The organism is Parabacteroides sp. 52 (genome assembly GCF_010500925.1).
Lineage (GTDB): Bacteria > Bacteroidota > Bacteroidia > Bacteroidales > Tannerellaceae > QVMG01.
In genome coordinates this window covers 57672-105513 of record NZ_QVMG01000020.1, presented here as the reverse complement: position 1 = coordinate 105513, position 47842 = coordinate 57672, and the positions used below count along the sequence as shown (strand labels likewise).

General features: G+C 44.7%; 37 protein-coding genes. 19 read left to right on the top strand and 18 right to left on the bottom strand.

The window, feature by feature from the left end; genetic code table 11:
* Positions 1–683: 683 nt before the first annotated feature.
* From dnaE to D0T51_RS10765, 3 genes are all read left to right on the top strand, one after another.
* Entirely contained in the window at positions 684–4331 is a 3648-nt protein-coding gene (dnaE, locus tag D0T51_RS10775) for a DNA polymerase III subunit alpha (RefSeq protein ID WP_163729202.1), read from the top strand.
* Between the two features lie 74 nt (positions 4332–4405).
* The gene (trxA, locus tag D0T51_RS10770) at positions 4406–4720 is read left to right on the top strand and encodes a thioredoxin (RefSeq protein ID WP_163729200.1); all 315 of its coding nucleotides are present in this window, start codon (positions 4406–4408) and stop codon (positions 4718–4720) included.
* 292 nt (positions 4721–5012) lie between these two features.
* Entirely contained in the window at positions 5013–6434 is a 1422-nt protein-coding gene (locus D0T51_RS10765; protein ID WP_163729198.1) for a hypothetical protein, read from the top strand.
* A 104-nt stretch (positions 6435–6538) separates the two neighbouring features.
* On the opposite strand, the gene D0T51_RS10760 is transcribed toward D0T51_RS10765, so the two are convergent.
* The 8 genes from D0T51_RS10760 to rsmA all read right to left on the bottom strand — a co-directional run bounded on the left by D0T51_RS10760 (position 6539) and on the right by rsmA (position 14847).
* On the bottom strand, positions 6539–7306 hold the full coding sequence (locus D0T51_RS10760; protein WP_163729196.1) for a UDP-2,3-diacylglucosamine diphosphatase: 768 nt from the start codon (positions 7304–7306) through the stop codon (positions 6539–6541).
* Positions 7307–7323: 17 nt separating this feature from the next.
* Positions 7324–7641, bottom strand: a complete 318-nt coding sequence (locus D0T51_RS10755; protein ID WP_163729194.1) for a metal-sulfur cluster assembly factor — start codon at positions 7639–7641, stop codon at positions 7324–7326.
* A gap of 83 nt (positions 7642–7724) precedes the next feature.
* Positions 7725–8435: a DNA repair protein RadC gene (gene radC, locus D0T51_RS10750; RefSeq protein WP_163729192.1), complete on the bottom strand. Its 711-nt coding sequence runs from the start codon at positions 8433–8435 to the stop codon at positions 7725–7727.
* A gap of 114 nt (positions 8436–8549) precedes the next feature.
* Complete coding sequence (efp, locus tag D0T51_RS10745; RefSeq protein ID WP_163729190.1) at positions 8550–9116, bottom strand: elongation factor P; 567 nt, start codon at positions 9114–9116, stop codon at positions 8550–8552.
* A gap of 101 nt (positions 9117–9217) precedes the next feature.
* A complete protein-coding gene (mgtE, locus tag D0T51_RS10740; RefSeq protein ID WP_163729187.1) occupies positions 9218–10564 on the bottom strand; it encodes a magnesium transporter in 1347 nt (448 codons plus the stop codon).
* Positions 10561–12270: a phosphoethanolamine transferase gene (locus tag D0T51_RS10735; RefSeq protein ID WP_163729186.1), complete on the bottom strand. Its 1710-nt coding sequence runs from the start codon at positions 12268–12270 to the stop codon at positions 10561–10563. The genes mgtE and D0T51_RS10735 overlap by 4 nt, the downstream gene beginning before the upstream one ends.
* Before the next feature lie 22 nt (positions 12271–12292).
* Positions 12293–14023, bottom strand: a complete 1731-nt coding sequence (locus D0T51_RS12420) for a phosphoethanolamine transferase (protein WP_163729183.1) — start codon at positions 14021–14023, stop codon at positions 12293–12295.
* Positions 14024–14040: 17 nt separating this feature from the next.
* Positions 14041–14847 (bottom strand): 16S rRNA (adenine(1518)-N(6)/adenine(1519)-N(6))-dimethyltransferase RsmA, encoded by an 807-nt coding sequence (rsmA, locus tag D0T51_RS10725; RefSeq protein WP_163729180.1) that lies wholly within the window; start codon positions 14845–14847, stop codon positions 14041–14043.
* A 96-nt stretch (positions 14848–14943) separates the two neighbouring features.
* Here rsmA and D0T51_RS10720 point away from each other — a divergent pair, with 96 nt between their 5' ends.
* From D0T51_RS10720 to D0T51_RS10685, 8 genes are all read left to right on the top strand, one after another.
* Positions 14944–15951, top strand: coding sequence for a lysylphosphatidylglycerol synthase transmembrane domain-containing protein (locus tag D0T51_RS10720; RefSeq protein ID WP_163729177.1), 1008 nt, complete (start codon positions 14944–14946; stop codon positions 15949–15951).
* A 30-nt stretch (positions 15952–15981) separates the two neighbouring features.
* On the top strand, positions 15982–17436 hold the full coding sequence (locus D0T51_RS10715; RefSeq protein ID WP_163729174.1) for an aminoacyl-histidine dipeptidase: 1455 nt from the start codon (positions 15982–15984) through the stop codon (positions 17434–17436).
* Between the two features lie 376 nt (positions 17437–17812).
* Positions 17813–19231 carry an adenosylhomocysteinase gene (gene ahcY, locus D0T51_RS10710; RefSeq protein ID WP_163729172.1) on the top strand — a complete coding sequence of 473 codons (1419 nt, stop codon included), beginning with the start codon at positions 17813–17815 and terminating at the stop codon, positions 19229–19231.
* Between the two features lie 43 nt (positions 19232–19274).
* Positions 19275–20312 (top strand): dehydrogenase, encoded by a 1038-nt coding sequence (locus D0T51_RS10705; protein ID WP_163729210.1) that lies wholly within the window; start codon positions 19275–19277, stop codon positions 20310–20312.
* Complete coding sequence (locus tag D0T51_RS10700) at positions 20291–20878, top strand: SIS domain-containing protein (protein WP_163729170.1); 588 nt, start codon at positions 20291–20293, stop codon at positions 20876–20878. The genes D0T51_RS10705 and D0T51_RS10700 overlap by 22 nt, the downstream gene beginning before the upstream one ends.
* Positions 20879–20891: 13 nt before the next feature.
* Complete coding sequence (locus D0T51_RS10695; RefSeq protein WP_163729167.1) at positions 20892–21593, top strand: nucleotidyltransferase family protein; 702 nt, start codon at positions 20892–20894, stop codon at positions 21591–21593.
* Complete coding sequence (locus D0T51_RS10690) at positions 21571–22128, top strand: HAD-IIIA family hydrolase (protein WP_163729164.1); 558 nt, start codon at positions 21571–21573, stop codon at positions 22126–22128. The genes D0T51_RS10695 and D0T51_RS10690 overlap by 23 nt, the downstream gene beginning before the upstream one ends.
* Positions 22125–23249 carry a glycosyltransferase gene (locus D0T51_RS10685; RefSeq protein ID WP_163729161.1) on the top strand — a complete coding sequence of 375 codons (1125 nt, stop codon included), beginning with the start codon at positions 22125–22127 and terminating at the stop codon, positions 23247–23249. Before D0T51_RS10690 ends, D0T51_RS10685 begins: the two co-directional genes overlap by 4 nt.
* Before the next feature lie 36 nt (positions 23250–23285).
* Here the strand turns inward: D0T51_RS10685 and D0T51_RS10680 are convergent, their stop codons facing one another.
* From D0T51_RS10680 to D0T51_RS10660, 5 genes are read right to left on the bottom strand one after another with little or no spacing between them, the layout of a single operon-like run.
* Positions 23286–24032, bottom strand: coding sequence for a LytTR family DNA-binding domain-containing protein (locus D0T51_RS10680; RefSeq protein ID WP_163729159.1), 747 nt, complete (start codon positions 24030–24032; stop codon positions 23286–23288).
* A complete protein-coding gene (locus D0T51_RS10675; protein WP_163729155.1) occupies positions 24029–25195 on the bottom strand; it encodes a sensor histidine kinase in 1167 nt (388 codons plus the stop codon). Before D0T51_RS10675 ends, D0T51_RS10680 begins: the two co-directional genes overlap by 4 nt.
* Before the next feature lie 4 nt (positions 25196–25199).
* Positions 25200–25871: a DUF2490 domain-containing protein gene (locus D0T51_RS10670; protein ID WP_163729152.1), complete on the bottom strand. Its 672-nt coding sequence runs from the start codon at positions 25869–25871 to the stop codon at positions 25200–25202.
* A 20-nt stretch (positions 25872–25891) separates the two neighbouring features.
* Positions 25892–26575 carry a DUF4956 domain-containing protein gene (locus D0T51_RS10665; protein ID WP_163729149.1) on the bottom strand — a complete coding sequence of 228 codons (684 nt, stop codon included), beginning with the start codon at positions 26573–26575 and terminating at the stop codon, positions 25892–25894.
* Entirely contained in the window at positions 26559–27332 is a 774-nt protein-coding gene (locus tag D0T51_RS10660) for a polyphosphate polymerase domain-containing protein (RefSeq protein ID WP_163729146.1), read from the bottom strand. The genes D0T51_RS10665 and D0T51_RS10660 overlap by 17 nt, the downstream gene beginning before the upstream one ends.
* A gap of 55 nt (positions 27333–27387) precedes the next feature.
* Between D0T51_RS10660 and D0T51_RS12360 the strand changes: the two genes are divergently transcribed.
* From D0T51_RS12360 to D0T51_RS10650, 3 genes are all read left to right on the top strand, one after another.
* Positions 27388–27513, top strand: coding sequence for a hypothetical protein (locus tag D0T51_RS12360; RefSeq protein WP_255495818.1), 126 nt, complete (start codon positions 27388–27390; stop codon positions 27511–27513).
* Positions 27514–27576: 63 nt separating this feature from the next.
* The gene (locus D0T51_RS10655; RefSeq protein WP_239056799.1) at positions 27577–29163 is read left to right on the top strand and encodes a carbohydrate-binding domain-containing protein; all 1587 of its coding nucleotides are present in this window, start codon (positions 27577–27579) and stop codon (positions 29161–29163) included.
* 201 nt (positions 29164–29364) lie between these two features.
* Positions 29365–29964, top strand: coding sequence for a lipocalin family protein (locus tag D0T51_RS10650; RefSeq protein ID WP_163729143.1), 600 nt, complete (start codon positions 29365–29367; stop codon positions 29962–29964).
* Positions 29965–29966: 2 nt separating this feature from the next.
* Here the strand turns inward: D0T51_RS10650 and D0T51_RS10645 are convergent, their stop codons facing one another.
* Entirely contained in the window at positions 29967–34010 is a 4044-nt protein-coding gene (locus D0T51_RS10645) for a two-component regulator propeller domain-containing protein (protein ID WP_163729139.1), read from the bottom strand.
* Between the two features lie 267 nt (positions 34011–34277).
* Between D0T51_RS10645 and D0T51_RS10640 the strand changes: the two genes are divergently transcribed.
* The 5 genes from D0T51_RS10640 to D0T51_RS10620 all read left to right on the top strand — a co-directional run bounded on the left by D0T51_RS10640 (position 34278) and on the right by D0T51_RS10620 (position 39626).
* A complete protein-coding gene (locus D0T51_RS10640; RefSeq protein WP_163729136.1) occupies positions 34278–34979 on the top strand; it encodes a succinate dehydrogenase cytochrome b subunit in 702 nt (233 codons plus the stop codon).
* Between the two features lie 32 nt (positions 34980–35011).
* Positions 35012–36952: a fumarate reductase/succinate dehydrogenase flavoprotein subunit gene (locus D0T51_RS10635; RefSeq protein ID WP_163729135.1), complete on the top strand. Its 1941-nt coding sequence runs from the start codon at positions 35012–35014 to the stop codon at positions 36950–36952.
* Positions 36953–37041: 89 nt separating this feature from the next.
* Positions 37042–37797 carry a succinate dehydrogenase/fumarate reductase iron-sulfur subunit gene (locus D0T51_RS10630; protein ID WP_163729132.1) on the top strand — a complete coding sequence of 252 codons (756 nt, stop codon included), beginning with the start codon at positions 37042–37044 and terminating at the stop codon, positions 37795–37797.
* A 294-nt stretch (positions 37798–38091) separates the two neighbouring features.
* Positions 38092–38817, top strand: coding sequence for a LiaI-LiaF-like domain-containing protein (locus tag D0T51_RS10625; RefSeq protein ID WP_163729130.1), 726 nt, complete (start codon positions 38092–38094; stop codon positions 38815–38817).
* Positions 38818–38819: 2 nt separating this feature from the next.
* Entirely contained in the window at positions 38820–39626 is an 807-nt protein-coding gene (locus D0T51_RS10620; RefSeq protein WP_163729127.1) for a LytTR family DNA-binding domain-containing protein, read from the top strand.
* Between the two features lie 167 nt (positions 39627–39793).
* Here the strand turns inward: D0T51_RS10620 and D0T51_RS10615 are convergent, their stop codons facing one another.
* From D0T51_RS10615 to D0T51_RS10600, 4 genes are all read right to left on the bottom strand, one after another.
* Positions 39794–41566: an aryl-sulfate sulfotransferase gene (locus tag D0T51_RS10615; RefSeq protein WP_163729124.1), complete on the bottom strand. Its 1773-nt coding sequence runs from the start codon at positions 41564–41566 to the stop codon at positions 39794–39796.
* Positions 41567–41699: 133 nt separating this feature from the next.
* The gene (locus D0T51_RS10610; RefSeq protein ID WP_163729121.1) at positions 41700–43328 is read right to left on the bottom strand and encodes a RagB/SusD family nutrient uptake outer membrane protein; all 1629 of its coding nucleotides are present in this window, start codon (positions 43326–43328) and stop codon (positions 41700–41702) included.
* Between the two features lie 25 nt (positions 43329–43353).
* Positions 43354–46422: a TonB-dependent receptor gene (locus D0T51_RS10605; RefSeq protein WP_163729118.1), complete on the bottom strand. Its 3069-nt coding sequence runs from the start codon at positions 46420–46422 to the stop codon at positions 43354–43356.
* 303 nt (positions 46423–46725) lie between these two features.
* Positions 46726–47619: an AraC family transcriptional regulator gene (locus tag D0T51_RS10600; RefSeq protein ID WP_163729115.1), complete on the bottom strand. Its 894-nt coding sequence runs from the start codon at positions 47617–47619 to the stop codon at positions 46726–46728.
* Between the last annotated feature and the right edge of the window lie 223 nt (positions 47620–47842).

The window sequence follows — 47842 nt, the reverse complement described above, 5'->3', positions numbered from 1 at the left end:
ATATACCTATTTTAGAGTAACTATTCATACCTGTTTCTTATTGCTTTTGCCAGAGATATCTATTTGATATATAATGTGATAATACATCAAACTGCTCCACCCCCGGCTACGCCGGCGGTCCCCCTCTTCTTATCCAAGAAGAGGAGCCGAGATACCTTCCTGTTCTCAAACCTATCCTGTCATCTTAAACCCCTTCCTGTTCCCAAACACTTTCCTTTCATCCTAAAGCCCCTCCTGTTACCCTAAATACCTTTTAGTCGCTAATCTTCTACATAAGAATGTATAGGGAAAGGGAGGTGGGGGGACAAAAAGTGACAACCCATTTCAGGAGAAGTCACTTGGGGAATAAAATTGCTGACGATCGTCGGCACAATTGCCGATAATTGTCAGCAATTGTGTCGATATATATCGGCACTTGTGTCGACAATTATCAGCACAAGTGTCGACAATTATCGACACTTTTATTTCGAAGGGGAGGAACCGTTTTATTTCGGGGTATGTCAGGCTCCCGCCAATCATCTGCATGACTGCGGAAAAGGAAGGTGTTTGGGTTCAGAGAAATGCGAGAGGGTCTTTGTTTCGGGAGAGAATTTTAACATAAAGTTATCAACAGTCACCCTGCCTTCTCTCTTCTTTTCGTAACTTTAGGGGCTTAAATCAACAGAAAAGAGAAATAGATATCTATGGAACCCTTTGTACACCTGCACGTGCACACGCAATACTCCCTCCTGGACGGACAAGCATCTATTGATGCCTTAATCGATAAGGCTCAAAAAGATAATATGCCGGCCATTGCGGTGACCGATCATGGAAATATGTTCGGTATTAAAGAATTCTTCAACAAAGTAAATAAGAAGAACAGTAAACACACAGGAACGATAAAGGATTGCCAGAAAGAATTGGATGCGTTGAATGACAAATCCAATCTGACTGAGGAGGAGTCGGAGCGTGCCTATAAATTATCGGAAAAAATAGCGGAGGAGAAAAAATTACTGTTCAAACCGATTATCGGTTGTGAATGTTATTGTGCCCGCAACGGCCGAATGCGCAAAGAAGAGAGGGAAGACCGGAGTGGATGGCACCTCATCGTTTTAGCCAAAACACTGAAAGGCTATAAAAACCTGATCAAGATGGTCTCCATCGCCTGGACAGAAGGATTTTACGGACGTCCCCGCATCGACAAAGAATTGTTGGAAAAATACCACGAAGACCTGATCGTCTGCTCTGCCTGTCTGGGAGGAGAGATACCTCAACATATCATGAACGGGCGGATCGACAAAGCGGAAGAGTCGCTCCTGTGGTTCCAGCGTCTTTTCGGAGAGGACTTTTACCTCGAATTGCAACGTCATGAGACCTATGAGGAGAATGCCGACAACACCACCTTTCCCCGTCAACAGGAAGTCAACAAGGTACTGATCGAACTCTCCCGCAAGCACCATGTCAAAATAATCGCATCCAACGATGTGCACTTTGTCAACAAAGAAGATGCCGAAGCACACGACAGGTTGATTTGCCTGAGTACAGGAAAAGACCTGGACGATCCGAACCGGATGCGTTATTCCAAGCAGGAATGGATGAAAACAACGGCAGAGATGAATACGATCTTTGCCGATGTGCCGGAAGCCTTACGCAACACCTTGGAGATAGCAGAGAAGGTCGAATTCTACTCCATCGACCATGGGCCGTTGATGCCCGACTTTCCTATCCCTCCGGAGTTCGAGAGCGACGATGATTACCTGCGCCATATCACGTATATCGGGGCGGAAAAGAAATACAAAGAAGGCTTGAACGATGAAGTGCGGGAACGTATAGACTTTGAGTTGAGCGTAATCAAAGGCATGGGATTTCCCGGTTATTTCTTGATTGTGCAAGACTTCATTGCGGCAGCCCGCGCAATGGGAGTGTCCGTAGGTCCCGGACGTGGCTCGGCAGCCGGCTCGGCAGTAGCCTACTGCCTGGGCATTACCGATATCGACCCGATCAAATACGACCTGCTGTTCGAGCGTTTCCTGAACCCTGACCGTATCTCTATGCCGGATATCGACGTCGACTTCGACGACGACGGACGGGGCAAGGTATTAGACTGGGTTACACAGAAGTATGGAAAAGAGAAGGTGGCGCATATCATCACGTACGGTACCATGGCAACCAAGTCGGCCATCAAAGACGTTGCCCGGGTACAAAAGTTGCCGCTCTCCGAATCCAATCGCTTGGCAAAGTTAGTGCCCGACAAAATACCGGACGTCAAAAAGGTAAACCTCAAGGCGGCCATTGACTATATACCCGAACTGAGAGAGGCGGCCACCTCCACTGATCGGACGATGCGTGACACGCTCAAATACGCGCAAATGCTGGAAGGGAATGTGCGCAATACCGGGGTGCATGCTTGTGGGGTCATTATCGGGAAATACGATATCTCAGATGTTGTGCCCGTCAGCACGGCCAAGGACAAAGAAACGGGAGAAGAAATGCTGGTCACCCAATACGAAGGATCCGTTATTGAAGATACAGGACTCATCAAAATGGACTTCCTGGGACTAAAGACTTTATCCATCATCAAAGAAGCGGTGGAAAATATTTTTCTCAACCGGAATGAAAAAGTAGATATTGACACCATCAATATAGAAGACACCAAGACCTATGAATTGTATAGTGCCGGAAAAACAACCGGTACATTCCAGTTTGAATCGGCCGGTATGCAAAAATACCTGCGGGAACTGCAACCGACGAAGTTCGAAGACCTGATTGCGATGAATGCCCTTTACCGGCCGGGACCGATGGAATATATCCCTCAGTTTATTGCCCGCAAACACGGCCGGGAGGAGATCGCCTACGACATCCCGGTGATGGAGCGTTACCTGAACGATACCTACGGAATCACAGTCTATCAGGAACAGGTCATGCTTTTGTCCCGGTTGCTCGCTAATTTTACCCGCGGTCAGTCCGACGAATTGCGTAAAGCGATGGGGAAAAAGTTGATCGATAAGATGAACGCCCTGAAAACAAAGTTCCTGGACGGAGGGAAAGCCAATGGGCACGACGAAAAAGTCTTGTTAAAGATATGGGCCGACTGGGAGAAGTTTGCCTCGTATGCCTTCAATAAAAGTCATGCGACCTGTTATTCCTGGGTGGCTTACCAGACAGCCTACCTCAAGGCGAACTACCCTTCCGAATATATGGCGGCCGTATTGAGCCGGAATATCTCGAATATTACGGAAATCACAAAGTTCATGGATGAATGTAAAGCCATGAACATCCAGGTTCTCGGACCGGACGTGAACGAGTCGGCACTTAAATTCTCGGTGAACAAAAACGGAGATATACGCTTTGGGTTGGGAGCGATCAAAGGCGTTGGCGAAAGTGCTGTGCTCAATATCCTGGAAGAAAGAAAAAAAGGTGCATTCACCAGTCTTTTTGATTTTGTGGAGCGGGTCAACCTAAGTACCTGCAATAAGAAAAACATAGAATCCCTGGCCTTGGCCGGAGCTTTTGATAATTTCAATGTGCAACGCGAACAATTCTTTACCGAAAGTGGGAAAGACGGCGAAGTATTCCTGGATGTATTGGTACGCTATGGCAATAAGTTCCAAGCGGATAAAAATATGGCGGCCAACTCTTTGTTCGGGGCCGACAACTCGATCGCTATCTCCAAACCGGAAATACCTGTTTGTGAACGCTGGAGCGACCTGGAACGCCTGAACAAAGAGAAGGATCTGGTCGGCATCTATCTGTCGGCTCACCCATTGGATGAATACCGTATTATTCTAACCTATGTATGCAACACCGGCGTGGTCGAGTTAAATGACAGGGAAAGTCTGAAAGGAAGAGAACTCTTATTGGGAGGTATCGTCACGGATTTCCGGGAAGGGATCACGAAGACAGGGAAACCTTACGGTATTCTCAAGATAGAAGATTTTACAGGCAGTGCGGAAATTGCACTGTTCGGGAATGACTATATAGAATATGGTAAATACGGCCGGCCGGGAATGTATCTGTTGATAAGAGGACGTATGGAGCCGCGGCGTTGGCGGGAAGAAGAACTGGATTTCAAAATCGGCACAGTCAGCCTGTTGCAGGACGAGAAAGACAAGATGATTGAGCGGATCAGCATCACCCTGCCTATTCATGACCTGGATGAACCGACGATAACCGAACTTTCCGTCCTGATAAAGAACAATCCGGGAAACAGTATGTTATATTTTAGGATGATTGATGGGGAGCATAATGTATCCCTGGATTTCTTTTCTAAAAATATGCGGTTGACTGTCACACGGGAGTTGATTGATTATCTGGAAGGGAACGATAATATCGATTTCAAAATAAATGGGTAGGCATTGTACACCGAAAAAGAATTCGTACTTTTGATTTCTCAAAACAAAATATAAACATACTAAATAATAAAATTATGGCTTTGCAAATTACTGACGCAAACTTTAAAGAACTGCTTGACTCCGGTAAGCCTATGGTTCTCGACTTTTGGGCGGAATGGTGTGGCCCCTGCCGGATGGTGGCTCCCATTATTGATGAGTTGGCAACCACTTACGAAGGGCGCGTGACCATTGGTAAAATGGATGTAGATGAAAACAACGATGTAGTAGGAGAATATGGTATCCGTAACATCCCTACTGTTTTGTTCTTTAAAGACGGACAAATGGTAGACAAACTGGTGGGAGCAACCACGAAGGATAAATTCATTGAAAAAATAGAAGCATTGCTTTAAGGACAATTATAAACAGAAAAAGAGGCATTTCCGGAAAGAAATGCCTTTTTTTATGCCTCTCACAATAGATCCATATCGGGCAAAAGGACAGAAAAAAGGGGGTGACCGGGTCTGTTTAAGAAAGAGGTTGCCAAAGAGGTGTTCGATAGAGGCTTTGTATTTCAAACGCTCTGATTTACAGCGTATTTTATTTGTGATTTTTTATCCGTTTTTTTTCATTGACTTAAAAAAAAACTTTACGTTTGTGACTGCGAGTGTATCTTTTTATTATTAACTAAAAACCTGAATTTGTATGAAAAAGAGTATTTTACTTTTCGTTTTGTTATGGGGTATGATTGCATTTATTCCTCCTTTACATGCCCTGACTGCTCCCGATCCTTCTGTTAAAATAACGAGCCCTTTGGCTAATGCCACTATCTTCTCCGATGCATTAGAGGTCAATTTTGAACTGGAAAACTTTGAGTTAGGTAAAGATGGAAAGATCAAGTATGACTTGAATGGAGAAAATGAAAAGATACTTGAAACAGGCACCTCTATTTCTGTATCTTCTCTTAGTGCAGGGCGGCATAAGTTGACCTTAACTCTCGTTGATATGAATGAAGAAGAATTAAGTCCTTCTATTTCTACTCATGTCGTTTTTATATGTAAAAAACCCGAGTTTTCCATCAAAAGGCCGGAGAAAAATGCAGTCATCTATCAAAGATCATTGAAGGTAAGGTTTCAATTGAAAGATTTCGAATTGACTTCCACAAGTGTTAAAAGCACCAAGGCCTCGGCTGATGAAGTTCATATTACTTATAGAGGAGGAGATGGAAAGATTAAGTATGTATTGGATAATGGAAAGACTAAATATCATACGAGCAACGATCCGATTACTCTCACAGAGCTGAGCCATGGAAAACATCGCCTGGTCCTAAGCCTGGTAGATAATGACGGGAAGGAGATAGAATCAGTAGAAAAGATCGTTCTCGACTTTAAAGTTGTTTTATCTTATAAAGTTGGCGTGGAATTAGGAACAGGCATAGAAGCTGATCCCGGAACAGGAGAACACACCAAGGGTATAAAAGAGGACTTCACTGTCAAATTCCGCATCGATCCGACTTATGAAGCCACAGAAAATATAATTCTTCTATTGAATGGAGAGGAGGTGCCTGCCAGTGAAATCACACAAGAGGAGGATATATACAGTTATACCCTTGACAATAGCGACAAAAGGGAAAAACACAAGGTAAGTATAGGTTTGCGAAGCTACCCATTGACACTTCCGCAGCAAATAGAAGGCGTGATGTTGGAACCTTCCCATATACGCAATCTGCCTTATAACAGACCGTTCATTTTTTCTCTTACTTTAAGAGATGATTATACGGAGTCTGAACCTATTGTTTATGCGAACGGAAAGATATTGCCACATAATCCGTTGCGTGCTCTCACCTACACATATATCATTGACAATGTAACCGAAGCGATAGAAATCAAAGTAGAGGGTATCGTGAAAAATACGGTAGGCAATACCGAAGTAGAGACGCAAAAGGTATATGCTAGCCCGGAAGGACTTATTGTTGAAATCCCCGGACAATCGAAGCCGGTATCTGTTTATACATTAGCCGGCCAGCTAGTAACCCGTAAAAAGGTAAATAACCATGCCTTCATTACCTTACCTAAAGGCATGTATCTGGTGGTTGTAGGAGAGACAACTTTCAAGATCGCTTTATAAGAAAGTCTTAGTCTTTAACACCATAAACAAAAAGCACTGCCAGGAGGAGGCAGTGCTTTTTTTGTTATATGACAATAGCGGACGCTGACGACGCAGCCTATAAGCTATTCTTCTTCAAATTGCAACAAAGAAAGGTTTTCCCCATCCCATTCTACGTAAGAGAAAAGGCGCATCCAATCACCCACTACCAATATACGGCTGGTACGGCTCAACATCAGGTCAAGCATTATATGGCGATGGCCAAAAAGGAAAAAGTTTATTTCAGGATGTGTTTGCAGGTATTCTTTGGCAAAGCGTATCAGGTATTCTGATTCTTCGCCGGCATAGGCCGGGGAGGTGGCTTTCTGCAAACCGCTCTTGCGGCTGTTTAACGACCAGCCCAAAGCAAAACCGAAAGTCCACCGGGGATGAATGGCCGCGTATAACCACTGGCAGAAGCGATTGCGGAAGAGTGCGCGGATAAAACGGAACGAACGACTCCGGTAATCCACCTCATCGCCATGTCCTAAGAAAAATCGTTTTCCCAAAAGATCAAGACTCAGCGGTTCCCGGTGAATAACCGCACCAATCTCATTAGGTAGATAATCGAACATCCATATATCATGGTTTCCAATAAAAATATGTATTTCAATACCGGCATCAGCCAACTCGGCTAGTTTACCCAGGAAACGGACATGACCCTTTGGAACCACGTATTTATACTCATACCAATAATCGAAAATGTCCCCCAGAAACCATACCGCTGACGCTTCTGATTTTATACTATCCAACCAACGTACCAGCTTTTTTTCTATCGCTAACGGATCTTGATGAAAGCGGGCTCCCAGATGGGCATCCGCTGCAAAATAGATTTTCTTCCGCGTTTCTTGCATGGCTCTCTTTCTTCTGATTAAAGGAAACCCAATTCCAGTTTCGCCTCTTCCGACATCATCTCTTTATCCCATTCCGGTTCGAACACCAAACGGATATCCACACTTTTCACATCCGGTACAGATTCTACCTTCATCCGCACATCTTCCAGTATGAAATCAGCGGCAGGACAATTGGGGGCAGTCAGCGTCATCTCTATCTGCACCTGCTTATGTTCATCCACCTCTACCTTATAGATTAATCCGAGATCATATACGTTTACAGGTATTTCCGGATCATATACGGTTTTAAGCATAGCGACAATCGCTTCTTCTGTCTGGAGAAATTCGTTGTTCATGATTTTGTCGTTTGCATGCAAAGATAGGTATTTAGTTGATAGGTACTAATGGGCTGTTGAGAGTTTTTGTGCGCGTCTACTGCTTAGTCATTCTCTATCCGCCCCTCATCCGCATAGCTGTAGTAACGGTTGTCGGCTATAATGATATGATCCAACAGGGATATATCCATCAATTTAGCGGCTTTGCGTACCCGTTGCGTCAATAAATCGTCCTGCACACTGGGAGAGAGGTTTCCCGACGGATGATTATGAAAAAGGAGAATGCCGGCAGCCAGGGCATGAATCGCCCCTTTTAATATCAACCGCAGGTCTGCTGAGGTCTCGGAGGTACCTCCCTGGCTGATCTTTTTTTTCTCTATGACCTTGCCTGCCCGGTTGATAAAAACCACCCATAGTTCTTCATGCGGAAGATCACTTAATTGGGCATAAAGCAACTGAAAAGCATCCTGACTACTCCGAATAGAGTATTGCCGGGGTAGGTCACTGCCGTCCCGGCGTTTCCCCAGTTCCAAGGCGGCAATGATAGATACGGCTTTCGCTTCGCCGATGCCTTTAAAACCGGAGGTCAACTCCTTGACAGAGAGTTTCCCCAAGACGTGTAGGTTATTATTGACAGTATGTAAGATGCGTTGTGATAATTCTACAGCCGATTCGGTAGAACTGCCCGAGCCGATCAGAATGGCAAGTAATTCGGCATCACTCAGGGAGGCGACACCCTTCTGTAGCATCTTTTCACGGGGACGATCTGCTTCGGCCCAACTTTTTATGGATAGTTTCTTTTTATTCTCTTTCATAGGTAAGGAAAAAAATGCCCTGAAAAAGAGAGTCGATGACCGATCTCTTTTTCAGGGCGCAATTAGAATATATCTATTTCGGGAATACCTACCCGAAAGGAAGTGTAAAACGGATTATTCCCTTACACGGCCTACATAAGAGCCATCACGGGTATCAATTTCGATCTTCTCTCCTTCGGAGATAAACAAAGGCACACGTACTTCCGCACCGGTTTCTACCGTAGCCGGTTTCAATGTGTTTGTGGCTGTATCTCCTTTTACTCCCGGTTCTGTATAGGTAATTTCCAATACTACGTGAGCCGGCAGTTCGCAAGTCAAAATCGTTTCGCTGGCAGCATGTACCATAGCCTCTACCATATCTCCTTCTTTCAGGAATTGAACACCTGTAATGCCTTCACCCGGGATAGAGATCTGTTCGAATGTTTCAGGATGCATAAAGTTGTATCCTACCTCATCTTTATAAAGGAACTGATAGGGACGACGTTCGATACGTACTTCTTCCACCTTTACTCCTGAATTCCATGTTTTGTCAAGAACACGTCCGGTAGTTACATTTCTCAATTTGGTGCGGACAAAAGCAGGGCCTTTACCCGGTTTCACATGAAGGAATTCTATAATAAAAAAGTAGTTGCCATCGATATCGAGGCACATTCCATTTCTAAAATCAGCTGTTGTAGCCATAAAAAGTTATTCTATTTTTGATTAATAATTGCTCTGAAAATACCTGTTTTTTCATTGAACCAGGTGCAAAATTAGTTTTTTCCCCTCACATAGACAATAGTTTAGGCCAATGATGCACAAATAAACATATAGATCATCATTCCTATAATATCATTGGTAATTGTGATAAAAGGTCCTGTAGCCAAAGCCGGATCTATCTTCAACCGATCAAGTGTCATAGGCACCAAGGTGCCGAATATACTGGCAAACATGACCACAGCAAACAAGCTTAAAGAAACAGCTGTCGTCACTACCCGGTCACCCAGCATAAAATAATTATATACAAACACGACCAAGCTGATGAGACTGGCATTGATCAGCGACACGACAGATTCTTTCAGTACCTGCGACCATATATTCTCCGGTTTAAGGGATTTATTGGCCAAGCCTTGCACGACAATGGCCGACGACTGGATCCCCACATTCCCTCCGGTTCCTCCAATCAGAGGGATAAAAAGTGCCATCTTCGGATTGGCCGCTATGCTGCCTTCAAAACCTCCAAGGATGACGGAGTTTCCTAATCCCCCTATCATGCCGATCAAGAGCCAGGGTAAACGGGCGGCTGTTTGCATAAAGACATTATCCGAACTTTCTACGTCCTGCGAGATACCGGAAGCCAATTGGTAATCCCGTTCGTGTTGTTCACGTACCTCATCCATTACGTCATCAATGGTGATCCTGCCGACAAGACGTCCGATACTATCCACCACAGGCAAAGCGACCAAGTCATATTTCTCAATCGTATTAACGACCTCTTCAATGCTTTCGCTATCATGAACGGCTATGGGATCCTTTTTCATCACGTGTTTGATCTTGGAGACAGAAGGGTTGGTTATCAGTCGTTGAAGAGGTAAAACACCGCGTAAGCGTTCATCATCGTCAATCACATACACATAATATATTTCATCCATCTCTTCCGCCTGCTTGCGCATCTCCTCGATACATTGGGGCATACTCCAATTCTCGTTTACCACGATCATTTCCGTACCCATCAACCCCCCGGCAGTATCCTCATCGTATTTCAGAAGATCCACAATATCCCCTGCCTGTTCCACATCTTCGATATGCGAAAGTACCTCTTCCTGGGTATCCTCATCCAGTTCCCGGATCAGGTCTACCGCATCATCCGTTTCCAGATAATCGACAAAGCGTTTGGCAATCAGTTCGGGAGGAAGCTCCTTCAAAAGACGGCGACGCGCGTCTTCGTCCAGTTCCATCAAAACATCTGCCGCCTTATCTTCATCCATCAAGGGATAGAGATAGGTAGCTTCCTGCATTCCTAACTCCTCGTATATTTCAGCAATATCGGCCGGGTGCAGATCCCCCAACAAGGCTTTTATCTGCCCGTCTTCTTTCTCTGCGATCAGCCGCTTTACACTCTCCAGATATTCTTTCGTCAGTTCGATCATCTTCTTTCTTTTTTTAATTGAATGACGCTCTTGTCAGGCATTAAAACATATCGTATGCTATCCTCAGAAAAAGAAGAGGACGCGATACTTTTGTCAAGGCTTTCTCCCGGATAACTTATATTCGCAATATCCAGGATGGAATGAAACACATTGACTGTACTTATTTTTTTATCTCTATGTTTAGATAAGAATTCCCTCTTCTCCGGGAATTGTTTCTCGTATTTCTCCGATGTCCATAGGAGAAGGGGGATATGTGTTTCATATGTCGAAAACTCTCCTCCACCGTGCAAGATAAGATTATTCTCGTCATCAAACAAATTCTCCGCGTGGTCCGATATATAGAACACAGAACTCACCGCCTCCTGCTTTTTCACCCGGTGGATAATGGAGGAGATTATATAATCCGTATACCGAATGGTATTATCATAGGTGTTCACTAAGACCTCTTTGTTTGCCGGAGATAATACCGAATACCCTACCGTTCCTTCCAGTGAGGGTGTAAAATAGGCGTAAGACTCCGGATAACGGAAATTATACCGGAAGTGACTTCCTAAAGTTTGAATAACAATTAATTGTTTCTTCTGATCCTGTTCCAACACCTTATCGATATAAGGCAATAACTTTTCATCATAGTTTGTCGAAGCATCGAAGTCGGTAGTCGAGAAATAATGGAAATCAACCTCCTTGGCTACCCGTTTTACGACAGTATACTGGGAAGACTGGGAGCCGATCCAGGCTGTATGAAAACCACATTCGGCAAAGGCGTCTATGAACGTTTTCTCCTGATATCCGGTTGCCGGGTCCAAAGCCGTAGCTCGCGTCAGGAGAAGAGGCAGGGCTATCTCCGTCAGGTTGGCCGAGGCAAACACATCGGAATAAGAAAGCAGACCTTCTATTTTTTCCAGCTCCGGTGTCGTCGGACGCATATATCCATTCAGCGATAAGTTCCCATACCGGGCAGACTCCCCAATAATCACTACATATATTTCTTTCTCCGCGACAGTCTCTTTCCGGCTCGCATGAAAGGAGAAATGAGCCAGATCTTCCGACAAACGGTCTCCTTCTTTTTCTTTCTCATAAGTCCGATAAGCCACCGTCAATAAATCACAAGGATATATTTTCCGGTATTTCTTCGCAAAATTATGTGTGGCATAGGCTACGGGTACCGGGGCCTTATTTTTATAAGCAAGAAAGAACATGGCACCCAATAATAACAGATTGCCAGCCAGGAACAAAAACAGAATCCATATCCGCACGGAGCGCGTAAACAGATATGTATTTTTTATCTTTCGCAGAAGAATGAAAAAATAGACAAACCAAAGAAGAAGAATCAACGCACCGGCAGCCTTCATTGCTCCCAATAATTCCCAGGCTTCTGCCGCATTCGTATGTAGGATAGCCGATAGAAAGCCCTCGGTCACAGGCATTTTGTTCAATATGATATGGCTTATCTCTATAGGTGCCAATAACAGAAAAACCGACATCACCCCAAAATAAACACGCAAACGAAGGAATAAAGCAGGAAGCAGCCAAACGATCAAAGAGAAACCCAGATAAGCCACCTTCATCCCTATACTGCCTTGTAAATCACTCAGAAGGAGAACCGCTGTAAAATTGGGTATCCATAAGAGAATAAACAAAAACAAAACCCACCCATACATTGGGGGTAGGAGGAGGCGACCGTTTATTTTCTGTAAAAAGTTCATCAATGACTAAATCGTTATATATTTATCTCCGTTTTTCTATCGTTTCAAATGCATGCGTTTTCTCAACAACACGTTTGTCCGGGGTAAGTACATAGCGCACACTGTCTGCCTGAAACGCCGGAGAAGCAATGCTCAACTCCGGAGAGGCCGAAGGATAACTCATGCCGGCTATATCCAATAGGGAATGAAACAGGTTCGATGTACTTATGGGCAGGTCTTTATGTTTTTCTATGTTGTTAACCTTTTCCGGCCATACTTCTTCGTAACGAGGGGAGGTCCAGACAATCAACGGGACATGCAGCTCAAAACGAGAAGGCTCCGTATTCCCATGTACAGCCATATGCGATGCGTCATCATACAAATTCTCTCCATGATCGGATAGATAGACCAACGAGCTGACTGCCTTTTCTTTCTCCAGCATCGAAATGATTTCATTCAATACATAATCCGTATAATAGATACTATTATCGTAGCTGTTGACAAGCAATTCTTTGTTTTCCGGATTCACCCCCCCATAACTTGTGTTATCATATAAGGCCGGGGTAAAATGACAAAAAGATTCCGGATACCGGGCATTGTAACGGAAATGACTACCCAGGGTATGTATTACAATAAACTGCTTCTGTTTCTTTTGCTGCAGAACAGAGGCAAACGGAATAAATAGTTTCTCGTCATAACTCTCTGCAGAATCGTAATCGGTAGTCGAGAAATAGGTATAATCACTACAGGAGGTAAGTCGCTGAACAAAACGGTCGCCAACCGATTGATTGGCAATCCAGGCCACCTCAAAGCCGCCCTCTTTAAACGCATCGGTAAGCCCTTTTTCTTTGTGTGCCAATTCCGGATCCAGAGGGGTTGCCCGGGTAAGCATCAACTGCAGAACCGCACTGGTATAATTGGACGTAGCCAACACATTGGAATAAGAGATCAGGCGGGAGCACTGCTCCAATAAAGGGGTCGTCGGACGCGTATATCCATGCATCGAAAAGTTTCCATACCGTGCCGCTTCGCCTATGACAAATACATAAATCTCCCTTGCCGACAAGCTGTCTTTTTTATGCATACCAAAAGAAAAATCTTTTAATTCCGCTTCCATCTTCCGCACCTCTCTCTGGCTGGCAAATACATCTCGGGTGGCGGTTATAAGGTCGAGTGGATAGGTTTTGGTATATTTCTTTTTGAAATAGGCATTTGTCGAACTCACCCGAGCCGTATCATCGACCCGGAAACCACTCATCCTCCACATCGCCGCCCACAGACCGATATTGAAAAAGGCAAAGACAATGCCTATAACTACTTTCCCCCGCAGAGTGAATAAAGCTTTGTTTTCTATCCGGGTGAAAAGAATCCAATAATAAAAGCCAAGGAGCAGGATACCGATCCATAGATAAATATGCAAAAAAGAAAGAAGTTCATAAGCCTCTTTGTAGTCGGTATGGATAACGACCGACATAAAACCTTCGGTTATAGGCATCCGGTTAAGGACTATATGCGCAATCTCCAAAGGACTCAACAGGAAGAACACACTTTGCAACCCGAAATACCACCGGGTCTTCAAAAGAAGAGCCGGTAAAATCAGGATAATGCACGAAAACAACAGATAGGCACATTGCTTGAACGGATTCCCCACCAGGTCCGTAGATAAAAAAGCAACAAAAAGGTTGGGTAAAAGGATGAAAAGAAATAAGACGCAGATCCATCCATAATGATTAGACGGAAATAGCCTGTGAAGTATGTGCGTTAACTGTTTCACGAGGGTCGCTTTTTCTTTTATTCTTTTTGTTGTATAAGTCCGGACTCTTTAAGCCAGGATGCCGCAATCTTTGTTAATTCGACAAATTGCTCGATCGACAACTGCTCCGGACGTTTGTCAAAAATAGGCAATACATAATCCGGGCAATCTTTTCCCAATAAAGGTTTCAGAGAGTTACGAAGGGTTTTCCGGCGTTGATTAAAGGAGGTTTTAACAACGGTCTTAAACAGCTTTTCATCACACCCCAACTCCGTTCGCTTATTCCGCGTCATACGTATCACGGCACTTTTCACCTTTGGCGGGGGATCAAAAACAAGCTCACTCACAGTAAACAAATATTCCACATCATACCATACCTGCAGCAACACACTGATAATCCCATATGTTTTACTGCCCGGGCCGGCTGCCAATCGCTCGGCTACCTCCTTTTGTATCATGCCGGAACAACAGGGGACGGTATCTTTAAAATCCAACACCTTAAAGAATATCTGGCTGGAGATGTTATACGGATAGTTTCCTATCACACAGAAAGGTCCGTTAAACAATTTGTCCAGATCTAACTTCAGGAAATCATCGGCAATAATCTTATCCTCTAAAGCCGGAAAATGTTGACGCAGATAATCCACCGAATCCCAGTCCAGTTCAACCACAGTCAGGTTATGCCCTGCTTCCAACAGGAATTGTGTGAGAACACCCATACCCGGGCCAATTTCCAAAACAGGTAAATGGGTATAGGCATCCAATGTATCAGCAATACGCTGGGCTATCTGCATATCCTTGAGGAAATGTTGTCCCAATGATTTTTTAGGCTTTACTAATCTCATCCAGTTCTCAGTTGTAAAATGTTCGTATTTAAATATTATGTTTATCTTTGCGGGCATACAAAAGTACAACAAATAATTAATACTGTCTTATACAGAATGGATTTTAAAAGCACCACACGTACACTGCTTAAAGTACTCATACCTCTGATCTTCGGTTGTCTCTTGCTCTGGTTTATCTATCGGGACCTGGATCTGACCGAAATCTGGCAAGTAGTCAAAAAAGGCGTACGTTACGACATCATACTTCTCTCCTTACTCTTTGGCCTGGTCGCTAATATCATTCGTGGATCCCGCTGGGGCTTATTACTCGACTCTATAGGAGAGCGTTACAAAAAGAGTAATGCCATTAATGCCGTATTAGGGAATTATGCTGTCAACCTTGTTTTGCCGCGGGTGGGAGAAGTCTGGCGCTGCGGTGTTTTATCCAAATATGATAAAATCCCTTTTACCAAACTATTCGGTACCCTCTTGATAGACCGCGTATGTGATACCATCGTCGTGGGACTGATTACTTTATTTATTTTCATCTTTAACTTCAGCTTCTTCAAAAGCTTTTTTGCCAAGAACCCCTCCCTCCTGGAAGGCTTTCAATCCATGTTCAACTCCATTTGGATCTATGTCGTTGTCGTATTCTTTGTTCTTGTCATTTGGTTTGTATTCAAATACATGAGTAACTTCACGCTTGTCCAGAAGGCAAAAGCCATGTTGCATAATATATGGTTGGGAATAAAAAGTATATGGTTGCTGAAACATAAATTGCGCTTCCTGTTACAAACCATAGGGATCTGGACCTGTTACTTTTTTTATTTTTACATTACATTCTACGCATTCGATTTCACCCGTGACCTGGGAATAAGTGTAGGATTGATTGCTTTTACCATGAGCAGTATCGGTGTAGCTGTACCGGTACAAGGAGGTATAGGCCCTTGGCACTTTATGGTAATCGCCACATTGGTCTGTTTCAATGTGAATGAAAACGATGCAGCCGCCTTTGCCTTGGTCGTGCATACCGTACAAACCGTATGGACAGGGCTCTGTGGCCTGGTAGGAATTGTAGCCCTGCCTTTAACAAATAAGAAAAAAGAAGTTGCCACAAGCAACTAATCTTTATATAAACTTTAAAAGAACACTTTTATGTCTGCTGAAATCAAAGATTTATCTCCCAAACACGTGTGGGGTTACTTCTATGACTTAACTCAAATTCCCCGCCCTACCGGGCAAATGCAAGCCGTAACAGCCTATGTTATTGCCTTTGGGGAAAAGTTAGGTCTTGAAACCAAACAAGACGAAACAGGAAACGTATTAATCCGTAAACCGGCTACTCCGGGTATGGAAGGACGTAAAACGATCGTTTTACAATCTCATCTGGACATGGTACCTCAAAAGAACAGCCATGTAAAACATGATTTCACTACCGATCCGATTGATGCGTATATCGAAGAGGGATGGGTAACAGCCCGGGATACAACTCTGGGGGCAGACAATGGCATTGGTGCCGCTTTGTCCATGGCCGTATTAGCGGATAATACCCTCCGCCACGGACCGATAGAAGCCTTGTTTACCATCGACGAAGAAGTAGGCATGGACGGTGCTTTCGGTTTAAAACCCGGATTCCTGCAAGCCGATATATTAATCAACTGTGATTCTGAAGAGGAAGGAGAACTCTTTGTCGGTTGCGCCGGCGGAGCCGACCTGAATATCTCTTTCCAATACAAAGACGATGTGCATATCCCCGAAGGAGATGTAGCCGTTAAAATTAGCCTGACCGGCTTAAAAGGCGGACACTCAGGGGTGGACATCCACTTGGGACGGGCCAATGCCAATAAATTGCTCTTCCGCTTCCTCAAAGATGCGGTTTGCGAATACGGAGCACGTCTGGCCTCTATCGAAGGAGGCTCTTTGCGCAATGCCATCCCACGGGAAGCATTTGCCGTAATCACCATACCGGGAGATAATGCCGAAGCACTTTGGGAATTTGTCTCCGACTATCAGGATCTGTATCAGACAGAATACAAAGGTATAGAAAACAATATCCAATTTACAGCCGAAAAGGTAGACCTGCCTATCACTCTTATACCCGAAGAAATACAAGACAGCCTGATCAATGCCATTGAAGGATGCCAAAACGGAATCATCAGTATGTTATCTGATTTCCCCGGAACGGTAGAATCATCTTCCAACCTCGCGGTTGTCCTCTCCCAAGCCGGATTGATCGAGGTGAAAATCCTGGTGCGCAGCTCCTCCGAAAGCCGGAAAGCCGCTGTTTGTTCCAGCCTGGAGAGCGTTTTCGCTCTGGCCGGAGCCAAAGTGGAAGAAGGGGGCTCTTACAACGGATGGCAACCCAATATTCACTCCCCCATCCTGAAACTCATGCAAGATACCTACTCCGACTTATTTAACAAAAAGCCTGCGGTAAAAGTAATGCATGCCGGTTTGGAATGCGGTATTATTCAAGGAGCCTACCCTCATATGGACATGATCTCTATCGGACCGGATTTGGAATTCCCCCATTCTCCCGACGAACGCATAAAGATAAGCTCTGTCGAAAAAACATGGGAGTTTATCAAAGCGACACTGGAACGTATCTAAATACAGACGAAGATTTATCTTGTCTGCCTTTATATAGAAAAAGGAATAAATCTCTAAAAAAGAGGTGTTGCCCGTACCGGCAACATCTCTTTTTTTTCGGGGTTATTCTAGTGTTGATAGCTATCGTCACTACTAACGATAGCTATCATCAGTAGTAACNAGTAGTAACGATAGTTATCATCAGTACTGACGATAGCTATCAACAGTAGAATTGTTCCGTATGTAACCCATTATTGGCCATTGCTTCCGGTCTAATTCCGCAAAGGGGAAAAAGGGGGAAGTGTGTGTCTCTCAAAATAAAACGATTGTTATAATATATTTGTACCTTTGTCGTTCAAAAGAGTATACAAACAATAATCATAGAAAACGAAAAAATATGTCTGAATTATTTCCTACGACTCTTCCCTACAAAGTAGCCGATATGAGCCTGGCGGATTTTGGCCGCAAAGAGATTGAGATTGCTGAACATGAAATGCCGGGTTTGATGGCTATCCGAAAAAAATATGCCGGACAAAAACCTTTGCAGGGTGCCCGCATCATGGGTTCTTTGCATATGACCATTCAAACGGCGGTATTGATCGAGACGTTGGTTGACTTAGGAGCCGATGTACGTTGGGCCAGTTGTAATATCTTCTCTACCCAGGATCATGCAGCGGCAGCCATTGCTGCGACAGGGGTTCCTGTTTTTGCCTGGAAGGGGGAGACCTTGGAGGAATACTGGTGGTGTACGGATATGGCCCTTCGTTTTCCGGAAGGAAAAGGACCTCATATGATCGTGGACGACGGAGGGGATGCCTCTTTATTGGTTCACTGGGGATATCAGGCGGAAAACGATGCGCAGACAATCAACCGTAAAGGCGGTAACCACGAAGAGCAGGTTATCCTGGACACCCTGAACCGTATATTGAAAGAGGATAATGCCCGTTGGCATCGTACAATCACGGATATGCGCGGGGTATCGGAAGAGACAACTACCGGTGTACATCGTTTATACCAGATGATGGAAAAGGGAGAGTTGTTGGTTCCGGCCATTAATGTCAATGATTCGGTAACAAAGTCTAAATTTGATAACCTCTATGGTTGTCGGGAGTCACTGGCCGATGGCATCAAGCGGGCTACCGATGTGATGATTGCCGGCAAGGTGGTTGTCGTTGCCGGTTATGGAGATGTCGGAAAAGGCTGTTCTCACTCCATGCGCTCGTATGGAGCCCGTGTATTGGTAACGGAGATTGACCCGATCTGTGCGTTGCAGGCGGCCATGGAAGGATTTGAGGTGACCACGATGGAAGAAGCGGTGAAAGAAGGAAATATCTTTGTGACCACCACGGGAAACCGGGACATCATCACCATCGCACATATGGCGCAGATGAAAGACCAGGCCATTGTTTGTAATATCGGTCACTTCGACAATGAAATACAAGTGGATCAATTGATAAACTATCCGCATATAAAACATACCAATATAAAACCTCAGGTCGATAAATATACTTTCCCGACAGGCAATGCGATCTTCTTATTGGCAGAAGGACGCTTGGTGAACCTGGGTTGTGCTACGGGACACCCTTCCTTTGTGATGAGTAATTCGTTTACCAACCAGGTATTGGCACAAATAGATTTATGGCAGAAGCCTTATGAGATAGGAGTTTATCGTCTTCCCAAACATTTGGACGAAGAAGTAGCCCGCCTTCACCTGGAACGTATCGGTGTCAAACTGACGACGTTGAGCCGGGAGCAAGCCGATTATATCGGTGTTTCGGTGGATGGACCGTACAAAGCAGACCATTACAGGTATTGATCCGACACAGGGATCGTCAACGGAAAAAGAAAGAAGGATGAAAATGTTATATCGAAGCAAAGCGCCTTTCCGGCTGGGTATTGCGGGTGGGGGTACGGATGTATCTCCTTACTCCGATTTGTATGGAGGCGCTGTATTGAATGTAACAATCAATTTGTTTGCCCATGCCACTATCCGTCCGTTGGATAATGGCAAAATACGTCTGGTTCATGTCAACGAACAGATAGTCGAAGAGTTCGATGCAGTCAGCCACCTTCCGCTCGAAGGTCCTCTCCTCTTGCAGCGGGGCATCTACAATTCGATTGTGGCGCGTTATAATAACGGCAATCCTTTGTCTTTTGAACTGACCACCCATATGGATGTACCTTCAGGTTCCGGCTTGGGTACTTCTTCCACCTTGGTTGTCACGATCCTGGGAGCTTTTGCCGAATGGCTGAAGTTGCCGTTGGGCAAATATGATATCGCGCATTATGCCTATGAGATTGAAAGAATCGATTTGCAGATGGCAGGAGGCAAGCAGGATCAATATGCTGCGACCTTTGGCGGAGTCAATTTCATGGAATTTCTGGAGGGTGATAAAGTCATTGTGAACCCGTTGCGTATCAGCCATGATATTCTCCAGGAGTGGGCCATGAACATGGTCTTGTTCTACACCAACCAGCCCCGGTACTCCGGACAGATTATCGAAGAGCAGGCAGAGAATGTCAAGCGAAAGAATCCGGAGTCTTTGGAAGCAATGCATCGGGTGAAAGAGGAGGCTTTCCGCATGAAGAACTGTTTGTTGCGTGATGAATTAGGGGAACTGGGGAAAGCCCTGAATACGAGTTGGACGAATAAGAAAAAGATGGCCCGCCATATATCCAACGAACAAATAGACACATTGTACGAAACAGCGATAAGAAACGGAGCCTTGGGAGGGAAAATATCCGGTGCCGGCGGCGGGGGATTTATGTTCTTCTATTGTCCCGGTACCAGTTGTTACTCCGTAGCAAAGGCATTGACTGACTTGGATACAGGGGAGGTGCATCCCTTTGAATTTTGTAAGAAAGGATTAATGACATGGACTGTAAAGGAATCATAACACAACGTCTGGAAGAACATCAGGAACTGATGAGCCGGATCCTGGCAGACGCCAGCCTGCAGCAAAAAATGGCAGAGATAGTCAAAGCCCTGACGGCTTGTTTCCGCAATGGCGGCAAAGTCTATTTCTGTGGTAATGGCGGCAGTGCGGCGGATGCTCAACACCTGGCAGCAGAGTTTTCCGGTAAATTCTATATCGACCGGCCGGTGCTTCCGGCGGAAGCACTGCATTGCAATACCTCTTACCTGACAGCGGTCTCAAACGATTATTCTTTTGATATCGTTTATGCCCGTATGATCGAAGGGGTTGGTAAACCGGGGGATGTCTTTATCGGACTTTCCACTTCCGGCAATTCGGTCAATATCCTGCATGCTCTCGATGCCTGTAAAGCGCGGGAGATAACCTCTGTTGCCTTCACCGGCGAGACCGGAGGAAAGCTTCAGGGCAAAACGGATTATCTGATCAACGTACCCTCTTCGGATACCCCTCGTATCCAGGAAGCCCATATGACTATTGGGCATATTATCTGTGAACTGGTAGAAGAGGCCATTTTTGGCAAGAGATAAGCAAAAAAAAGCGATGGAAGCAATCATACTGGCAGGAGGCAAAGGCACACGTTTACAGTCGGTCGTCTCAGATGTACCCAAGAGTATGGCTTCTGTTGCGGGCAAACCTTTCCTTTATTACCTGCTTCGTTCACTCGAAGAGGCGGGATTCCGGCATATCATCCTGGCTGTGGGATATAAATATGAGGTGATAGAACGTTGGCTGTCGACGTATGAGACCTCTCTTCGCCTCTCTCTTGTTGTTGAAGAAGAACCTTTGGGTACAGGAGGTGCCGTTAAATTCTCTCTTTGTCAGGCTGAAGAACCGGATGTTTTTATCGTGAATGGAGACACGTATCTAGGTGTGGATTATGCCCGTATGCTGGCTTTTCACCAGGAAACGCAGGCCGAGGCCACTTTGGCGTTGAAACCGATGAAAGATTTCGACCGCTATGGAGCCGTAGACCTTCATCCGGACTCCCGGATTCTCAGGTTCCGCGAAAAACAATACGAAGCATCCGGTTTGATTAACGCTGGTGTTTATCTGATCAAGCGGGAGGCCTTACGAAATTATCCGGACCGGTTCTCTCTCGAAAAAGAATATTTTGAAAAGAGAGTCGATACTTGCCATTTGGCCGGTTTCCCTTCGGAGGTTTATTTTATAGATATTGGTGTGCCGGAGGATTACGCGAAGGCAGAAATCGATTTTGCGGATGGAAAGTATAAAACCTTATAATACATTGTTCCTGGATAGAGACGGTGTGATCAATGTACACCGGCCGGATGATTATGTAAAGTCTGTTGACGCATTTGTTTTCATAGACCGTGTGCCGGAGGCCATCGCTTTATTGGCTCCTTTATTCAAATATATACTTATTGTAACGAATCAGCGGGGAGTAGGCAAAGGCCTTATGAGCCGGCAGGATCTGGAGGATATCCACCATTTTATGCAGCAGCAAATCGTTTCGGCTGGTGGACGGATCGACCGCATTTATGTGGCGACGGAAACAGATCCGGCCCATAGGAACCGGAAGCCTCATACGGGCATGATCGTTCAGGCACAAAAAGATTTTCCGGATATCGACCTGGCCTCCAGTTGGGTCGTGGGGGACAGTATCAGTGATATGCAATTGGCGAATAATGCCGGTATCCCGGCCGTGCTTCTGGGGGATAAGTATATGCCGGAAGAAATTAGCAACCTCCGGATTCATGCATCCTATCCGGATTTATATACCTTTGCCCAACGAATCCTTCTAAATCCGCTCGTATGAAAATAGCTATTCTTTCACCTTTTTATCCTTACCGGGGGGGGATCTCCCAATTTAGTGCCATGCTTTATACGACATTGAAGCAGGAGGGGCATGAGGTGGAAGCATTTAATTTCAAACGTCTCTATCCCGATTTTCTTTTTCCCGGCAAAACGCAATATGTCCATGCCGATGATCCGGCCATTGCCCTGCCGAGTCAACGTTGCCTGGACAGTATCAATCCCTTTTCTTACTCCTCAACGGTGAAGGCGTTGAAGACCTTTGCTCCGGATGTGTTAATCATCTCTTATTGGATGTCTTTCTTTGTGCCGGCATATGCGCATATAGCTCACCGGATGAAGAAAAAGTGTAAGATAATCACCTTGATTCATAATGCGATACCCCATGAACCCCGTTTTTTTGATAAACCGATGGCTTCTTTGTTGTTCCGACAAAGTGACGGTTTTATCGTGATGAGCGAAACGGTGCGGGATGACCTTTTGCGGCTCTGTCCCCAGGCGAAATATATCTATAACCCGCATCCGTTGTACGATCATTTTGGGGCGAAGATGGAAAAAGAGAAGGCCTGCCAGGCTCTTCTTATTCCGACGGATAAGAAGACATTGCTCTTCTTTGGGCTTATCCGTGATTACAAAGGATTGGATGTATTGATAGAGGCAATGGGCCTTGTAGATGACGAGGATTATCAATTGCTTATCGCCGGAGAGAGTTATGGGGATTTTGAAAAATACAGACAACAGATAGAAACCTCTCCAGCCAAAGACCGTATACACGTACACAACCGCTATGTTTCGGATGAGGAATTACCCGTTTTCTTTTCGGCAGCAGATATCCTGGTGCTTCCTTATCGTTCGGCCACGCAGAGCGGAGTCGTTTCTGTGGCTTACCATTATGATATGCCGATGTTGGCTACTCCCGTCGGTGATTTCCGGCGGAGCATCGAAATGCCGGGAACAGGAATTGTTGTTTCAGATGTCTCCAGTCAGGCACTAGCCGAGGGTATTCAGATGCTTTTCCGCCCGGAGAAACTGGAAACATGTTATGCGCAGATAAAAAAAGAAAAAGCCCTTTTGTCGTGGAATGTATTGACAGACAAACTGGTAAACTTTGTACAGGAACTCTAAACGCCTCTTTCCGAAGCCTGCCTGTCCGTAGGTTTTTTATATCTTTCCGAAGGAATGTTTTTCCAGGTAACTGTTGAAGAGCTTCTTATACTGGTTTCCTATCGGAATATAGGTGTCTTTATGGCATATGATACGGTTGTTGGCAACAGCTATAATCTTCTTCAGGTTCACGATATAGGAGCGATGTATACGCATAAAAGTATGGGCAGGCAATCGTTCCTCCAATATCTTCATGCTGAGCAAAGTCATGATCGGTTTTGAATCTTCTGAAAAGATACGGGCATATTCACTTTGGCTTTCGATATAGATAATCTTATTCACATCCAAACGAAGCATTTTGTAGTCGGCTTTGACAAACAGATAGTTTTCCTCTTTCTCTCCTCCTTGGATTGCTGGTTGCTGGTTAGTGGTTGCTGGCTGCATGAAAACATCCATATGGTGGTGGGCTTTGTTGGCTGCTTTTAAGAAATCATTGAAACCGAAAGGTTTAAGCAGGTAATCAAGAGCATCTATCCGGAAACTCTCCACGGCATATTCGGAATAGGCTGTAGTGAAGATAATCATCGGTTTGTTGGATAACGACTTGACAAAGTCCATGCCGTTCAGGTCGGGCATATGGATATCCGCAAAAATAAGATCCACCTGCGTGTGGGAAATTACGGATAATGCTTCAAAGGCATTTGAGCAGGCTTTTACTAATTCCAGAAAAGGTACTTTCTGAATATATCCGGTGAGTTGTGTCAATGCCAACGGTTCGTCGTCTATGGCTATACATCGTATCATACTTGTAGGGGGATTATAAGTAACACCTGGTATTCATTCTCTTCGGCTTGGATGGACAAGGTATAATTTTCTCCATACAGGAGCTGCAGGCGTTTGCGTACATTCTCCAAACCGATGCCCTGCTGTTGTTCGTTGGCATTATCAAAGATGCTGTTAATGATAAGGCAACGTATTTCATTCTCTTTTATATCCATGGAGACATGGACAAAGGATTTCTTTTGGTAGCTGATGCCATGTTTGAAAGCATTCTCAATGAATGAGATAAAAAGAAGGGGAGGGATCTTCACATCCGGGAGATCTTCCGTTGGCATGCAGACACGGATATCGACTTGATCGGTATATCGGATTTTCATCAGTTCGATATAGTGTATCAGAAAATGTATTTCTCTCTTCAATGGCAGTGTCGTTTGCGCTGTGTCGTACAGAATGTAACGCATCATTTGGGAGAACTCCAATACCGTACTTTTGGCTTTTTCTGTATCAATATCAATCAGGGCATGAATATTATTCAATGTATTCATGAAAAAATGCGGATTGATCTGATGTTTCAGGTAATCCAGTTCTGTTTGCAAGGTCTGTTTTTCCAGCTCTTTTACTCTTTGGTCATCCCGTAAAGACTTGAACAATAGTTTGATGGCCAGGTTGAATCCTATTAAAAGAATGGCCATGAAGGAGAAATGAAACAAGGGACTCAACGGTATCCATTGCCGCAGAAAAGGCGGATGCACATTCTCCTGCATCCGTTTGGCAGGGGATCGGTTATCTTCGGGATGCCGGTCTTTCGGAGGAGGGAAATGCTCTTTGTATGGGTGGGAGAGGGGATGATTTCCCCTTTTCTCTTCCACCAGAGGCCGATTCTGTCTATCGGGAAAAGCCGGTTGGGAGCTTAACAGATAAACAAGTCCGATACTTCCCAGTATAAACACGATATAGAGCCAAAACCGTTTGCGGATAAAGAGAAAGGGAGTCAATATATAGTTGTTTAGGATGAAGAGGGAAAAAAAAGGAGCCAGTATCTTCCAGGCACGCAAGATATCGCTCCAGTTAAATGAATGCTCCTGATTGTAGTATTGATCCAATACCGGTGCACTGAATAGGGTGAACCAGATGATCAGGTAAATCAGGTTCTCCAATACGGTTTGTCTACGTTCTCCTTTCTTCATATCTTCAGAATTTAAAAGAATAACCTAAACCAATCATATGGGTAGATGCCTCTTCGTCATCCGCATAACTGATATACCGGTAAAACAGTTGCAAGGCATGTCGTTTATTCAGTTTGTATTGGGTACCCCCCGTATACCGCACCCTGTCCAATGCATTCCCCTGCGGGTCGTTTAAGGTGTTGTATAACTCCACGGAAAAGAAAGGTTCAAACCCTGATTTCCGAATGTCATATTGCAATTCAATCCGGCTGCGCAGATAGAGTTTCGGGTTGGCACGTTTCTCTGTTTCTTCTACCCCTACGCGGTAGGTGCTTTGAAAGCGTTCGCGTAAAGATAAGGTAAAACGATTGAAACGCAGGGCCCCTGTGGCGTAAAAATAATACCGGTGCCGTACCTCCCAGTCTTTTTTCGGATGATTGTAGTTTATCAGGTTATAAGCACCACCTATCTTCAGGTATTCACAGAAGCGATAACTGAGATCTATTGTTGTAGAAAAACGGTCGACAGACCCGAGGTTTTCCCGCAACCGGAGATCTTCTTCCAGACTGATCGTTAATCCGGGTACGATCTTCTTACTTATAGCCAGTTGGAATGAGCTGCCCAATTCGTCCTGTCCGTACAGCCAGGTCACCGGATACAGCCCAAACAGAAGGAGGAGACAAAGAAAACGTTTCATAAGCATGTTATTAGGGTTATTTATTCGCCTTCTTTGGGTAAACGGGTGAGGTTGTCGATGGTATTGATCTCCCTGCATTCCGATTCATAATATATTTTGATAAAAGCGGCATCCCGTAAGAAATCAATATGTCCTATTTCTATTTTGGAGACAGAAAGTCCGGTACGTTTAGAAAGATCGGCCATCAGTTCTTCCCGTTTGTCCGGGGTGATCAAATGTATTTTATCATATAATATCAATTTACAGGAGGTATGTTTCAGCCACCGCTCGCTTTCCAGGAGCCAGATGGACAAGAGGAAGATAAGGTTGGTCACCAGGGTCTCCATATAACTGATCTGGATAGCCAGGGCGTTGATGACTGAGATAGCTATGATCACAAAAAGATAGGTCATCTCCCGGATAGGTACCTGCTCGGTGCGGTAACGTATGATTCCAAAAATAGCAAAAATGCCTAAGGCAAAACCGATCTTTAACTTCACACTTCCCATCAATATGATAAGCAGGAAAACACTTACATTGATAAGGGAGAATGTAAAATAAAAGTCCCTTCTCCGGCTTTTGGGGTAGTAGAAGAAATGAATGATGATGCCTACAACGATAAAGTTAAATAAAAAGCGGATAACCAGTTGGCTAAGTGCTTCGGCATCTATCAGCGGTGTCCCGTAGACGATAAGTTCTTCTGTCATTTCAGCGAATGATTCCATGTTGTTGATTTGTTAATTTATTGATTTGTATAAGTTTGCTTTTGAAACGATTCTGCTTAAGTGTAGGATTCGTCAGAATAGCCCCCAGGCAATATTTGCTGAGTCCCCTGGAGCGTATATGCAGATCGCAGAGTAATTTTTTGGCAATCGAATCGGCACTTTTCTCTTGTTTTAATTCGATAATGACCAAGTCTTCCATCTGTTGCCTATTTGAAGTGCGAAGGTTGTGAAATTGAAGACGAACGTCTATTGTAAGGCGTTCCGTCATTTCTTTGTTTACAAGGGTGATGCGTTGGAAACGACTTTCCAGGCAAGGCGATAATTCCTGCATCTGAAATTCGGCTTTTTCCCGGATGAAAAGGGCTGTTTGGGGAGAGGTAGCAGCATCGGCTACCGGGAGGAGTATACGCTCCTTTAGGGTACGGCCTTTGTTATTTTTATTTTTTATCTCCAAAAAGGTCTGATGGGTGTCTATATAGTGGCGGATACGTATCTTTTTGCGGGGCTGATGGCCGTTTTGATGTGCCAGGTACATGGCTGACTCCTGCGTATCGAGATAAACGGTTTCGTATTTACTCATCCGGCTACCGCTTATTTCCTGTACATAATAATACGGTTGCATTTGCGATAACAGGGTGTAGAGATCTCCCGCAGTCGTAAGATATTTGGTGTCTGTCCGGTTCATTAAACGGACAGATGCCATCTGTTCCAACGTGACGGGTTGAAACTTTTCCAACAGTTCTAAAATACCATTCACCTTCATTTTATTCAGTATATCTGATTGACCGGAGCAAATATAGAAGAGCGGAAGAATGGGAGAAAAAGAAATCAATGAACGACTCTTTTCTGTCTGTCAACAGGTGATAGAGGAGGACAAAGGAAGCACCGCCTGTTGGTTGATGAAATACTTTTGTTTACTGATAAAAAGAAAAGGTTGATGGATCTTTTTTTTGTATGGAAAGACTTCCTTTTATTTTTGATCTCATAATAATAGACATAGTATGATTTGGAAATCTTTTATGGAGAAGTACGTATTGGTACTTCTTGTTTTTGCCTTGTTGCAAACAGTTCCTGCTTGTGGAACAGATAATCCGGAATTTACCGACTCGGAGGAAAGAGTGGTGCCGGATGATGAAAAGGATGATATACAGGATTCAACCTTTTCGCAGATTGTAGAGATCACTTGGGGTTCGGCAGTGAAAATTGTCAACCCCCTGGAAGGGAAAGGCGTAGAGGTAACAACAGAGGGAGATCAGGTTATTATCCGGTCGACCGTAGACGAAATGGAGTATGTGCTTTCGGGCGTGACTGCCTCCGGTGGTGTAAAGATTTATAGTGACTCTAAGTTTAAGCTGACTTTCAATGGGGTAGAAATTACGAACCCCCATGGTCCGGCAGTGAACGTTCAGTCGCATAAACGGGTTTTTGTGCAATTGAATGAGGGTACTGTAAATAAACTGACAGATGGTTCTTCTTATAAAACCGTAAGTGGTGAGGATATGAAAGGGGCATTTTTCAGTGAGGGGCAGCTCCTTTTTTATGGGACAGGGGTTCTCGAAGTGACGGGTAATTACAAACATGCTATTTGTAGCGATGATTATGTCCGGATTTATGAAGGGGAAATAAGGGCAAAGGCAAATGTATCCGATGGGATTCATGTGAATGATGCCTTTGTGATGGATGGAGGAAAATTGAATGTACAGGCTAAAACCGATGGTATCGAATGCGAAGAAGGCTATGTATTGATAAATGATGGAAATATAATCATCCAAAGTGGTGACGATGGCATTACTGCCTCTTATGAAGGGAATGATTCGGCTATTGATCCTTATTTAGAGATTTATAAAGGTTCTATCCAGGTGACCACTTCCGGTATTTCGGCAAAAGCGATAAAGAGCCGGGGGGATCTGATTATCCATGACGGGGAAATAAAGGTAAAAACTTCTCAGCGTGAGGCGGAAGGTATTGAAAGTAAGAAGACTTTGACGATTCATGGGGGATTGATAGAAGTTGAGGCCTATGACGATTGTATAAATGCAGCCAATAGTATCGTTATCAATGGAGGGAATATCTATTGTTATAGTGCCGCCAATGACGGTATTGACTCGAATGGGACTTTGACGATTACAGGTGGATGTATCCTATCTATCGGCACCTCTTCCCCGGAGGAGGGGTTTGACTGTGACCGGAATACGTTCAAGATAACAGGAGGCATATTGATCGGTATAGGAGGGGCAACAAGTACGCCAACCTCTACAGCCTGTACACAACGTTCCCTGGTTTATGGCGGAAGCGCAACTGCTCTTACCCCTTTTCACATTCTCTCCGCCACAGGAGAGGATATACTGACATATATATTGCCGCGCACATTGAATCAAATGACTCTTTTGTTCAGTAGCCCTTCGTTGAAAGAGGGTAGTTATACGATTTATTCCGGAGGTTCTATATCGGGAGGCACTTCTTTTCATGGATTATACGCCGGATCGTCTTATGCGTCCGGAAAGCAGTTGGCCACGTTTAATGCCTCTTCGATGGTCACCACCGTAGGTTCTTCCAATGGAGGAAACAGGCCACCGGCAGGATGGTAATCATTGATTCTTATCATATTATTTTATTGAATCCAAGCCGGTCTTTGATTCTCCAAGCCTCTCGATATGAATATCCGGGCTTCTGGAGAATCAAAAATCGGCTTTTTCCCTGTTTTTTCTTGTAAATATATTTGATTTCTGATAGGATTGTTTATTTTTGTGTAAGTCGGTTTGGCTATAAAAATCAAAACAAGAGATCGTATGAAGAAGAAGAATGTATTAATCGGGGGAGCTTTATTGGCAGCAGGTGCCGTTGTGATGTGGAATACCAGAAGAACCATTCCTAAACGGGCGGTAGCAGTCGCTCCTTTTGATGTGGATCTGTTCCTGGGCAAATGGTATGAAATGGCTCGTTTGGATCATCGTTTTGAGCGTACAAAAAGAAATAATACCATTACCTACTCACGCAATGCGGATGGCAGTATACGTGTGGTAAACAGAGGTTATGATTATAGTAAGCGGAAAAGAGTAATCAATATCGGAAAAGCCAAGTTTGTCGGTTCGGCAGAAGAAGCTAAAATGAAGATATCCTACTTCAAATTATTGTCATTTGGTTATAATGTAATTGCCATCGATCCGGAATATAAGTATGCACTTGTTGCAGGAGAAGATTTACATCATCTTTGGCTTTTGTCTCGCGAGCCGGATATACCGGAAGAGATCAAACAGGCTTTCCTCAGAAAAGCCCTTATCATAGGCTATGATATTACTAAACTCGTTTGGGTAGAGCATAGTCAACTTATGGGAGGGCAGTATTTGTCGGATGAAGAATATACGCAGATCGATCAGGATCTGGTATAATCCTATTCTCCCTCACTTTCCTCTTTGTCAGAAGTAGAATGACTACCGTTTCGCCTGAATTGAACAGGCGAAACGCCAAATTGTGCCTTGAAACATCGTCCGAAATAGACCGCTGAAGAAAATCCTAACTGATCTGAGATCTCTCCTACCTGCATTTGCGGATGTTCCCGCAAGAGAACCGCTGCTTTTTTGAGACGATGCGTTTGCACAAATTCATTGGGGGTAGTACCCGTTAATGCTTTGAACTTACTGAAGAGTGAGCTGCGGCTGATCGCCAGTTCACGGGCCAGCATATTGACATCGAACTCCGAACTCGCCAAATGTTGGTCGATGATCGTGGATACCTGATCCAGAAAATGCTGGTCTAAGGGATTGGAAGCAAGTAGATTGACGTCGAAGTCTGCCTGTTTGTTAAACTTATTGAGTAAACGCAGGTGGGTACGAATCAGGTTGTTGCAGCGTACAAGCAATGTTTTGGCATGGAAAGGTTTACCGATATAATCGTCGGCTCCCTGTTGCAGTCCTTCGATATTCTGTTCGACAGAGTTTAATGCCGTTAACAACACGACCGGTATATGAGACAGGTCGATATTGTTCTTGATACGTATACACATTTCTGTTCCTGTCATAACCGGCATCATCACGTCGCTGACGATCAAATCCGGCTTCTGGTCTTGAGCGATATGCAAACCTTCTTCTCCGTTTGTCGCTGTCAGGATATTATAAAGCGGTTTGAAGAGTGATTTGAGGATCTCCAGTAATTCCTCGTTGTCTTCAACCAATAAGACGGTAAAACGTTTATCCTTGTCCTGCTCCGGAAAAGTCCGTATCATCTCTTCGTAATCCTGTTCGGTCAATACTTCGGGTGGGGTGTTATTGATAAAGGTAGGATCATCCGGTTTGTCAAGGATAGTCACTTTTTCATCTTCTTCGAAATGTTCTTTCCCTTTAAAGAGGTTGACATTAAAGATGGTTCCGTATCCCAACTGGCTCTGCACCGTAATATCCCCATGATGCATATCGACTATCAACTTACACAATGCCAACCCGATACCTGTTCCGGGACTGGATGCCGCTGTTTGCGTTCCATTCTCTGCCTGATAGAAGCGGTTGAATACCTTAATGCTATCTTCGGGTGAAAGGCCGATGCCTGTATCAATCACTTTGATAGTGACCATCGTTTCACTCTCTTCAACAGCAACTTCTATGCTTCCTTTCTCACCGGTGTATTTAAAAGCGTTGGATAAGAGATTGTAAAACACCTTCTGTAGTTGGTAGGCATCAAACCATAAAGGAATATCTTCTTGTTTATGTGTAAAACGAAGCGTAATGCTTTGTTGCATCGCCATCTCATGAAAAGAGAGACTGATATCCTTCAGGAAAGGTATCAGGTTCTGTTCGGAGACGTGTAACGAAACGTAGTTCTGCTCGAATTTGCGGAAGTCCATCAGTTCGGTTATCAATCCCCGCATGCGGTAAGCATTTTTACTGATCTTGATAATTTTATTATATACCGAAGGAGGCAGGTTGGTGCTTTGAAACAATAATTCGACCTGGCTGATGATCAGCGTGAGCGGCGTACGAAATTCATGGCTGATATTGGTGAAAAAGCGAAGCTTCGCCTGATTCAGTTCTTCGCTTCTCTCTTTGTCTTCTTTCTCTTTTTGGAGTGACAAGGCCAATTCGCGGCGGGTATTGTGCGTACGCAGGATAAAGGCAGCGATTGTCACGGTGGTAGCCAGATAAAACAACCAGGCCCAGAATGTATTATACCAGGGATGTGCAATATGGATGCCAAGGGATATGCCTTGCTGACGTGACGAATACGGGAGGAGTCCTTTTTCCCGTACATATAAGGTGTAATGCCCCGGGTTTAGGTTCGTATAATAAAGACTGGTTTGTGTCGTCGGAATCCAATCCGGGTCGAAGCCATCCAGTTTATATTCATACTCTTTATCTTTCTGTATGTCTACATAATTGGTCGAACTGAACTCAACAATCAGGTTGTTTTGTTTATAAGATAAGTCGATATTCCGTGTATAGGGCAAGGCTTTGGGCAATACTTTCGTCTCGTCCCCGGCATACACCCGGTTGGTATGGATATAAAGGTTGGAGAAATAAAGCGTATAGTCTTTTTCTTTTTTATCCAGGTCATCCTCCCAAAAAGAAGTGAGTCCATCCGATCCTCCGATAAACAATTCGTTATTCTTGCAGGAAAGCACTCCGCAGCCTTCTGTAATAGAAGAGATCGGCAGGGACATATTCAATCGCAGAAAACGTGAATGTTCCTGATACGGGTGGAAGAAAGTCAATCCTCTGTCTCCCGTGATCAGAAGGTTACCCATCTTCGTCTCCGTGATATTGTAACAATAATTACTTAGTAAATGTCCGCTGGCTGTCGTGTAAGCTGTAAACTTATCACTTTGTTCATTGTAACGGTATAATCCGGCACCGAGCGTGCCGAAATAGATAGTCCCCCGGTAGTTGATAAGACAGTTGACCCGAAAGCGAATCTGGTAGTCGTTCAGGTAATACGTCTTTGCCTTTTTCGGTTCCTGGGGGTTCATATAAATGAGTTGTCCCGAATAGGCAATCCAGAGATATCCTTTCGAATCAAAAGTAAAAGCCAGAAAACTCCGGGTATCAAGGCGGGTAAATTCTTCCGTCTCCAGATCCATCACAAACAAACCGTTGCGTGCAGCTATGTATAAGTTGTTCTCATAGATAGTAAGTTGTTGGATAATATTATTAGGCGCATCCTTTCGTTTTTGGGGATCTGCCTCCAGGAAATAGTTGTGAAACCGGTCAGCGTCAATGTCGTAACGTGAGAATCCACCGGTATGTGTACCTAGGTAAAGGCGGTGGTGTTCCTTATCGTAAGCGATACTTTTGAGGTTGTTATGTGCAATGGAGTTGGGCCCTCCGGAGGAGAAATAACGAAAGGTGCGCGTTTCCCGGTCCAATAGATTCAGTCCGCCTCCTTCCGTACAGATCCAGATATCCCCGTTTTTATCTTCTATCATATGACCGACAAAAGGATGATTGAGGCAGATATCGCGACTTGCATCTGCCGTATAATGGGAGAAGATATCACTTTCCGGGTTAAAGTAATTGACCCCTCCGTAGTAAGTCCCGACCCAAATCGTTCCCTGCTGGTCGATGCACAGGGAGAAGATGGATGAATGGGATAATCCTCCCGGGATTGCCTCTTGCCGGGTGATGGTGAATTCGTCTTTATAGGGGTTGTAACAATGCAGACCGTCAAAGGTGCCAAACCAGATGTTTCCGTACTGATCTTCTACAAACTCCCGGATTTGGTTGCTGACAATACGTTTGGAACCAGATGATTGTTTGGAATAATAATCGATCTTTCCTTCTTTGTTGATCCGGTAAAGACCTCCCATCCGGCAACCGACCCAGATGTCTTTCGCGGAGCTCTCGAACAAGCGGTAGATATCTACTCCGGGAATCACCAAGCGGGGTTCTTGTCCTGCCTCCATAACATACAATCCATTATTGGTGCCCAACCATATTTTCTCTTGGGTGATCTGCAAGCAGTTGATTGAATGCAACCCGGTGTTCATCCGGAAAGAAAGCGCATCCTTCTCTGGATCATACACGCAGAGTGAGTCTTCCACCACGCACCATATCTCTCCTTTGTAGGATGTTAACGTGCGCATCCAGGAGCAGGGTATCACATGGAAGGTTTCCTCTTTTATATCGTATCGCGTCAGCGAACCGTTGGTCCGGAAAAAGACATCTCCTTCGGCATTGCTAGTGATAAAATCACATTCTAAACCATACAAGGCATTGGTCCGGTCTTTCAGGTTTTCATGCGTCCAGGCCTTGTAAACCGTCATACGCTCTCCGTCATAAACCGATATGCCTTCGCGCGTTCCAAACCACATCCGTCCCAACTGATCCTGATGAATAGACATCACAGATATCTGTGACAGCCCATCTGCCATCCCTATATGTTTGAAATAAATGGGATAAACCGAAAGGCTAATCAGTAAAGCGAGAATAATCAGTTGTATTTTTCTCATGGCGTAAGTTCATGTGAGAGGCAAAGATAATGAGAATCTTGTAAAGATAGCTAAAACCGGGTATAGAAGAAAACAAAGAGATAAAAATAGGATAGAGCTGTACTCCTGTTTGTATCCCTTTTCCCTCTTTATCTGTAGCATTTACTATTGCCGAAAAATTTCTTTAATTTATTGCTTCCTATATCAAATTGACATACCTTTGCGCCTTTATGGAGATACAAGAATAGACAAACTTATAATCAACTAAATAACTTAAATTATTATCTTATGTGGTTACTTAATTCTTCTATCGGAAAGAAGCTGATAATGAGTATATCAGGGATCTTTCTAGTCCTGTTCCTTACGTTCCATGCAGCCATGAACGTAGCGGCAGTCTTTTCTGAAGAGGCTTACAACATGATCTGTTCTCTTTTGGGAGCTAACTGGTATGCTGTAGCCGCAACTATCGTATTGGCCGGTATTGTCGTATTGCACTTTGTGTACGCGTTGATGCTGACCTTGCAAAACCGTAAAGCACGCGGGAACGACAGTTACGCAGTTAATGTGCGTCAGAAAAATGTCACATGGGCCTCTAAGAACATGTTTGTTTTGGGTATCATTGTGATTGGTTTCATGTTGTTGCACTTTGCACAGTTCTGGTACAAAATGATGTTTGCCGAATTGTTAGGCTTCCATCATGTGACTTTAGGCGGTATGGAAGTTTCTCCGCAAGACGGAGCGGCGTTTATCAACTTCTATTTCAGTCACCTTTGGGTGGTGATCGCTTACCTGATCTGGTACGTAGCCTTGTGGTTCCACCTGACTCACGGTATCTGGAGTGGTATTCAAACCATCGGTTGGAGCAACAACCTCTGGATCAAACGTTGGAAAGTGATCAGCAATATCTACGCGACGTTGTTGATGGCAGCTTTTGCCTTTGTAACCATTTTCTTCTATCTGAAGAGCCTTTGTGATGGTTCTTGCTGTTAACTAAAGGTGTAACTAATAATAGAAAAATAGATATGACACAGATAAAATCAAAAACCCCTCAAGGCCCGTTGGCTGAGAAGTGGACCAATTATAAAGCACATCAGAAATTGGTGAACCCGGCAAACAAACGCCGCTTGGATGTAATCGTCGTAGGAACCGGTCTGGCCGGTGCTTCTGCTGCTGCGTCTCTGGCGGAAATGGGCTTCAATGTTCTTAATTTCTGTATTCAGGACTCTCCCCGTCGTGCGCACTCGATCGCTGCTCAGGGAGGTATCAATGCGGCAAAAAACTATCAAAACGACGGTGACTCGGTTTACCGTCTCTTCTACGATACGATCAAAGGGGGCGACTACCGTGCCCGCGAAGCCAACGTGTACCGTCTGGCGGAAGTTTCCAACGCAATTATCGACCAGTGCGTCGCACAGGGTGTTCCTTTTGCCCGCGAATACGGCGGTCTGTTAGATAACCGTTCGTTCGGAGGTGCGCAGGTATCGCGTACGTTCTACGCCCGCGGTCAGACGGGACAGCAGCTATTATTGGGTGCTTACTCGGCATTGAGCCGCCAGATCGGCTTGAACAAAGTTAAAATGTATACCCGCCATGAAATGGTTGATGTGGTGAAGGTCGACGGCCGTGCCCGTGGTATCATTGCCCGTGACCTGGTGAGCGGTAAACTGGAACGTTTCTCTGCACATGCTGTGGTGGTAGCAACCGGAGGTTATGTAAATACCTTCTTCCTGTCGACCAACGCGATGGCATCGAACGGTTCGGCCGCATGGCAATGTTATAAGAAAGGGGCTTACTTCGCAAATCCGTGTATGGTACAGATCCACCCGACCTGTATTCCGGTGCATGGCGAGTTCCAATCGAAACTGACCCTGATGTCTGAGTCGTTGCGTAACGACGGACGGATCTGGGTTCCGAAAAAGAAAGAAGACGCCGAAGCGATCCGTGCCGGCAAATTGAAACCGACACAGTTGAAAGAAGAAGACCGCGACTACTATCTGGAACGTCGTTATCCGGCATTCGGTAACCTGGTTCCGCGCGACGTGGCTTCACGCGCGGCGAAAGAACGTTGCGATGCCGGTTTCGGTGTAGGCGCCGGACAGGCTGTTTATCTGGACTTCTCTGAGGCGATCAACCGCCTGGGCCGTAATGTGGTGGAAGCCCGCTACGGAAACCTGTTCCAGATGTATGAAAAAATTGTAGACGATAATCCATATGAAACACCGATGATGATCTATCCGGCCTTGCACTACTCGATGGGTGGTCTGTGGGTAGACTACGAACTGATGACCTCTGTTCCGGGGCTGTTCGCGATCGGTGAAGCCAACTTCTCCGACCACGGAGCCAACCGCTTGGGTGCTTCCGCATTGATGCAGGGATTGGCCGACGGTTATTTCGTGTTGCCTTATACAATCCAGAACTATCTGGCCGACCAGATCCAGGTGCCGCGTTTCAGTACCGACCTGCCTGAGTTTGCCGAAGCCGAAAAAGGTATCCAGGATCGTATCAACAAACTGATGAAGATCCAAGGTAAACGTTCGGTAGACAGCATCCATAAAGAACTGGGACACATCATGTGGGACTTCGTAGGGATGGCACGTAACGCCGAAGGCTTGAAAGGTGCGATCGAAAGTATGAAGAAGCTGAAGAAAGAATTCTGGAGCAACGTACGTATCCCGGGTAAAGGCGACGACCTGAACGTAGAGCTTGAAAAAGCCCTTCGCCTGGCCGACTTCCTGGAAATCGGTGAACTGATGGCACACGATGCTTACGACCGTGCGGAGTCTTGCGGAGGCCACTTCCGTGAAGAATATCAAACCGAAGAAGGTGAAGCCATGCGTCGCGACGAGGAATTCTCGTATGTATCCTGCTGGGAATACCAGGGTGAAGACAAAGACCCTGTGATGTATAAAGAAGCGTTGGATTACGAATTCATAGTACGTCAGCAACGGAACTATAAGAATTAATGGTTAATTGTTAATTATCAATTATAAACAATGATTGATAACAGCAATTTATAATTTACAATTTACAATTTATAATTCTAAAGAGAATCATGGACAAAAATATAAATATCACCCTGAAGGTTTGGCGTCAGAGAGGCCCGAAAGAAAAAGGAGCTTTCGAAACCTATCAGCTAAAGGACATTTCCCAGGGAACATCATTCCTTGAAATGCTTGATATCCTGAACGAACAATTGGTTAACGAAGGAAAAGAACCGGTTGTATTCGATCACGACTGCCGCGAAGGCATCTGTGGGATGTGTTCGCTCTATATCGACGGACATCCACACGGACCGGATACCGAAATCACTACTTGCCAGTTGCATATGCGTAAGTTCGACGACGGCGCAACGATCACCATCGAGCCTTGGCGTTCGGCCGGTTTCCCGGTGATCCGCGACCTGATGGTCGATCGCTATGCGTACGACAAGATCATCCAGGCCGGTGGATTTGTTTCTATTAATACCGGAGGGATCCCCGACGCGAACGCGATTCCTATTCCTAAAAAGGATGCTGACCTGGCCATGGACGCGGCCGCTTGTATCGGTTGTGGTGCCTGTGCTGCCGCTTGTAAGAACGGTTCGGCCATGTTGTTCGTTTCCGCGAAGGTGAGCCAGTTGGCTTTGTTACCACAAGGCCGCGTAGAAGCAGCCCGTCGTGCCAAAGCGATGGTATCGAAGATGGACGAATTGGGTTTTGGTAACTGTACCAACACCCGCGCCTGCGAAGCCGAATGTCCGAAAGCCGTATCGATCAGCAACATCGCCCGCCTGAACCGCGAGTTCATCAAGGCGAAACTGCAAGACTAAACAATGTCTCTTAAATAGTAAAAAAGGGAGTGAGGTTTTCTCACTCCCTTTTTGGGTTTTATATGTGTCGCGAATTCCGTACGGAAACGATTGACACCCCCAAAAGAAAATAGAGATTTAGTCTTTGACGAAAAGATTATACTTTTTAAATTTATATGTATGTTTGTAATGCATACTTTATTTACCGTCCATATTCCGTCATTCGTCGGGAAACTCCCATGAATAGGCGTTTCTTTATAGCATAGTATACAGGGATATGATAGTTTTGCCTCTGAATTTAAAACAAATGGAATTATGAATAACACATCACACAGACATTCCCGGCATCGTACATTGAATACGATCGGTGTAGCACTTGGTTTTATTATTATAGGTATAATGTATCTGGCTCATAACTTAGGATGGGTCACTACGTCGGTATTCCGTACAGTTATTTCCTGGCAGATGTTGCTTGTTTACATCGGTGTCTTCCAATTGTTTAAACGGAATCTGATAGGAGGCTTGATACTGATGGCAGTAGGTGTTTATTTTCTTTTGCCCGGTTTTTATGGGATGGGGACATATTGGCCGGTATTACTGATCGTTATCGGGATAGGCATACTTTTGAAACTGTTCAATAAAAACAGTACATCCTGCTGGGGACATAAACCGATAGGAGAGCATACGGAATCAACCACTACGGAAGATGGATATGTCACATCGAATATTACTTTCGGCGAAGCCAAACATATTGTATTGGATCCTGTTTTCGGCGGAGCCAATCTGGAAGCTTCCTTTGGTTCCATCGCATTGGATCTTCGGCGTACGACCCTGGAGGTGGCTGAGACATATATCAAGGTGGATTGCTCGTTCGGCAGCATTGAAATTTTTGTGCCTACTCATTGGAATGTGATTGTCCAGGTAGACAATACCTTTGGAGGAGTGGAAGACAAACGTATGCTTGCCCCGCAGATTGACAATGAACATAGATTGATCATTCAGGGGAATGTTAATTTTGGTGGATTGTATATTAAAAGCTAAAGATGTATACACATCCACTCATACAATCCATGACCCACAGGATAAAGGGAAGTCTACTTATTCTCCTGGTAGCCGGCTTACAAGGAGTCGTTCTTCTCCGGTATGGACAGGCAACGCCTATGCAGGCTTGGGGAGATAGTATTTTGTCAACCGGATTACTGACGGTCGCCGGCTTTTTTGCCTGGTTTGTATTGGAATATATCCGTGTATGGCAGGTGCAATTGTTTCTGGCATTCTTGGTTCAGTTGGTGTGCCTGGGTATCAGCTTTACGGTTATGACAATCCTGGGACTTGAAAATCAGGAGTCTTTTCTTTATACCTTACCTCTTCGTTTTGTCTTAGGCTTGCTTTGCTGGATCATTCTTTTGCAATGGTACGAAAACCTGCAGAATGAGCAACAATGCCGCGAGATGTTGGAAGAAGAAAGAATGAGACAAGAAAAAGAGAAGCAGTCCGAAATAACAGCGACCTTTTCGACTGACTGTATTGACCGCATCTCCGTCAAAGACGGCAGCCGTATCCACATTGTGCATCTTGAAGAATTGTATTGCCTGCAGGCAAGTGGCGATTACGTCACCCTTTTCACCTCTTCCGGACAATATATAAAGGAACAGACGATGAAATATTTCGAGCAGCATCTGCCTTTGACCTTTGTACGTATCCACCGTTCTTCGATTGTCAATACCGATTTTATTGCCCGTGTCGAATTATTCGGCAAAGAAAATTACCAGGTAAAACTCAAAAACGGAACCAGCCTGCGTGCCAGTACCAGCGGATACAAACTACTGAAAGAACGTCTTTCTCTCTAAGGGATACAAAAAGAACTCCCGGTTTTCCACCAAACCGGGAGTCTCCTAAACAAGAGCCTATGCGATGCTCATTCAAATGATGAAGCATCGTTTCTTAAGAGTTCTTTTCTTTTGTATGTAGATCTGTTCTTCTATTTTATAGTATTGCCTTATTTAACTTAAATGCCTCACGGATATAAAGACATATGTGCAGCACATTGAAATGGTGAGCTATGGGGTGGCTTTATTTCAATTTCACATACCACCTCTTTGTTTTGCACATTTATCTCCAGGATTCGACCTCCTCTGCCGGAAGATATTTCCGCATTCATGCCACTGGCAAACAAGATGTTCCCTTTTACAGGCAGGTATTGAACCGAACCACCGGCATAGGCATAACACGCATTACCCCGTTCTTTCCCATATTGCCATACTTGCTGTACGGTCTTTTGGGTTTCATCGATCTTATAGATAACGGCCCGACTGTACCCATTGCGCTGGTCTCTTTTGTAATGGCGCATATATCCATTGTCAAAAATAAGTAGATTACCGTCGGGCAGTAACCGCGGACTATGTGAAGTCCAGTTCCATTCGAATGACTCATCCGGTACGTTTCCATCCAATACCTCTTTGTCTGTGATCGGATTTCCCTTTGCGTCTACCGGATTCAATAGATAATTCTTTAAGAGAATACCTTGTCCGTTTTGACTCCATCCTTTTTGGGGAGATAAGATCCATTTCACCTTGTTCTGCCGATCCAATTTGACAAATCCCTGGAAGCGGGTAGAAAGGATGATCGCATCCTGCTCTTTGATATAAGCCAATCCATTGCCATGTGCCCAATTGCTCTTGCCTTGATCCACTCTCAATAGGTCGCGGTTTACATCAAGTGATTGTTTCAAGTCCCATGCCGTCACGATAGCCCCGGTTTCCCGGTGCAGTTCGATTACATAATCCATGATAGCAGCCGAGCCATCCGGCTTTTTATCTCCCATTTTTGTAGCAGTGAATAACAGATTGCCTGTGGGCATCTCGATGATATCGTGATGAAAGCCGATGCCTATCGGTTGCAGATCCCAGCGGTGCAGGATTTCCCCCATCATATTGATCTCATAAAGCATTTGATTTTCCCTTCCGCCGGCAATGAAATTGCCGTTCTTCAATCTCTTGAAACCATTCCCGGCAATCAACTTAACCAGTTCCGGATGATGAGCTAGGGCTAAGAGCCAGCGCGTATTACCTTTGCCATCGATCATATACGGGCGATGGGCATCGTACAATGTACCTCCTACATAGCTGATCAGGAACAATCCCGGCTCCATCCCGGAGGTGTTCAGCTGGATGGATTTGGTTTGTGTATTGATAATCTTTGAGATGTTTTCTGTTTGTATCTTCAAGGTGTCCGTCAGACGTTCTTTCCCTTTTTTATCTGTAAAAGAGAGATAAACGGTGTTTAAATGATCCGGATAAAGGCCATGAATGTCTATCTGGTGATTATAACCGTATGTCGTAAACAGATGGTTGATATCAGCTATTTCTTTCTCTTTGCTTTTTATCCGCATCTTCACTTTCCCTTCTACCGGAAAAGAAACATTCACCCGGGCAGAGAGGGGCGCATAGGTAGTCGGGTTTAACCGGATCTTTTCTACATGAAACGATTCCGCCAAAGTGGGTATCTCCAATGTTGTCTTATCGGTAAAGGTTAACGATGTTTTCCAATGGGCTTTATCCACATATATATCCAGTATCCGCTCGGAGTCGATCGTCAAGGTGTCGGTCTCAAAAATCAAAATGTTCTCTCCCTCTTTTTTCTCAGTATGTATTAAGAGATTTCCTTCGGAGATGATTTTTTCCAAAGTAGCAATATCTCCGCTGATGTCTAGGGGGGCTTTTATATCCTCTTCACAAGAGCCAGACAATATCCCTATACCTATCCACAGGAAAAAGGATAAGAGCTCCATAAACGCATCTCTTTGAATAGTTTTTTTTCGTAATGCCATATGATCCAATTGAAATTGCTGTTTTTGAGAATGTATGAGGTAAAACGATCTTCCGTTTCTTACCTATTCAGGGAAGGAACGGAAGATCACAATCTTATCTCCACAGAGGATGTTGTTCGATCTCTGTATTGGAATTGATTTCGCCCTGAGGGATCGGATAGTACAGGTGCTTTTCCTGGAAGTTGTTCGCTCCCAGTTTACCTCTTTGCATCCATATATTTTTAATCTCGGCAGCCGTATACCAGCGTTTCAGATCATAGAAGCGGTGCCCTTCCATCCAAAATTCGAGCAGGCGTTGATGTTCTATCTCTTTCATTATCTCATCAGCGCTTGCCCAGCTCTTCTGAGCCAATCCGGCCCGGTCGCGGATGCGCGTAAGACTGCTGTTTGCTGCTGTCAGATTTCCTGTCTTTGCTGCTGCCTCGGCATGTAATAACAATACTTCGGCAAAACGCATCACGCGGATGTTATTGGTATGTTTTTCGGAATGATACATGCCATCTCCATTGCTTGACCAGAAAGCGGTGAACTTTTTAATAATAAAACGTCCCGGCATCCCGTCGATCGATGAATACCCCGGTTCATTACCGGTGCGTTTGCCGGCAGTACCTGTCCAAAGATCGTCCATGGAAATATTCTTTTCCCCATACCAGGTTTCATCGGGTCTCGGATCGTTATAATCCGAATATTTAAAGAAGAAATTGGTATACATGCGTTTGTCCCAGCGGGAGTCTGCGCCGGCGGGACGTTCTTCGGCCGTAAACTCATCTACGATTGATTTGGATGGTTGAATCTTATACCAGCCATCTGTTGTCGGCGAACCGACGAAGTTCGCCAGGATATTTATCTGAGGCGTATCGCTTCCGTCATTCCCCCAAACACCTCCGGTACCAAACTGCATATAGTTGATTTCAAAAATCGACTCTTCATTGAACTCATTCTTTTCCGTATAGTTATCTTCATAGTCGGCAACTAACTCATAGGTATAGGGACTTTGCATGATCTCTTCCAATTCGGCTTTCCCTTCGGCGAATTTATTCTGATAGATATAGGCTCTGCCCAGGTAAGCAATGGCTGCCCCTTTGGTGACGCGTCCGTTTTGAGCTGCGGGACGTGTCACCGGCAACAAGGTTTTGGCCTGTTTCAGATCCGCCTCTACCTGTACCCATATTTCCGCCTCCGCAGTAGAGGGTGACATCGATTCGTCCGTATTCTGGATGGGAGTAAGGCGCAAGGGCACATCTCCCCAGTTCATCACCAGCATAAAGTAGTTCCATGCGCGTAAGAAATACGCTTCGCCTAGCATTTCATTTTTACGGGTGATATCCATCTCAACCTTGTCTACGTTGGTGATAAAGGTATTGGCCCGGCTGATACTTTTGTACAATAATCCCCAGTCGTCTGCCAGATGCGAATTGTTCGGGTCGTTGATAAAAACCGTTGTTTGCCAGGTAGTCGGGTCATCCTGGATAGGATGCACATCGTCTCCCCGCACATTCTGATTCTGAAAACCGGTAAAAGCCCCCCAGTATCCATACATCTGTCCACGGATGGGCGAGTAGATCGTAGCCAAAGCAGCTTCCGCATCTGCTTCCGTATTCCAATACGTATCTTCCGTCGGTTGGTTCGGATTTACTTCATTGAGGAAGTCCGAGTTGCAGGCTGTTAATAAACAAAACACCCATGCTATTAAAATGCCTTTTTTATATATGATTGTTCTCATCTCTTTAAATCTTTACAATTAATAATTAGAAGCCAATTTGCATACCGAAAGAGATTGTGCGTGCCTGTGGATAACGCCCATGGTCTGTACCTCTTGCCAAAGCCGTATAAGACGTATTATTATCGGTATATCCCAAGTCTGGCGTATAGCCGGAGTATCCGGTAAGGGTAAACAGATTTTCCATAGCGGTATACAGTCTCAAACGGTCGATCATCATTTTGCCTGTCAGCTCTTTGGGCAGGGTATAACCAATCTCCAATGTTTTCAGACGAAGAAAGTCCCCTTTTTCTATCCAACGGTCGGAATTAACACGGGCGTTTTTGTTCGGATCCACTTCGTCACCCATCTTCGACCAGCGGGGAACATCCGTACGGGTATTGCCTGGTGTCCAGGCTTTCAGGATGTCTTTGGAATAGTTTTCGTATTTTTCCATATTCTCCAATCGGTAGCGGGTAAAGTTATAGATGGAGTTGCCCACCATGCCGTCGAAGAAGAAATTCAGATCAAGCCCTCTCCATTCCACACTGCCACGAAGACCAAACGCCACATCGGGCAAAGGTTTGCCTACTGTCTGTCGATCGGCATCATTAATTGCTCCGTCTTTGTTATAATCGATGAAACGGATATCTCCCGGTTGTGCTGCCGGTTGAATCAGATCGCCATTGACATTTCGGTAGGCATCGACCTCGGCTTGCGACTGAAAGATGCCATCCGTCTGAATGACACGGAACACCCCCATCGGTTCGTCGATATTGAACCAGGTAATCGTGCCTAAGCCTTGTGGATTGTATCCTCCGATTTCTTGTTCGTTTCCGACGGTAATCTTTTTCACTTTGTTGCTGATGGACGACATATTGGCTGTTATGCTATAATAGATTTCGCCTACCGTATGGCGGTGTGTGATAGCTAATTCGAACCCTTTATTCTGGATCGTACCCGCATTCAGCGTCGGACTTCCGTCCAGCCCGGCAGAGCCCGGCATCGATACCGGCATCAATACGTCTTTTGTCTCCTGGATAAAGGCATCGGCGGTAAGACTTAAGCGCCCGTTCAGGAAAGAGGCGTCTAAACCTATATTGGCTGTTTCGGTTGTCTCCCATGTCAGGTCGGAAGGGGATACCCAGTTGTTTCCGGTGATATTCCCTAACCACCATTGGTCGCCCTGCACATAGTTGATACTGGAAGAGAGCGTTCTTTTGGTCATATAATCGCTGATCTGTTGATTCCCTAACTTCCCGTAGCTGGCTCTCAGTTTCAGTTCACTGACAACCGACCTCCACTCTTCTGCAAAGGCTTCGTTGTGTATGTTCCAGCCCAAAGAGAAAGAAGGAAAATTACCATAGCGATGCCCGTCTTCAAACTTGGAAGAACCGTCCCGACGGATAGAGGCCGATAACATATAACGGGAGTCATAGCTGTACATCACACGTCCGAAGAAAGAAAGCAGACCGCTGTGATAAGCGGAGCCATTATTGCTTTGCAGGGAGGCGGAACCGGCTCCAATCACCGATGTGCCCACAGGCAGTTCTTCCCGCATGGCGGACAGGTTTCTTATTTTGTACTTCTGTGCCGAATACCCCACCAGGGCAGAAACCATATGTTTATCAAATGTCTTATCATAGTGTAAGGTGTTTTCCAATACCCATGTTTTGTAATGGGAGCTATTTTCACTCAGGTCCGGCAGTTGGTTCGATCCTCCGGCACCAAAATCAAACACCTTCCGGTACGCCCTATTGTTTATCTGCGACTGATCCAAGGAAAAGTTTAATTTATATTGAAGACCCTCCAGAATCTCCAGTTGAAGATATCCATTGAATAAGATATCCAGAGATTTGCGATTATCATTTCCCCAGTTCGAGTTTGTATACGTACTACCGACACAATTACTCATATTATTCATCCAGTCTTCCACCGCTCCCCAGCCTGTTTCCCGGGCATTGTCATATACCGGAACAATAGGAGACATACGTAAAGCATCCTGTACTGTGGAGTGATCACTGTAACCCGTACCTTTCCCTGATTTAAAATAAAGAGATTCTCCTATCTTCAAACGATTGTTCAGGAAAGAGAATTCAGTCTTCATACGTGCCGTGAATGCTTCGTAATTCGTATTGCGCATAATACCTTCCTGACTCAAATAACCGACAGATGTATTGTATACCGCATTTTCCGATCCACCGCCAATACCTATATTGGCTTTATACATCAACGCACTTTGATACAACTCATCCTGCCAGTCGGTACCTTTGCCTGAAACCGATTGCGCATAACGCGAACCGTCCAGATGGGCACCCTGCCCTTTCTCCCGTAGGAAATTCATCCATTCGGCTGCATTCATCACATCCAACTTCTTGGAGATTTGTTGTATACCGGTGTATACATTCAGGTCCAGCTTGGCCGCTGTGTTTTTTCTGCCTGTATGGGTCGATACCAATACTACCCCGCTGGCAGCCCTTGATCCGTAGATGGCGGCTGCCGAAGCGTCTTTCAATACTTCGATAGATGCTATATCTGCCGGATCGATCATATGCAGGTCGCCATACACCCCATCGATCACATAGAGCGGATCGTTATTGGTCAAAGAGGTGATACCACGCACCGTGATACTCATGCCTTTGCCCGGTTCACCACTTACGTTTGTCACAGATACACCGGGGATCTTTCCCTGAAGTGCTCCGGCTACGCTTGTGTTTATGTTGGTCATCAGGTCTTTGGCACGCATCGAAGAGACAGCCCCGGTAAGGTCGCTTTTCTTTATCATACCATAGCCGATCACCACGACTTCTTCCAGTATTTCGCCATCAAGCATATGTACATCGATAAGAGTCTGATTGCCTACTACGATTTCCTGGGGTTGCATTCCTACATAAGAAAATTGTAAGGTCTGATCAGGCGAGGCTTTCAGGCGGTATGTCCCATCCAGATCAGTAGTGGTTCCTACTGTGGTTCCTTTGATTATAACGGTAGCACCAATAATCGGATTATTTTCGCTGTCGGTTACCGTACCGTTAATCGTAACTTCTTGCTGCGCCCACGAAAGAGTAGTATACAGGGTGAGCCATATTGAACATAAGAATACGAGTCTTTGTCTCATAAATGTTACATTTAAGATTAATAAATAAGTGCTGTCACAAAGATAGGCGAAGGCCTGCCGGAGAAGCAAATAGGATTTTTGCCATAAATAATGATATTGAATCAAATTTTTACAGATCCCGCCGTATATAATAGATTACGACCAGGCCAATGTGGAGGCTGGGCCATAGGGTAAGAGGGTATCGGTCGATAGGATATATGCCGGTTATCGAAGAAAGATATTATTATATGAGGGTAAATTTGTATCATAGGTATAGGTTGTTGATTTATAAAGGTTCATCTTCGCTGTTGGGAGGAAAGGGGGTCAAACGATCACCTTTTTCTTACGATAGTTTTCACGAAACTCGGAAGGAGGCATTCCTTTTTTCTTCTTAAAGATGCGATTGAAATTAGATAAGTTATTAAACCCGCAGGCATACCCTATATCGGCAACCGATTGGCTGGAGTCTATCAATAAACGGATGGCTACGCCCATACGCGTATCTGTCAGGAAGTCGACAAAGCTCTTCGAGGTACATTGTTTCATGAAACGACAAAACGAAGGCTCGCTCATATTAACCAGGGAAGCTACATCCGATAGGCGTACCTGTTGTTGATAGTTTTGATTCAGATAGGTTACGACCTTATTGATGCGCGGATCTTCCTCCGGGCTATTCTCCAACTGAAGAAAAGAACTGCTAGCCAGGGTGCGGACATCTTCCGCCAGAGACAACTCATGCAGTATACTTAATAATTTGAGTACGGAATAAAAACTATCCGTTTCGCAACTAAGGGTTTTCAATAACGGACGGATCTTGTTTATGGTCTGTATGCCAAAGACCACGCCTTTTTGTGCCCGTTCGAATAACAACTTTATACTTTGAAACGGATTCTTTTCCAATAATTCCCCCGGTATGGAAGAGGAATGAAACTGCACTGTGATCTCATGAATAGTCTGGGATTTACATCTATGATTGACCCAGGCATGCTCCAGCTTGGGGTTGGTGATCAGTACCAACTCTTTTTCACCGATTGTTTCCACCGAATCACCCACAATCCGTTGCGCCCCCTTGGCATGTTCGATGAAATTGAGCTCGCATTCCGGATGAATGTGGATCGGGAAGTTGAATGTGTTTTTCAACCGTTCGATAACGATAAAACAGTCTTTACAAGATAAAGGAGAGACCTCTTTAAATAAATCTGTGGTTTTGGTAATCATCTTCTCAGTTTATTGGTTATTTTTCAAATATACATTTTTTTATATACGAATCATTTATAATACGAATCACTTCTTGAAGGTTGGGGTATGGTCAAAGTGTTTTATAATGCCTTTTTTAGAAGATGCTAACAGACGAAAACTGTTAATTTTAAAAGATTTTGACTCTAATCTGTAAAGATTTTATTTGACTAACATTTTTTGGCAATAAGCATTATGTTCTTTA

Coding starts and splice junctions, on each gene's coding strand:
- dnaE (WP_163729202.1), top strand. CDS start 684: ATGGAACCCTTTGTACACCTGCACGTGCACACGCAATACTCCCTCCTG.
- trxA (WP_163729200.1), top strand. CDS start 4,406: ATGGCTTTGCAAATTACTGACGCAAACTTTAAAGAACTGCTTGACTCC.
- D0T51_RS10765 (WP_163729198.1), top strand. CDS start 5,013: ATGAAAAAGAGTATTTTACTTTTCGTTTTGTTATGGGGTATGATTGCA.
- D0T51_RS10760 (WP_163729196.1), bottom strand. CDS start 7,306: ATGCAAGAAACGCGGAAGAAAATCTATTTTGCAGCGGATGCCCATCTG.
- D0T51_RS10755 (WP_163729194.1), bottom strand. CDS start 7,641: ATGAACAACGAATTTCTCCAGACAGAAGAAGCGATTGTCGCTATGCTT.
- radC (WP_163729192.1), bottom strand. CDS start 8,435: ATGAAAGAGAATAAAAAGAAACTATCCATAAAAAGTTGGGCCGAAGCA.
- efp (WP_163729190.1), bottom strand. CDS start 9,116: ATGGCTACAACAGCTGATTTTAGAAATGGAATGTGCCTCGATATCGAT.
- mgtE (WP_163729187.1), bottom strand. CDS start 10,564: ATGATCGAACTGACGAAAGAATATCTGGAGAGTGTAAAGCGGCTGATC.
- D0T51_RS10735 (WP_163729186.1), bottom strand. CDS start 12,270: ATGAACTTTTTACAGAAAATAAACGGTCGCCTCCTCCTACCCCCAATG.
- rsmA (WP_163729180.1), bottom strand. CDS start 14,847: ATGAGATTAGTAAAGCCTAAAAAATCATTGGGACAACATTTCCTCAAG.
- D0T51_RS10720 (WP_163729177.1), top strand. CDS start 14,944: ATGGATTTTAAAAGCACCACACGTACACTGCTTAAAGTACTCATACCT.
- D0T51_RS10715 (WP_163729174.1), top strand. CDS start 15,982: ATGTCTGCTGAAATCAAAGATTTATCTCCCAAACACGTGTGGGGTTAC.
- ahcY (WP_163729172.1), top strand. CDS start 17,813: ATGTCTGAATTATTTCCTACGACTCTTCCCTACAAAGTAGCCGATATG.
- D0T51_RS10705 (WP_163729210.1), top strand. CDS start 19,275: ATGTTATATCGAAGCAAAGCGCCTTTCCGGCTGGGTATTGCGGGTGGG.
- D0T51_RS10700 (WP_163729170.1), top strand. CDS start 20,291: ATGGACTGTAAAGGAATCATAACACAACGTCTGGAAGAACATCAGGAA.
- D0T51_RS10695 (WP_163729167.1), top strand. CDS start 20,892: ATGGAAGCAATCATACTGGCAGGAGGCAAAGGCACACGTTTACAGTCG.
- D0T51_RS10690 (WP_163729164.1), top strand. CDS start 21,571: ATGGAAAGTATAAAACCTTATAATACATTGTTCCTGGATAGAGACGGT.
- D0T51_RS10685 (WP_163729161.1), top strand. CDS start 22,125: ATGAAAATAGCTATTCTTTCACCTTTTTATCCTTACCGGGGGGGGATC.
- D0T51_RS10680 (WP_163729159.1), bottom strand. CDS start 24,032: ATGATACGATGTATAGCCATAGACGACGAACCGTTGGCATTGACACAA.
- D0T51_RS10675 (WP_163729155.1), bottom strand. CDS start 25,195: ATGAAGAAAGGAGAACGTAGACAAACCGTATTGGAGAACCTGATTTAC.
- D0T51_RS10670 (WP_163729152.1), bottom strand. CDS start 25,871: ATGAAACGTTTTCTTTGTCTCCTCCTTCTGTTTGGGCTGTATCCGGTG.
- D0T51_RS10665 (WP_163729149.1), bottom strand. CDS start 26,575: ATGGAATCATTCGCTGAAATGACAGAAGAACTTATCGTCTACGGGACA.
- D0T51_RS12360 (WP_255495818.1), top strand. CDS start 27,388: ATGGGAGAAAAAGAAATCAATGAACGACTCTTTTCTGTCTGTCAACAG.
- D0T51_RS10655 (WP_239056799.1), top strand. CDS start 27,577: ATGATTTGGAAATCTTTTATGGAGAAGTACGTATTGGTACTTCTTGTT.
- D0T51_RS10650 (WP_163729143.1), top strand. CDS start 29,365: ATGAAGAAGAAGAATGTATTAATCGGGGGAGCTTTATTGGCAGCAGGT.
- D0T51_RS10645 (WP_163729139.1), bottom strand. CDS start 34,010: ATGAGAAAAATACAACTGATTATTCTCGCTTTACTGATTAGCCTTTCG.
- D0T51_RS10640 (WP_163729136.1), top strand. CDS start 34,278: ATGTGGTTACTTAATTCTTCTATCGGAAAGAAGCTGATAATGAGTATA.
- D0T51_RS10635 (WP_163729135.1), top strand. CDS start 35,012: ATGACACAGATAAAATCAAAAACCCCTCAAGGCCCGTTGGCTGAGAAG.
- D0T51_RS10630 (WP_163729132.1), top strand. CDS start 37,042: ATGGACAAAAATATAAATATCACCCTGAAGGTTTGGCGTCAGAGAGGC.
- D0T51_RS10625 (WP_163729130.1), top strand. CDS start 38,092: ATGAATAACACATCACACAGACATTCCCGGCATCGTACATTGAATACG.
- D0T51_RS10620 (WP_163729127.1), top strand. CDS start 38,820: ATGTATACACATCCACTCATACAATCCATGACCCACAGGATAAAGGGA.
- D0T51_RS10615 (WP_163729124.1), bottom strand. CDS start 41,566: ATGGAGCTCTTATCCTTTTTCCTGTGGATAGGTATAGGGATATTGTCT.
- D0T51_RS10610 (WP_163729121.1), bottom strand. CDS start 43,328: ATGAGAACAATCATATATAAAAAAGGCATTTTAATAGCATGGGTGTTT.
- D0T51_RS10605 (WP_163729118.1), bottom strand. CDS start 46,422: ATGAGACAAAGACTCGTATTCTTATGTTCAATATGGCTCACCCTGTAT.
- D0T51_RS10600 (WP_163729115.1), bottom strand. CDS start 47,619: ATGATTACCAAAACCACAGATTTATTTAAAGAGGTCTCTCCTTTATCT.